General features: G+C 73.3%; 49 protein-coding genes and 2 riboswitches (2 of these 51 cut by a window edge). Of the genes, 22 read left to right on the top strand and 27 right to left on the bottom strand.

What is annotated here, in order from left to right; translation table 11 throughout:
* Nucleotides 1–1,792, top strand: the 3' portion of a protein-coding gene (locus ACIA5F_RS16725) for a chitinase C-terminal domain-containing protein (RefSeq protein WP_399353494.1). Its footprint begins 521 nt before the window's first position; the window shows 1,792 of its 2,313 coding nt (coding positions 522–2,313); its start codon lies off the left edge, out of view; its stop codon occupies nt 1,790–1,792.
* A gap of 197 nt (nt 1,793–1,989) precedes the next feature.
* Here the strand turns inward: ACIA5F_RS16725 and ACIA5F_RS16730 are convergent, their stop codons facing one another.
* Nucleotides 1,990–3,150 (bottom strand): ROK family protein, encoded by a 1,161-nt coding sequence (locus ACIA5F_RS16730; protein WP_399353496.1) that lies wholly within the window; start codon nt 3,148–3,150, stop codon nt 1,990–1,992.
* 55 nt (nt 3,151–3,205) lie between these two features.
* Here ACIA5F_RS16730 and ACIA5F_RS16735 point away from each other — a divergent pair, with 55 nt between their 5' ends.
* From ACIA5F_RS16735 to ACIA5F_RS16745, 3 genes are all read left to right on the top strand, one after another.
* A complete protein-coding gene (locus ACIA5F_RS16735; RefSeq protein WP_399353498.1) occupies nt 3,206–4,420 on the top strand; it encodes an MFS transporter in 1,215 nt (404 codons plus the stop codon).
* A gap of 60 nt (nt 4,421–4,480) precedes the next feature.
* A complete protein-coding gene (locus ACIA5F_RS16740; protein ID WP_399353500.1) occupies nt 4,481–5,875 on the top strand; it encodes a uracil-xanthine permease family protein in 1,395 nt (464 codons plus the stop codon).
* A gap of 75 nt (nt 5,876–5,950) precedes the next feature.
* On the top strand, nt 5,951–6,610 hold the full coding sequence (locus ACIA5F_RS16745) for a DUF5995 family protein (protein ID WP_399353502.1): 660 nt from the start codon (nt 5,951–5,953) through the stop codon (nt 6,608–6,610).
* Between the two features lie 156 nt (nt 6,611–6,766).
* On the opposite strand, the gene ACIA5F_RS16750 is transcribed toward ACIA5F_RS16745, so the two are convergent.
* The 3 genes from ACIA5F_RS16750 to ACIA5F_RS16760 all read right to left on the bottom strand — a co-directional run bounded on the left by ACIA5F_RS16750 (nt 6,767) and on the right by ACIA5F_RS16760 (nt 10,278).
* On the bottom strand, nt 6,767–8,479 hold the full coding sequence (locus tag ACIA5F_RS16750; protein WP_399353504.1) for a flavin monoamine oxidase family protein: 1,713 nt from the start codon (nt 8,477–8,479) through the stop codon (nt 6,767–6,769).
* A 64-nt stretch (nt 8,480–8,543) separates the two neighbouring features.
* Nucleotides 8,544–9,344: a carbon-nitrogen hydrolase family protein gene (locus tag ACIA5F_RS16755; protein WP_399353710.1), complete on the bottom strand. Its 801-nt coding sequence runs from the start codon at nt 9,342–9,344 to the stop codon at nt 8,544–8,546.
* Between the two features lie 256 nt (nt 9,345–9,600).
* Complete coding sequence (locus tag ACIA5F_RS16760) at nt 9,601–10,278, bottom strand: glutathione S-transferase C-terminal domain-containing protein (protein ID WP_399353506.1); 678 nt, start codon at nt 10,276–10,278, stop codon at nt 9,601–9,603.
* Between the two features lie 397 nt (nt 10,279–10,675).
* Here ACIA5F_RS16760 and ACIA5F_RS16765 point away from each other — a divergent pair, with 397 nt between their 5' ends.
* From ACIA5F_RS16765 to ACIA5F_RS16775, 3 genes are all read left to right on the top strand, one after another.
* A complete protein-coding gene (locus ACIA5F_RS16765; RefSeq protein WP_399353508.1) occupies nt 10,676–11,422 on the top strand; it encodes a GNAT family N-acetyltransferase in 747 nt (248 codons plus the stop codon).
* A gap of 110 nt (nt 11,423–11,532) precedes the next feature.
* The gene (locus ACIA5F_RS16770; protein ID WP_399353509.1) at nt 11,533–11,751 is read left to right on the top strand and encodes a hypothetical protein; all 219 of its coding nucleotides are present in this window, start codon (nt 11,533–11,535) and stop codon (nt 11,749–11,751) included.
* A gap of 101 nt (nt 11,752–11,852) precedes the next feature.
* Nucleotides 11,853–12,998, top strand: a complete 1,146-nt coding sequence (locus ACIA5F_RS16775; protein ID WP_399353511.1) for an LLM class flavin-dependent oxidoreductase — start codon at nt 11,853–11,855, stop codon at nt 12,996–12,998.
* Nucleotides 12,999–13,013: 15 nt separating this feature from the next.
* Here ACIA5F_RS16775 and ACIA5F_RS16780 read toward each other — a convergent pair whose 3' ends face one another.
* Nucleotides 13,014–13,469 (bottom strand): Lrp/AsnC family transcriptional regulator, encoded by a 456-nt coding sequence (locus ACIA5F_RS16780; RefSeq protein WP_069919364.1) that lies wholly within the window; start codon nt 13,467–13,469, stop codon nt 13,014–13,016.
* A 10-nt stretch (nt 13,470–13,479) separates the two neighbouring features.
* Entirely contained in the window at nt 13,480–13,686 is a 207-nt protein-coding gene (locus ACIA5F_RS16785) for an amino acid permease C-terminal domain-containing protein (protein ID WP_399353513.1), read from the bottom strand.
* Between the two features lie 250 nt (nt 13,687–13,936).
* Here ACIA5F_RS16785 and ACIA5F_RS16790 point away from each other — a divergent pair, with 250 nt between their 5' ends.
* From ACIA5F_RS16790 to ACIA5F_RS16805, 4 genes are all read left to right on the top strand, one after another.
* On the top strand, nt 13,937–14,797 hold the full coding sequence (locus ACIA5F_RS16790; RefSeq protein WP_399353515.1) for a LytR/AlgR family response regulator transcription factor: 861 nt from the start codon (nt 13,937–13,939) through the stop codon (nt 14,795–14,797).
* Between the two features lie 211 nt (nt 14,798–15,008).
* On the top strand, nt 15,009–15,284 hold the full coding sequence (locus ACIA5F_RS16795; RefSeq protein ID WP_399353517.1) for a hypothetical protein: 276 nt from the start codon (nt 15,009–15,011) through the stop codon (nt 15,282–15,284).
* Nucleotides 15,285–15,424: 140 nt separating this feature from the next.
* Nucleotides 15,425–17,155, top strand: a complete 1,731-nt coding sequence (locus ACIA5F_RS16800) for a cation acetate symporter (RefSeq protein ID WP_399353518.1) — start codon at nt 15,425–15,427, stop codon at nt 17,153–17,155.
* Nucleotides 17,152–18,387, top strand: coding sequence for a histidine kinase (locus ACIA5F_RS16805; protein WP_399353520.1), 1,236 nt, complete (start codon nt 17,152–17,154; stop codon nt 18,385–18,387). Before ACIA5F_RS16800 ends, ACIA5F_RS16805 begins: the two co-directional genes overlap by 4 nt.
* 252 nt (nt 18,388–18,639) lie before the next feature.
* Here ACIA5F_RS16805 and ACIA5F_RS16810 read toward each other — a convergent pair whose 3' ends face one another.
* The 11 genes from ACIA5F_RS16810 to ACIA5F_RS16860 form a co-directional block, all read right to left on the bottom strand.
* Nucleotides 18,640–19,803: a cysteine desulfurase family protein gene (locus ACIA5F_RS16810; protein WP_399353522.1), complete on the bottom strand. Its 1,164-nt coding sequence runs from the start codon at nt 19,801–19,803 to the stop codon at nt 18,640–18,642.
* A 324-nt stretch (nt 19,804–20,127) separates the two neighbouring features.
* Nucleotides 20,128–20,988: a thioesterase family protein gene (locus tag ACIA5F_RS16815; protein ID WP_399353524.1), complete on the bottom strand. Its 861-nt coding sequence runs from the start codon at nt 20,986–20,988 to the stop codon at nt 20,128–20,130.
* Between the two features lie 66 nt (nt 20,989–21,054).
* Entirely contained in the window at nt 21,055–21,711 is a 657-nt protein-coding gene (locus ACIA5F_RS16820) for a trimeric intracellular cation channel family protein (RefSeq protein ID WP_399353526.1), read from the bottom strand.
* Between the two features lie 972 nt (nt 21,712–22,683).
* Nucleotides 22,684–23,787 carry an ABC transporter ATP-binding protein gene (locus ACIA5F_RS16825; RefSeq protein ID WP_399353528.1) on the bottom strand — a complete coding sequence of 368 codons (1,104 nt, stop codon included), beginning with the start codon at nt 23,785–23,787 and terminating at the stop codon, nt 22,684–22,686.
* Nucleotides 23,784–24,944, bottom strand: coding sequence for an ABC transporter ATP-binding protein (locus tag ACIA5F_RS16830; RefSeq protein WP_399353530.1), 1,161 nt, complete (start codon nt 24,942–24,944; stop codon nt 23,784–23,786). The genes ACIA5F_RS16825 and ACIA5F_RS16830 overlap by 4 nt, the downstream gene beginning before the upstream one ends.
* Nucleotides 24,941–25,939, bottom strand: a complete 999-nt coding sequence (locus tag ACIA5F_RS16835; protein ID WP_399353532.1) for an ABC transporter permease — start codon at nt 25,937–25,939, stop codon at nt 24,941–24,943. Before ACIA5F_RS16835 ends, ACIA5F_RS16830 begins: the two co-directional genes overlap by 4 nt.
* A 146-nt stretch (nt 25,940–26,085) precedes the next feature.
* A complete protein-coding gene (locus tag ACIA5F_RS16840) occupies nt 26,086–27,864 on the bottom strand; it encodes an ABC transporter substrate-binding protein (protein WP_399353534.1) in 1,779 nt (592 codons plus the stop codon).
* A gap of 111 nt (nt 27,865–27,975) precedes the next feature.
* Nucleotides 27,976–28,971, bottom strand: a complete 996-nt coding sequence (locus ACIA5F_RS16845; RefSeq protein WP_399353536.1) for an ABC transporter permease — start codon at nt 28,969–28,971, stop codon at nt 27,976–27,978.
* A 448-nt stretch (nt 28,972–29,419) separates the two neighbouring features.
* Nucleotides 29,420–30,160: an enhanced serine sensitivity protein SseB C-terminal domain-containing protein gene (locus tag ACIA5F_RS16850; RefSeq protein WP_399353538.1), complete on the bottom strand. Its 741-nt coding sequence runs from the start codon at nt 30,158–30,160 to the stop codon at nt 29,420–29,422.
* A gap of 178 nt (nt 30,161–30,338) precedes the next feature.
* The gene (locus ACIA5F_RS16855) at nt 30,339–31,073 is read right to left on the bottom strand and encodes an enhanced serine sensitivity protein SseB (protein WP_399353540.1); all 735 of its coding nucleotides are present in this window, start codon (nt 31,071–31,073) and stop codon (nt 30,339–30,341) included.
* A 44-nt stretch (nt 31,074–31,117) separates the two neighbouring features.
* A complete protein-coding gene (locus tag ACIA5F_RS16860; RefSeq protein WP_399353712.1) occupies nt 31,118–31,792 on the bottom strand; it encodes an AAA family ATPase in 675 nt (224 codons plus the stop codon).
* A gap of 184 nt (nt 31,793–31,976) precedes the next feature.
* Nucleotides 31,977–32,080, top strand: a riboswitch (glycine riboswitch).
* 197 nt (nt 32,081–32,277) lie between these two features.
* Between ACIA5F_RS16860 and gcvT the strand changes: the two genes are divergently transcribed.
* From gcvT to ACIA5F_RS16905, 9 genes are all read left to right on the top strand, one after another.
* Nucleotides 32,278–33,393 (top strand): glycine cleavage system aminomethyltransferase GcvT, encoded by a 1,116-nt coding sequence (gene gcvT / locus ACIA5F_RS16865; protein ID WP_399353542.1) that lies wholly within the window; start codon nt 32,278–32,280, stop codon nt 33,391–33,393.
* A 157-nt stretch (nt 33,394–33,550) separates the two neighbouring features.
* Nucleotides 33,551–33,934 carry a glycine cleavage system protein GcvH gene (gene gcvH, locus ACIA5F_RS16870; protein WP_399353544.1) on the top strand — a complete coding sequence of 128 codons (384 nt, stop codon included), beginning with the start codon at nt 33,551–33,553 and terminating at the stop codon, nt 33,932–33,934.
* A 17-nt stretch (nt 33,935–33,951) separates the two neighbouring features.
* Complete coding sequence (gene glyA / locus ACIA5F_RS16875) at nt 33,952–35,208, top strand: serine hydroxymethyltransferase (RefSeq protein ID WP_399353546.1); 1,257 nt, start codon at nt 33,952–33,954, stop codon at nt 35,206–35,208.
* 539 nt (nt 35,209–35,747) lie between these two features.
* Nucleotides 35,748–37,130, top strand: coding sequence for an L-serine ammonia-lyase (locus ACIA5F_RS16880; protein ID WP_399353548.1), 1,383 nt, complete (start codon nt 35,748–35,750; stop codon nt 37,128–37,130).
* A gap of 221 nt (nt 37,131–37,351) precedes the next feature.
* Nucleotides 37,352–37,547: riboswitch (cobalamin riboswitch) on the top strand.
* Nucleotides 37,548–37,576: 29 nt separating this feature from the next.
* Nucleotides 37,577–38,284 (top strand): energy-coupling factor ABC transporter permease, encoded by a 708-nt coding sequence (locus tag ACIA5F_RS16885; RefSeq protein WP_399353714.1) that lies wholly within the window; start codon nt 37,577–37,579, stop codon nt 38,282–38,284.
* 74 nt (nt 38,285–38,358) lie between these two features.
* Nucleotides 38,359–38,805: an energy-coupling factor ABC transporter substrate-binding protein gene (locus ACIA5F_RS16890; RefSeq protein WP_399353550.1), complete on the top strand. Its 447-nt coding sequence runs from the start codon at nt 38,359–38,361 to the stop codon at nt 38,803–38,805.
* Between the two features lie 3 nt (nt 38,806–38,808).
* Nucleotides 38,809–39,558: a cobalt ECF transporter T component CbiQ gene (gene cbiQ / locus ACIA5F_RS16895; protein ID WP_399353552.1), complete on the top strand. Its 750-nt coding sequence runs from the start codon at nt 38,809–38,811 to the stop codon at nt 39,556–39,558.
* Nucleotides 39,555–40,394, top strand: a complete 840-nt coding sequence (locus ACIA5F_RS16900) for an ATP-binding cassette domain-containing protein (RefSeq protein ID WP_399353554.1) — start codon at nt 39,555–39,557, stop codon at nt 40,392–40,394. Before cbiQ ends, ACIA5F_RS16900 begins: the two co-directional genes overlap by 4 nt.
* A 78-nt stretch (nt 40,395–40,472) precedes the next feature.
* Nucleotides 40,473–41,057 carry a PadR family transcriptional regulator gene (locus ACIA5F_RS16905; RefSeq protein WP_399353556.1) on the top strand — a complete coding sequence of 195 codons (585 nt, stop codon included), beginning with the start codon at nt 40,473–40,475 and terminating at the stop codon, nt 41,055–41,057.
* 82 nt (nt 41,058–41,139) lie between these two features.
* Here ACIA5F_RS16905 and ACIA5F_RS16910 read toward each other — a convergent pair whose 3' ends face one another.
* From ACIA5F_RS16910 to ACIA5F_RS16950, 9 genes are all read right to left on the bottom strand, one after another.
* Nucleotides 41,140–41,352, bottom strand: a complete 213-nt coding sequence (locus ACIA5F_RS16910) for an EF-hand domain-containing protein (protein ID WP_399353558.1) — start codon at nt 41,350–41,352, stop codon at nt 41,140–41,142.
* Nucleotides 41,353–41,547: 195 nt separating this feature from the next.
* Nucleotides 41,548–42,726, bottom strand: a complete 1,179-nt coding sequence (locus ACIA5F_RS16915; protein ID WP_399353560.1) for a YncE family protein — start codon at nt 42,724–42,726, stop codon at nt 41,548–41,550.
* A complete protein-coding gene (locus ACIA5F_RS16920; RefSeq protein WP_399353562.1) occupies nt 42,723–43,511 on the bottom strand; it encodes a polysaccharide deacetylase family protein in 789 nt (262 codons plus the stop codon). Before ACIA5F_RS16920 ends, ACIA5F_RS16915 begins: the two co-directional genes overlap by 4 nt.
* 422 nt (nt 43,512–43,933) lie before the next feature.
* Nucleotides 43,934–44,437, bottom strand: coding sequence for an ATP-binding protein (locus tag ACIA5F_RS16925; RefSeq protein WP_399353564.1), 504 nt, complete (start codon nt 44,435–44,437; stop codon nt 43,934–43,936).
* Nucleotides 44,438–44,727: 290 nt separating this feature from the next.
* Entirely contained in the window at nt 44,728–45,495 is a 768-nt protein-coding gene (locus ACIA5F_RS16930) for an enoyl-CoA hydratase/isomerase family protein (protein WP_399353566.1), read from the bottom strand.
* A 94-nt stretch (nt 45,496–45,589) separates the two neighbouring features.
* Entirely contained in the window at nt 45,590–46,825 is a 1,236-nt protein-coding gene (locus ACIA5F_RS16935) for an Ig-like domain-containing protein (RefSeq protein WP_399353568.1), read from the bottom strand.
* A 120-nt stretch (nt 46,826–46,945) separates the two neighbouring features.
* Nucleotides 46,946–47,644, bottom strand: coding sequence for a L,D-transpeptidase family protein (locus ACIA5F_RS16940; RefSeq protein ID WP_399353570.1), 699 nt, complete (start codon nt 47,642–47,644; stop codon nt 46,946–46,948).
* A gap of 254 nt (nt 47,645–47,898) precedes the next feature.
* Entirely contained in the window at nt 47,899–51,057 is a 3,159-nt protein-coding gene (locus ACIA5F_RS16945; RefSeq protein WP_399353572.1) for a SpaA isopeptide-forming pilin-related protein, read from the bottom strand.
* A 216-nt stretch (nt 51,058–51,273) separates the two neighbouring features.
* Nucleotides 51,274–52,494 (bottom strand): Ig-like domain-containing protein, encoded by a 1,221-nt coding sequence (locus ACIA5F_RS16950; protein WP_399353716.1) that lies wholly within the window; start codon nt 52,492–52,494, stop codon nt 51,274–51,276.
* 166 nt (nt 52,495–52,660) lie between these two features.
* On the opposite strand from ACIA5F_RS16950, the gene glgX reads away from it, so the two are divergent.
* Complete coding sequence (gene glgX, locus ACIA5F_RS16955; RefSeq protein WP_399353574.1) at nt 52,661–55,057, top strand: glycogen debranching protein GlgX; 2,397 nt, start codon at nt 52,661–52,663, stop codon at nt 55,055–55,057.
* A 65-nt stretch (nt 55,058–55,122) separates the two neighbouring features.
* Here glgX and ACIA5F_RS16960 read toward each other — a convergent pair whose 3' ends face one another.
* Nucleotides 55,123–55,755 (bottom strand): MarR family winged helix-turn-helix transcriptional regulator, encoded by a 633-nt coding sequence (locus tag ACIA5F_RS16960; RefSeq protein WP_399353576.1) that lies wholly within the window; start codon nt 55,753–55,755, stop codon nt 55,123–55,125.
* A gap of 194 nt (nt 55,756–55,949) precedes the next feature.
* On the opposite strand from ACIA5F_RS16960, the gene ACIA5F_RS16965 reads away from it, so the two are divergent.
* On the top strand, nt 55,950–56,952 hold the 5' portion of the coding sequence (locus ACIA5F_RS16965) for an MFS transporter (RefSeq protein WP_399353578.1). The gene runs 197 nt beyond the window's last position; the window shows 1,003 of its 1,200 coding nt (coding positions 1–1,003); its start codon is at nt 55,950–55,952; its stop codon lies off the right edge, out of view.

Below are 56,952 nucleotides of genomic sequence, written 5' to 3' on the forward strand. Positions count from 1 at the left end.
CGAGACGGGCGGCTACTTCGGCCCCGACGGCAACCGGGTCGCCTCCGGCGGCTTCTACTCGATGGCCACCAACGCCGACGGCTCGGTCAACCAGGCCGGCATCGACACCTTCGCGGACTCCTCGGTCGCGTTCATCCGCGCGTACGGGTTCAACGGCGTCGACATCGACTACGAGTACCCGACCACCATGAAGGACGCGGGCAACCCGCTCGACTGGCAGCTGGCCAACGCCCGCCGCGGCGGGCTGGTCAAGGGCTACGCGGCCCTGATGAAGACGCTGCGCGAGAAGCTCGACCGGGCGGGCGCCGCCGACGGCAAGCACTACCTGCTCTCCGTCGCCGCCCCCTCCTCCGGCTACCTGCTGCGCGGCATGGAGACCTTCCAGGTGCAGCAGTACCTGGACTACGTCAACATCATGTCCTACGACCTGCACGGCGCCTGGAACGAGCACGTCGGCCCGAACGCCTCGCTGTTCGACGACGGCAAGGACTCCGAGCTGGCCTCCGCCAACGTGTACGGCAGCGCCCAGTACGGCAACATCGGCTACCTCAACACCGACTGGTCGTACCACTACTTCCGCGGCTCCATGCCGGCGGGCCGCATCAACATCGGCCTGCCGTACTACTCCCGCGGCCACAAGAACGTGCAGGGCGGCACCGACGGCCTGTGGGGCAAGGCCACCGCGGCCACCTGCCCGGCCGGCTCGGGCCTGACCAAGTGCGGTGACGGCGCCGTCGGCATCGACAACCTGTGGCACGACAAGGACGCCAACGGCGTCGAGTCCCCGGCGGGCTCGAACCCGATGTGGCACGCGAAGAACCTGGAGAAGGGTGTCGTCGGCGACTACGTCACCCAGTACGGCTTCCCCGCGAACACCAAGCTGACCGGCACCTACGTCCGCAAGTACGACTCCACCCTGGTGGCGCCGTGGCTGTGGAACGCGCAGAAGAAGGTCTTCCTGTCCACCGAGGACGAGCAGTCGGTGAAGGCCAAGGCCGACTACGTGGTGAACAAGGGCATCGGCGGCACGATGGTCTGGGAGCTGGCGGGCGACTACGCGTACAACGCGGCCAAGGGCCAGTACGAGATGGGCGACACGCTCACCACGCTGATGTACGACACGTTCAAGGCGGCGAGCCCGTACGGCGCGAAGAAGTCCAACGCGGCGCTGCCGGCCCAGGCCGTGGACATCAGGACGGAGTTCACCGACTTCAAGCTCGGCGACTCCAACTACCCGCTCACCCCCAAGCTCAAGATCACCAACAATACGAAGAGCACGCTGCCCGGCGGCACCGAGTTCCAGTTCGACTACGCCACCTCGGCCCCGAACAACGCCTCGGACCAGTCCGGCTTCGGCACCAAGGTGATCAGCAGCGGCCACACCGGCAGCAACATCGGCGGTCTGAAGGGCGACTTCCAGCGGGTCTCCCTGAAGCTCCCGGCCTGGCAGACGCTGGCCCCGGGCGCCACGGTCGACCTGTCGTTCAACTACTACCTGCCGGTGTCCACGCCCTCCAACTGGACGGTGACCATCTCCGGCACCACGTACTCCCTGGCCGGGGACCTGGCCCGCGGTACGACGGTGGTGGAGCCGAGCGGGCCGGGCACCTCGCCCAGCCCGAACCCGGGCGGACCCTGCGCCAACCCGGCGTACGTCGCGGGCTCGGTGTACAACACCGGCGTGGTCGTCTCCCACAAGGGCCGCAACTGGAAGGCCCAGTGGTGGAACCAGAACCAGGAGCCCGGAACCACGGGTGAGTGGGGCGCCTGGAAGGACCAGGGCGCCTGCTGACGCCCTGAGCGAATGAACGGATGAACGGATGAACGACACGAGGACCCGGTGGCCCGGCGGCCACCGGGCCCTCGTGCGTCCGGGGCCGGGGCCGGAACCGCGGGCCGGGCGGGACCCCAGGCCGGGCGGGACCCCAGGCCGGGCGCGGTGCGCGGGCCGGGCGGGCGCGGTGCGCGGGCCGGGCGCGGCCGGGGTGTTCAGCCTCCGAACAGGGCCGCCTGGGCCGATTCCCGGGCCGCCAGCCGGGCGCCCGTGAGGACCGCCGGGTCGCCGAGGGTGGTGGCGCGGACCCCGGTGGCGACCGGGGTCAGCGTGGCCAGCCGGCGGGCGACCCGGGCCGCCAGGGCGGGGCCGCCCGCCAGGCCCAGCTCGCCCCCCAGGACCACGCACCCCGGGTCCAGCACCGACGCGACCGCCGCCGCGCCCAGCGCCAGCCGCTCGGCCAGGGCGTCGAGGAACGGCTCCCCCGCCGCCCCGGCCAGCGCCTCCTCCAGCGGGCCCTGGAACCCGTGCTCCGCCGCCAGCGCCGCCACCGCTCCCCGGGCGGCCAGGGAGTGGAAGCCTCCCCCGCAGTCGGTGGCGGAGGGCAGACCCCCGGTGCCCGGTACCGGGAGGAAGCCGATCTCGCCCGCGCCGCCCGAGGCGCCCCGGCGCAGCCGGCCGTCCAGGACCACGGCCGCGCCCACCCCCGCGCCGAGCCAGAGCAGGACGAAGGAGTCCAGGTCCCGGGCGACCCCGAGGCGCTGCTCGGCGAGGGCGGCCAGGTTGGTCTCGTTCTCGACCACCACGACGGCGGTCAGGCTGCGCCGCAGGGCCGCGACCAGGTCCCGGTGCCAGGCGGGCAGGCCGATGGTGTCCCGCAGCTCCCCGCCGGCCGGGGCGACCAGGCCGGGGGCGCCGACGACGACCGTGTGCAGCGCGGCGGCGCCCGCCTCGCGGGCGGCGCGCAGCAGGGCCGCCACCGCGTCCTCGGGGGCGCCGGCGGGCAGGGCGGTCTCGGCCACGGTGCGGCCGAGCAGGTCGGTGACCACGGCGGTGACGCTGTCCGTCCGTACGTCCAGGGCGGCCAGGTGGGCGCGGCGGGCGACGATCCCGTACAGCCGGGCGTTGGGGCCGCGCCGCTGTTCGCCCGATTCACCGACGACCTCGATCAGTCCGGCCTCGGTGAGCCGCTCGACGAGGTCGGCGACGGACGGCCGGGAGAGGCCGGTCAGGGCCTTGAGCTGGGTGGCCGTCAGTGGCCCCGCCTCCTGGAGGAGGTTCAGGGCGAGGCGGTCGTTGATGGCCCGTGCCGTGCTCGGTGAGGCGGGCGAGGGGGCGGCGGGGGCCAGGGCCTTGGCAGGAGTCACGGTTCCCATCCTAAGGAGCCCACGACTCTAACTATCAGGCAGGGTCCCTGATAGTTTATCGGCCATGACCGGGGACACCTCTTTCAGTCCGGCACGGCTGCGCCGTGCCCGTTTCGCGATCGCCGCCGTCTTCTGCGCCCACGGCGCCGTGACCGGCTCCTTCGCCACCCGCATCCCATGGATTCAGGACCACGCCCAGCTCGGCGCGGGCACCCTGGGTCTCGCCCTCGCCTTCCCCGCCCTGGGCGCGGCGGTCACGATGCCGCTGGCCGGGCGGATCAACCACCGCTTCGGCACCCGTACCGCGCTGCGGGCCCTGCTGGCGCTGTGGACCCTCTCCCTCACCCTGCCGAGCCTCGCCCCGAACCTGCCCACCCTCTGCCTGGCCCTCTTCGTCTACGGGGCCACCGCCGGCATGTCGGACGTGGCGATGAACGCGCTGGGCGTGGAGACCGAGAACCGGCTCGGCCGCTCGGTCATGTCCTCGCTGCACGGCATGTGGAGCGTGGGCGCGCTGCTCGGCTCGGCCGCCGGGACGGTCGCCGCGCACGCCGGGGCCGATGCCCGCCTGCACCACCTGATCGCCGCGCTCGCCCTGACCGCGGCCGGGCTCGTCGCCGTACGGGGCGTCCTGGACCTGCGGACCGACCAGGAGGCCGAGGCTCCCGCGCACTTCGCGCTGCCGCCGCGGTCCGCGCTGCTCATCGGCGCCGTGGGGTTCTGCGCGGTCTTCGCGGAGGGGGCCAGCCTGGACTGGTCGGCGGTCTACCTGCGGGACGTCCTGCACACCGACGCGGGCCTGGCGGCCGGATCGACGACCGCCTTCGCCCTCACCATGGCCCTGGCCCGGCTGGCCGGGGACCGGGTGGTGGACCGTTTCGGCCCGGTGCGCTCGGTCCGGGCGGGCGGCGCGCTGGCCACCGCGGGCGGGCTGCTCGTGGTCACGGTCCGGGAGCCGGCCGCGGCCCTGGCCGGTTTCGGGCTGATCGGGCTGGGCGTCGCGGTGGTGGTCCCGCTGGCCTTCGCCGCGGCGGCGCGCAGCGGTCCGGCCCCGGCACAGGCCATCGCCGGTGTGGCGACCATCACCTACACGTCCGGCCTGATCGCCCCGTCGGCGATCGGCGCGGTGGCCGACGCGACCTCGCTCGTGGTCTCCTTCGCCCTGGTCACCCTGCTCGCGTTCGGCCTGATCCTGGGCGCCACCGTCCTGCGGCAGCGGGCGGCGGCCGGGGAGTCCACGGAGGCCAACCAGGACGAACCTGCCCCTATCCGGCCGTAATATATCGTCGGCCGCTCTGCGGTCCGGGTATCTGATCAGCCGGAGAAAACGGAGTGGAACATGGGCCTCGGCGTGCGCTGGACCTTGCACGGAGACGGGCGGACCCCCGCCCCCGGGGCGGTGGTCCGGCCGGACGAGCGGTTGACGTGGCCGCGGACCGCCGGGCTGGGTGCCCAGCACGTGGTGGCGATGTTCGGTGCCAGCTTCGTCGCACCGGTCCTGATGGGCCTGGACCCGAACCTGGCCATCATGATGTCCGGCGTCGCGACCATCATCTTCCTCCTCGCGACGCGCGGCCGGGTCCCTTCGTACCTGGGCTGTTCGCTCTCCTTCGTCGGCGTGGCGGCGGCGATCCGGGCCTCGGGCGGTGACAGCGCCGTCGTCACGGGCGCCGTCTTCGTCGTCGGCGCGGCGCTCTTCCTCGCCGGGCTCGCCGTGCAGCGCTTCGGCGCGCGGATCATCCACGCGGCGATGCCTCCCGTGGTGACGGGCGCGGTCGTCATGCTGATCGGCTTCAACCTCGCGCCCGTGACGGCTTCCACCTACTGGCCGCAGGACCAGTGGACGGCGCTGCTGGTGATGCTCTTCACCGGTCTCGCCGTGGTCTGCCTGCGCGGGTTCTGGTCCCGGATCGCGATCTTCCTGGGGCTGCTCTTCGGGTACGGCATCTCCTGGTTCTTCGACCTGGTCCTCGGCAAGATCCACTCCCCGATGGGCGGGGCCGAGGCCGTGGACCACTGGCGTCTGGACCTCTCCGGGGTGGCCAAGGCCGACTGGATCGGTCTGCCCACCTTCCACGCCCCGGCCTTCGAGTGGTCGGCCGTCCTGATCGCGCTGCCGGTCGTGATCGCGCTGATCGCCGAGAACGCCGGGCACATCAAGGCCGTCGGCGAGATGACCGGGGACCGGCTGGACGACAAGCTCGGCACCGCCATCGCCGCCGACGGCGCCGCGTCCATGCTCTCCACCGCGGTCGGCGGCCCGCCGAACACCACGTACTCCGAGAACATCGGCGTCATGGCGGCCACCCGGGTCTACTCCACGGCGGCGTACTGGGCCGCGGCCGGTTTCGCCCTGCTCTTCGGTCTCTGCCCGAAGTTCGGCGCGGTCGTCGCCGCCATCCCGGGCGGGGTGCTCGGCGGGATCACCGTCATCCTGTACGGCATGATCGGCCTGCTCGGCGCCCAGATCTGGATCAACGGCCGGGTGGACCTGCGCAATCCGCTGAACCTGGTCCCGGCCGCGGCGGGCATCATCATCGGCGTCGGCGGGGTGAAGCTGAACATCACCGACAGCTTCGAGCTGGGCGGCATCGCGCTCGGCACGATCGTCGTCCTCACCGGCTACCACGCGCTGCGGTACTTCGCCCCCGCGCACATGAAGGAGCAGGAACCCCTGCTCGACTCGGGCACCTCCGACTACGACGAGCCCGAGGGCGGCGACACGCCGCGTTGACGGGCGGTTCGCCCGAACCGGCGAAGCGCGGGGACACCTGCCCCGCGCGGGCCGGGCTGCTGCGAACCTGCGGTCATGGAAGCGGTGCTGGCGCGGATGCGCGCCCTGGACGAGCGGCTCCCCGAGCGGGACGGCGTCGCCGTCTTCAACCGGGTGTACCTGACGGTGACGCAGACCCTGCACCGCCGGATCGAGCACGGCGGGTTCCCGGCGCCCCGGACCGCCGAGACGCTGAGCGTGGGGTTCGCGCGGCGCTACCTGGCGGCGGTGGAGACGGCGGCGGCCGACGGGCACCGGGCCGTGCCGGCCTGCTGGCGGCCCCTGTTCCAGTACCGCCGCCATCCGGGGGTCCGCCCGCTCCAGTACGCGCTGGCCGGGATCAACGCGCACATCGGCCACGACCTGGCGCTGGCGGTGGTCTCGGCCTGTCACGACCTGGGGTGCGAGCCCGCCGCCCTCGAAGCCGACTTCGACCGGGTCGGCGACACCCTGGTCGCCCTGGAGGAGCACATCCGCGAGGAGCTGATGCCGGGCCCCGACCTGCTGGAGGTCGCCGATCCGCTGACCCACCTGGTCGGCGCGTGGAGCCTGGAACGGGCCCGCGCGGGCGCCTGGGCGGCGGCCCGGCTGCTGTGGGCGCTGCGCGGCTCTCCCGGGCTGGCCGAGGAGTTCACCGAGTCCCTCGACGCGGGCGTCGGCCTGGTCGGCCGCTGCCTGCTGACCCCGACGTCCTGACCCGGCACCGGGCACCCGGCCGACCCGGTACGGGAACGGGCCGCCGCCCCCACACGCCTCCCGCCCCGCCTTCGGGCGAGTGAGCCGAAGGGGCGCGCCCGGGCGGGGGTCCCCCCGGACTCCGAGCGCCCCGGAGGCGAACCGAGCCCCAAAAAATCAATCTTCAGGCAGTTCCACCGGGGCGATGTCCTCGTACGCGTCCCCCGGGCCCGGGTTGGCGGCGTCGGTGGAGCCGCCGAGGTGGTGCATGACGCCCCAGACCGCGTTCAGGGCGGTCTGGACGGCGCCTTCCGCCCAGCCCGCCGTCCAGGAGATGTCGTCGCCCGCGAGGAAGATGCCGCGCTTGTCCGCGGGGAGGCGGTCCTGCATGAAGTGGGTGAACAGGCGCCGCTGGTAGCGGTAGTGGCCCGGGAGGTTGGCCTTGAACGCGCCCATGAAGTAGGGCTCGTTCTCCCAGGAGACGGTCACCGGGTTGCCGATGATGTGGCGGCGGACGTCGACCTTCGGGTAGATCTCGCCGAGGGACTTCAGCATGACCTCCATCCGCTCGTTCGCGGAGAGCGGCAGCCACTTCAGGCTGTCGTCGCACCAGGTGTACGAGAGGCAGATGACGGCCGGCCGGTCCGGGCCGTTGTCCAGTAGGTAGGTGCCGCGGGTCATGCGGTCCGTCAGCGTCATCGACATGACGTCGCGGCCGGTCGGGTTCCCCGCGTCGTCGACGGCCTTGTCCAGCCAGAACGGCCGGTCGACGGGGACGAACAGCTTCGAACTCTCCATGTAGTGGGTGCGCTCGATCGCCGTCCAGTGGTCGATCGGGAAGAGCGAGTCGTCACAGTCGATCTTGGAGAGGAGCATCCAGGACTGCGCGGTGAAGACCGCCGCGCGGTAGGTACGGATGTCGCCGGAGGCGTCGGTGACGGTGATCCGGTTGCCCGCCGTGCGGTTCAGCCGGGTCACCGCCGGGCGCGGCGCGCCCTGGTGCAGGGAGGAGAGCGAGGTGCCCTGGGCCCAGTGGAGGATCTTGCCGGGCTCGCGGTCCCACAGCCGCAGCGGGAGCTGCTGCGAGCCGCCGACGATGCCCCGGTGGTGGTCGTCGGCCTCGGTGTAGACGACGCGCAGGATCTCCAGGATGGAGTTGGGGAAGTCGGTGTCCCAGCCGCCGGTACCGAAGCCGACCTGGCCGAAGATCTCGCGCTTGCGGAAGGACCGGAACGCCTCGGACTCGCAGAGGAAGCCGTAGAAGGTCTGGTCGTCGAGCTTCTCGACGAGCCGGGCCCAGATCTCGCGGATGCGCGGGACGTCCCGCTCGCGCATCGCGGTGTTCATGTCGGAGAAGTCGGCGCCCTCGTCCAGGCAGGCGTTCCACGCGGCGGCGACGTCGCGGTAGACCTGCGGGAGGTCGGCGATGGTCTCGGCGTAGTGGGACTCGCCCTTGAGGTCCACGACCGTCGAGGGCGTGGCCTCGGAGAGCGGGTTGGGGAAGGGCTCGGTGACCAGGCCCACCAGGTCGATGTAGTGCTGGAGGGCCGTGGAGGACGGCGGGAAGCGCATGGCGCCCATCTCCGCGGTCAGCCCTTCGGTCCCGGCGCCCTCGAAGCCCACGGTCCGCAGCCGGCCGCCGATCTGGTCGGCCTCGTACACGACGGGCCTCAGGCCCATCTTCATCAGCTCGTACGCGGCGATGATCCCGGAGAGTCCGCCGCCGATGACGGCGACCTCGGTGCCGTGTTCCGTCGCCGGGACCTGGCCCAGACCCGCCGGGTGGGCGAGGAAGTCGTCGTAGGCGTACGGGAAGTCCGGGCCGAACATGGTGATCGGCGGCTGGCCGTCGCTGTGCGGGACGGCGGTGGTGGGCACCGTGGACGTCATGGGGGTACGTCTCCTTGCGGGCAGGGCGGAGCGGAGCAGGGGGGCGGGGCGGGGAAGGGAAGGGTCAGACCAGGGAGGCGTAGAGCCCGGGGCGGCGGTCGCGCAGGTAGGGGTTGGCCTCGCGCGAGGCGCGCAGCAGTTCGGGGTCGGCCTCGCCGAGGACCAGTTCCTCACCGCGTCCGGCCCGGGTGCGGGTGATCCCGTCGGGGCCCGCCAGGCAGCTCAGTCCGACGAACTCGAACGCGCCTTCCGGCCCGGTGCGGTTGACGTACGCGATGTACATCTGGTTCTCGAAGGCCCGTACGGGGACGAGCTGTTCGGCGACGAACTGGAACGGGTGCATCTGCGCGGTCGGCACCAGGAGGAGGTCGGTGCCGGCGAGCGCGTGCGCCCGGACGTTCTCGGGGAACTCCACGTCGTAGCAGATCATGATGCCGACGCGGAGGCCGCCGAGTTCCGCCTGGACGACGGGGAGGTCGCCGGGGGTGAAGGCGTCCTGTTCGAAGCAGCCGAAGAGGTGGGTCTTGCGGTAGTTCGCGAGCGTCCGGCCCTCGGGGCCGATGAGCTGTGCCGCGTTGAAGACGGCGTCGCCCGCGCGCTCGGGGTAGCCGTACAGGACGGCGATGCCGTGGCGGCGGGCGATCTCGCCGATGGCGCGGGCGGACATGCCGTCGGCCGGTTCGGCGAGGCGGGCGACGTCCTGGACCTCCAGCGCGTAGCCGGTCAGGAACATCTCCGAGGTCACGAGGAGACCGGCCCCGTCCCGCGCGGCGCGCGCCGCGGCCTCTTCGAGCGCCTTGAGGTTCTCGGCGGTGTCGCCGAGCCGTCCGGAACTCTGGAGGAGGGCGGTGCGCAGCGGGGGCATGGGCATACCTCTGTGGCAGGAGGGGTGGGGGTCCTCCGACGGTACGTGCACGCGTTCGACCGCGACAAGCCGTGACCGTTGCGCCGCGCGCATCGATTCGTTGCGCATTTGACGGCCTGCCCGGTGATTCGTTGCACGGACCCCGGCGGCGCCCCGGAACCACCTCCGGCGGGCGCCCTGCGGACCCCTCCCCGCTCCTCCCACTCCTTGTCCTTCTCCTTCTCCTTCTTCTCCCTGGTCGGTCCCTCTCCTCCCGCTACCGCTTCCAGCCCGCGCACAGCGCGGGGTCCCGCTCCGCGGCCCGGAAGGCCGGGTGCCCGCACAGCCCGCGTACGTACGCCCTGACCCGCGGCCCCTGGGGGAGCCGGGCGGCGGCGCCGGTCAGCGCCACCCACAGGTCCGCGTCGGCGGTGGTCAGCCGGTCGCCCAGGGCGTACGGGTGCGTGGTGAGGCGGCGCTCCAGCTCGTCCAGCGCGGCCTGTCGCCCGGCCGGCTCCGCGGCCCCGTCGGCCAGGAGGCGGACGGCCTCGGTGTGGGCCCCGGGCGCGGGCGGGCGCAGCTCGGGCCGTCCGGCGAGGCGGACGGCGAGGTCGTCGAGGATGTCGGGGGTGTGGTTGCTGACGACCCGGCCGCTCCAGGTGTCGCACAGGGCGGGCACGGTCAGGCGGCCGTCGTAGTGGTGCCCGGTGGCCTCGTAGGCCCGGCGCAGGGCGGCGGCCCCGGCCCGGCCGGACGCGGCGTCCGCGCCGAGCACGGTGGTGGTGACGGAGTCCTCCAGCCCCAGCAGGGCCAGGGCGATGGTCACCCGTAGCGAGCGGGGACATCCGGCGGACAGGTAGAGGTGGTAGCGGTGCGGTACCGGGGAGAATCCGGTGCCGATCCGGCCGCGCGGGGCGGGGGCCGGGCCGGTGCGGGGCAGGGCGATGGCGGGCATGACGCTCCAGGGGCGGGGGGCGAGCAGCGGGCGCGGGCGGGGTCCCGGTGGCCCGGCGCGGCGCCGGATCACAGCGGCGGGGCGGGGAGGCGTACCGGGAGGGGGCGGAGATCAGCCGCGCGGGCCGGAGGCGCTGCACACCCGCAGGAGGTCGATGTGCAGGCGTCGGGTCAGCCACCAGCGGCGGAGGAGCCGTGCCCCCGCACCCGCTGTCCAGGCCCTGCCCACGGCCTCGCCCTCGTCCCGTCCTCGGCGGCCCGCCTCGCGGTGGTTACCCTGTCCGCGGCGGGCACGGTCAGCCGTGACCGTTACCCCGCAGTCTCGTGGCGCCGCCCGGGACCGTCAAGACGGCGGTCGCGGCCGGATGCGCCGCGCCGAGGGAAGGAGCCCCGCCCCCATGTCCCCCGATATCCGTACCGGTCCCGGTACCGGTCCCCGTACCGGCGCCCGCTCCGTCGGCGAGAGCCTGGACAACCCGGTCTGGGCGGCGCTGACCGGCCCGCACCGCGGCTTCGCCGAGACCGGACCGGCGGGCCTCGCCGCCCGCTACCAGGGGGGCACGACCCCCTTCGCCGCGCTCCGCGACCCCGGCGATCCGCTGGCCTGGGCGGATCTGGCCGCGCTGGCCGGTCCCGGGGAGGTGGTCTGGGTGACCGGGCTGCCGGTCCCGCCCGAGGGGTGGCGGACCGAGGTGTCGATACCGGGCGTGCAGCTCGACGGCCGGGCCGTACGGGCCGAGGCCGCGCCCGGGGCGGTCCGGCTGGGGCCCGCCGACGTGCCCCAGATGCTGGAGCTGGTCGACCTGGCCAAGCCGGGCCCCTTCATGGACCGGACCGTCGAGCTGGGCACCTACCTCGGGATACGGCACGAGGGCCGGCTGGTCGCGATGGCCGGTGAACGGATGCGGCCGACGGGCTGGGCGGAGATCAGCGCGGTGTGCACGCACCCGGACCACCGGGGCAGGGGACTGGCCGGGCAGCTGATCCGCGCGGTCGCCGCCGAGTCCCGCGCGCGGGGTGACCACCCGTTCCTGCACGCGGCGGCGGAGAACACCGGCGCCGTCCGGCTGTACGAGGCGATGGGGTTCACCCTGCGGCGCCGTCCGTTCTTCCTGGGGCTTCGCACTCCCGACAAGAAGGCGTAACACCCGGACAAGAAACCTTCAAGAAGCCTTCAAGAAGGCTTAACACCAGGGCCGTTGTCCGCCCCCGGAGCCTCACGTACCGTCCTGGTCAGGCAGGACGCGGCAGCCCGGTGCGCGGACCGTACGACGGGCTGTACGAGGGGCTGTACGACGGACCGCGCGCGGCCGGGGCCGTGCGGGGAGGGGCGGAGGTGGCGATGAGCGTGCCGTCGCGGGAACGCCGCGTCCGCGGGCCCGTCCCGGTCCTCGCCCCGGGCCCGGCGGTCCGGCTGTACTCCCGGGTCCCCATCGACCTCCAGCGGGTCCGCGCCGCGCCCTGTCGTCCCTGACCCGCGCCCCCGGCTCCGTACCGCCCCACCCGTGACCGTCCCGGCCCGCCGCTCCCCCGCCGACGACGGCCGCGGCCCCTGACAGCAAGGAGCACCTGGCCATGCCCGGCATCCCGCTCGGAGTCCTGGACCTCATACCGGTCCCGTCCGGCTCGACCGCCTCCGACGCCCTGCGCAACACCGTCGACCTCGCCCGGCAGACCGAGCGGTTCGGCTACACCCGGTACTGGTTCGCCGAGCACCACCTGAACCCGGGGGTCGCCGGGAGCTCGCCCGCCGTCGTGCTGGCGCTGACGGCCTCCGCGACCTCCACGATCCGGATCGGCTCCGGCGCCGTCCAGCTCGGGCACCGCACCGCGCTCTCCACCGTCGAGGAGTTCGGCCTGATCGACGCGTTGCACCCCGGCCGGCTGGACCTGGGGCTGGGCCGGTCGGCGGGCCGCCCGCAGACTCCCTCCGGCGGGCCCGTGGCACCCGTCACCCCGGTGGTGGACGGGCGGACCCCGAACGGGCTGCGGATTCCGCCGAAGTTCTCGTTCGCGCACCTGGTGGACCATCCGCGCGTCGCGCTCCAGCAGCGGCTGCTGAACCTGCCGGGGGCCCGCCCGCAGGACTACGCCGAGCAGGTGGCGGACGTCCTGGCCCTGCTGCGCGGGGAGTACCGCTCGGCGGAGGGGGTCCCGGCGCACGCCGTTCCCGGCGAGGGGGCCGACGTACAGGTGTGGGTCCTGGGCAGCAGCGGCGGCCAGAGCGCGGAGACGGCCGGGCGGGGCGGGCTGCGGTTCGCGGCGAACTACCACGTCAGCCCGGGGAGCGTGCTGGAGGCGGCCGAGGGGTACCGGGCGGCGTTCAAGCCCTCCGCCGGACTGGACCGGCCGTACCTGACGGTGTCGGCCGACGTCGTCGTGGCCGAGGACGACGCGAGCGCCCGTGAGCTGGCCGCCGGGTACGCGCCCTGGGTGCACAGCATCCGCACGGCCGAGGGCGCGATCCCCTTCCCGACCCCGGCGGGGGCGCGGGCGCTGACCGGCTCCTGGACCGCCGCGGACCACGCCCTGGTCGCGGACCGGGTGGAGACGCAGTTCGTGGGGTCACCGACGACCGTCGCCGACCACCTGGAGCGGCTCCAGGCGGCCACGGGGGCGGACGAGCTGCTGATCACGACGATCACGCACGCGCACGCCGACCGGGTCCGCTCCTACCGGCTGCTGGCCCGCGAGTGGGCCCGCCGCCAGGGCGCCGCGTAGGCCCGGCCGTACGGGTTACGCCGGGGCGCCCGAGGTGAAGCGGCGCAGCAGGGGCGAGAGGACCAGCACCGACTTGGTGCGCTCCACGAACCGTTCGCCCGCGATGCGCTCCAGGACGCGTTCGAAGTGGCGCATGTCGGAGGCGAAGATCTGGACGAGGGCGTCCGCGTCACCGGTGACGGTCGACGCGGACACCACCTCGGGGTACCGCTCCAGCCCGCGCCGGATGTCGTCCGGCGAGGTGTTGTGGCGGCAGTAGATCTCGATGAAGCCCTCGGTCTCCCAGCCCATGGCGGCGGGGTCGACGCGGACGGTGAAGCCGGTGATGGCGCCTTCGGCCCGCAGCCGGTCCACGCGCCGCTTGACGGCGGGGGCGGAGAGCCCGACCTCGGAGCCGATGTCCGCGTAGGAGCGGCGGGCGTCCTCGGCGAGGGCGTGCACGATGCGTTCGTCGAGATCGTTCAGTCGCACTGCGGGTGGATCACTTCTCTGCGGTGGCCGGTCGGGAGCGGCGGATGCCGTACAGGAAGTAGACCACGAGGCCCGCGGCCGTCCAGCCACCGAAGACCACCCACGTGGCGGCCGGGAGGCCGGACATCATGGAGGCGCAGGCCGCGAAACCGAGCAGCGGGGTGATCGGGAAGAGCCTGACCGTGTTGATCCGGGCGCTCTCCTCGGCCCCGCGCATCAAGCCGCCCGCGGAGCCGCCCGCGGAGCCGCTTCCCGCAGGCCGTTCCGGCCCGGGGAATCCGGGTGTGCCTAGTGCTGTGACCGGAAAGGTTTGCCGGTAGGCCCGCGGCGTCCGGTGCGGTGGATCGCAAGGCGGAGGGCCACGGCTTGTACTGGACGTACTTGCGTGGTCCGACAACGCGGCGAGGCGCCGTGCCGGGCGTCGAGGGCCGGTGAACCTTTCCGGTCACAGCACTAGACTCGGCCGCATGCTGCGCGTACTCGCCGTCGACGACGAGGAACCGCTCCTGGAGGAGCTGCTCTTCCTGCTCCGCTCCGATCCCCGGGTGCGCAGCGCCGAGGGTGCCTCGGACGCCACCGGGGCGCTGCGCCGGATCACCCGGGCGCTGGAGGCCGGGCCGGACGGCGCCGAGGGCATCGACGTGGTCTTCCTCGACATCCACATGGCCGGGCTGACCGGACTGGACATCGCCCGGCTGCTGACCGGCTTCGCCCGGCCGCCGCTGATCGTCTTCGTCACCGCCCACGAGGGCTTCGCCGTCCAGGCGTTCGACCTCAAGGCCGTGGACTACGTCCTCAAGCCCGTGCGTCCGGAGCGGCTGGCCGAGGCCGTCCGGCGGGCCCGCGCCCAGCTCGGCCGGGACGGGGAACCACCGGCCGTCGGCGGGGTCCCCCCGGCCGCACACGCCCCGAACCCGAACCCGTATCCCTACCCGCCCCTGGCCGGGCCCGCGTCCGCCCGGCCGGGGCCCGGGGCGGGCGGCGCCGACCGCGCGCCGGAGCAGATCGCCGTCGAGCTGGGCGGGGTCACCCGGTTCGTGGCGATCGCCGACATCACCTACGTCGAGGCCCAGGGCGACTACGCCCGGCTGCACACCACCGAGGGCAGCCACCTCGTGCGCATCCCGCTCTCCACCCTGGAGGAGCGCTGGGCGGCGCGCGGGTTCGTCCGCATCCACCGCCGCCACCTGGTGGCACTGGGCCGGATCGACGAACTGCGGCTGGACGCGGGCACCACCACGGTCCGGGTCGGCGCCGCCGAGCTCCAGGTGAGCCGCAGGCACGCGCGGGAGCTGCGCGACCTCCTGGTGCGCAGGGCGGCCGGCTGAACCCCGGACGGCCGGACGGCACCCCCGGCCCTGCACCCCGGGCATACGCATCGTCCCGCGTGCGACCGTCGGGCGTGCGGGAGAGCCGTTCGTCGCGCCGGGAGGGGCGTACGGCGATCCGCCGCTGCCGTCCGGCCGCACCGGTCCCGTACCCGGCCGCCCCGCCCACCGCCCCCGCGTACCGTGGATCTTCCGTCGCGGGAGGAGCGAGATGTCCGAGATCCAGGCGCTCCTCGACGCGCTGACCGGGCTGCCGCGCACCCGGCCGGCCGGACCCGCCGAGGCCGAGGCCCTGCTGGCCCGGCTGCGCAGCGCCGCCGCCCGCTGGGCCGAGGTGCTGTACGAGGCCGGCGAGGGCGCCCGCGCGCAGTTGCCGCCCCGCGCGGAGGCGGCGCTGACGCTGGCGTTCCGGCGCGCGGAGGAGTCGTACGTGGAGCTGGAGATCGCCCTGCGCGACTGCGCGGAGGGCGACCGCCCGGCCCGCTGAGACCGGCGCGCCCGTACCGGGGGCGGGGCCGGGAGGCCGGACCGCGGGGGCCCGGGGCATCGTGCCGGATCATGCCTGTCGCCCGGTCCGGGGCCGTGCGTAGACTCCGGCTCACCCTCCCCAGCCGAAGGAACCGACCGGTGAACCAGACGTACGCGCTGACCGCGGTCGCCGTCGTCGTGCTGGTCACGGTGCTGGTGGGGGCGCTGGGCCTGCGCTTGTCCCGGACCACCTCCGACTTCTACGTCGCCTCGCGCACGGTGGGACCCCGCCTGAACGCGGCGGCCATCAGCGGCGAGTACCTCTCCGCCGCCTCCTTCCTCGGGGTGGCGGGGCTGGTGCTGCTCCAGGGGCCCGAGATGCTCTGGTACCCGGTGGGCTACACCGCCGGATACCTGGTGCTGCTGGTGCTGGTGGCGGCCCCGCTGCGGCGCTCGGGCGCCTACACGCTGCCGGACTTCGCCGAAGCCCGGCTCCGGTCGCGGGCGGTGCGCCGGATCACGGTGCTCTTCGTGGTCGGGGTCGGCTGGCTGTACCTGCTGCCCCAGCTCCAGGGCGCCGGGCTGACCCTGGAGATCGTGACCGGGGCCCCGCACTGGGTGGGCGGGGTGGTCGTCGCCTTCGTGGTGAGCGCGGCCGTGGCGGCCGGCGGGATGCGCAGCATCACCTTCGTCCAGGCGTTCCAGTACTGGATCAAGCTCACCGCGCTGCTGGTGCCCGCCCTCTTCCTGGCCGCCGCCTGGATGGGGGACGGCGCGCCGCGCGCCACCTTCGACGCCCCGGCCGTCTTCCGTGAGCACACCTCCGTCACCCTCGCCGAGGACGTCCGGCTGACCCTGGACGCACCGCTCGCGCTGACCGTGACCGGGCAGGTGGACGGGCGGACGTACACGGCCGCCCCGCTGACCCTCGCCGCCGGGCAGCACTCCGTACGGGCCCGCGCACGGCTGGAGTTCGCCCCGCACACCCCCGTCCCGCGGACCGGGGCGGAGGCGGGCATCGGGGTGTCGCGCTGGTCCGAGCCGCTCTCCGGGGACCGCCGGGAGCACCAGCTGTACGCGACGTACGGGCTGATCCTGGCCACCTTCCTCGGCACCATGGGCCTGCCGCACGTCGCGGTGCGGTTCTACACCAGCCCCGACGGCCCGGCCGCGCGGCGCACCATCCTGGTCGTGCTCGCGCTGGTCGGCGTCTTCTACCTGCTGCCGCCCCTGTACGGGGCGCTGGGCCGGATCTACGCCCCCGAACTCGCCCTGACCGGTACCGCGGACGCCGCCGTGCTGGTGCTGCCGGACCGGATGCTGGGCGGGGTCCTGGGCGAGCTGCTGGGCGCGCTGCTGGCCGGCGGGGCCTTCGCGGCGTTCCTGTCGACGGCCTCGGGGCTGACGATGGCGGTGGCCGGGGTGCTGCACCAGGACGTGCTGCCCGCGCGCGGGATGCGCAGCTTCCGGGTCGCGGTGGTGGTGGCGGTCCTGGTGCCGCTGGCCGGGAGCGTGGCCGCCCGTGACGTGCCGGTGGCGGACGCGGTGGGCCTGGCCTTCGCCGTGTCGGCCTCGTCGTTCTGCCCGCTGCTGGTCCTGGGCATCTGGTGGCGGGGGCTGACGCCACCGGGCGCGGTGGCCGGGCTGGTCGCCGGTGGCGGGGCGGCCCTGAGCGCCGTCCTGACGACCCGGGCGGGGCTGGCCCCGGCGGGCTGGGCGCACACGCTGCTGGCCTGGCCGGCCGTCTGGTCGGTGCCGCTGGGCTTCCTGACGATGGTGCTGGTGTCGCTGGCCACCCGGGCCCGGATACCGGGCGGGACGGCGGCCGTCCTGGCCCGGCTGCACCTGCCGGAGACCGTGGCCGTGGGCCGGGCCGAAGGGGTGCGGTGAGCACCCCGCTGCTGGCGGCGCTGGCCGTGGCGGGCGCGTTCCTGCTGCTGGGCGCGGGCTGGACGGCGGGCCGGCTCCACGCCCGCCGGGGCGGCCCGGGGACCGGCGTGGACCTGGGGACCCCGGTGGAGCGGGCCACCTTCCACACCCTGCACACGGCTTCGCTGGCGGCTCCCCCGCTGCGCGCCGGGCTCACCGAGGACGCGGCCCGCAAGGCGGCCAAGCGGCTGCGGTCGCTGCTGGGCACGGAGGCACTGTGCCTGACGGACCGGGAGTCGGTGCTGGCCTGGGACGGTCCGGGCGCCGACCACCACGAGCGGCGGGCGATGGCGCGGGTGGCGGTGATGCTGGAATCGGGCCGGAGCCAGAGCCTGCGGACCGAGTGCCAGCGGCCGGACTGTCCGCTGAAGTGGGCGGTGGTGGCGCCGCTCACGGGTGAGGACGGGATGCTGGGGGCGCTGGTGGCCTACGGGTCGCGGGAGTCGGCGGTGCTGGTGCGGGCGGCGACGGAGGTCGCCCGGTGGGTCTCCGTCCAGCTGGAGCTGTCGGAGCTGGACCGGTCGCGGACCCGGCTGATGGAGGCGGAGATCAAGGCGCTGCGGGCGCAGATCTCCCCGCACTTCATCTTCAACTCGCTCGCCGCGATCGCCTCGTTCGTGCGGACCGATCCCGAGCGGGCCCGGGAACTGCTCCTGGAGTTCGCGGACTTCACCCGGTACTCCTTCCGCCGGCACGGCGAGTTCACCACCCTCGCCGACGAGCTGCGCTCCATCGAGCAGTACCTGGCGCTGGCCGGGGCCCGGTTCGGGGACCGGCTGAAGGTGACCCTGAGGGTGGCGCCCGAGGTGCTGCCGCTGGCGCTGCCGTTCCTGTGTCTGCAACCGCTCGTGGAGAACGCCGTCAAGCACGGGCTGGAGGACTCCACCGAGGAGTGCCGGATCACCATCGCCGCCCGGGACGCGGGCTCCGAGGCGGTGATCACGATCGAGGACAACGGCGTCGGGATGGACCCGGCCCTGCTGCGCCGCATCCTGGCCGGGGAGCGCGTCGGCTCCTCCTCGGGCATCGGGCTGCCCAATGTCGACGAGCGCATCCGGCAGGTGTACGGGGACGCGTACGGGCCGGTGATCGAGACGGGCGTGGGCGCGGGCATGAAGGTCACCGTGCGGATACCCAAGTACCGGGCCGGTGTGCACAGCCCCGGCCCGGGGGACCGCCGCCCCCGGCCCTGACCGCCCACGGCGGCCGGCGGCCGGCGGCGGGGCCACGGGAGGACCACGAGGAGCCGCGGCTGCGGCTGCTGCGGGTCCTGGAACCCACTGGTGCCGCGTCGGGCGACGTTCGCCCGTCGAGGAACGGCGCCCGGTGCGTGGTCCCGGCATGTCGGCCGGAAGTCCTCGTACGGGACGTACCTGGGCTTTCGGCCGGTACGGCGGGAGTGCGTGCCGGGCGTCGCGACGGGGCGAACGTTGCCCGACGCGGCACTAGCTGAGGCCGGCCGTGCGGGCGCGTTCCACCGCCGGGCCGATGGCCGCGGCCACGGCGGCGACGTCGTCCTTGGTGGAGGTGTGGCCGAGGGAGAACCGCAGGGTGCCGCGGGCGAGCTGCGGGTCGGTGCCGGTGGCCAGCAGGACGTGGCTCGGCTGGGCCACGCCCGCGGTGCAGGCGGAACCGGTGGAGCACTCGATGCCCTGGGCGTCGAGCAGGAGGAGCAGGGAGTCGCCCTCGCAGCCGGGGAAGCTGAAGTGGGCGTTGGCGGGGAGCCGGTCCTCGGGGTCCCCGCCGAGGACGGCGTCGGGCACGGCGGCGAGGACGGCGGCGACGAGGTCGTCCCGGAGGGCGCCGATCTCGGCGGCGAACCGCTCACGCCGCTCGGCGGCGAGGACGGCGGCCACCGCGAAGGCGGCGACGGCCGGGACGTCGAGGGTGCCGGAGCGGACGTGCCGCTCCTGGCCGCCGCCGTGCAGGACGGGTACGGGGTTCTGGTCGCGGCCCAGGAGCAGGGCGCCGATGCCGTAGGGGCCGCCGACCTTGTGGCCGCTGACGGCCATGGCGGCGAGTCCGCTGTCGCCGAAACCGACGTCGAGCTGGCCGACCGCCTGGACGGCGTCGGAGTGGAACGGGATGCCGTGCTCGCGGGCGGTCGCGGCCAGTTCACGGACCGGCATGACGGTGCCGATCTCGTTGTTGGCCCACATGACGGTGGCCAGGGCCACGTCGCCGGGGTCGCGCTCGACGGCCTCCCGGAACTCTTCCGGGCTCACCCGCCCGTAGCGGTCCACGGGCAGGTACTCGACCCGCGCGCCCTCGTGCTCGGCGAGCCAGTGGACGGCGTCGAGGACGGCGTGGTGTTCCACGGGGCTGGCCAGGATCCGGGTCCGGGCGGGATCGGCGTCGCGGCGGGCCCAGTAGAGGCCCTTGACGGCGAGGTTGTCGGCCTCGGTGCCACCCGCGGTGAAGACCACCTCGCTCGGGCGGGCGCCGAGTGCCGCGGCGAGAGCCTCGCGGGCCTCCTCGACCGTACGGCGGGCCCGGCGGCCGGCGGCGTGCAGGGAGGACGCGTTACCCGTGGCGGCGAACTGCGCGGTCATCGCCGCGGCGGCCTCCGGGAGCATCGGAGTGGTGGCGGCGTGGTCGAGGTAGGCCATGATCCCCCGATTCTACGAGCCCCCGGGCGGGCCGGACCCCCCGCGGTGCCCCGGGGCCCGGCCGGAGCACCGGAACCGGCCGGACCGCTGTGGCCCCCGCGGTCCCGTCGGCCCCACGGGGCCGGGTACGGGAACGGGCCGGGACCGGGTCGCGGCGCAGGCCGGGGGTCCGGCGGCCCGCGCCGGGCGGGGGTCCCGGGACCCGGTCCGGGATCACGGTCCCGGACCGGAACCAGGCCGGATCGCGGCGCGCACCGGGAGCGCCGCGGCCCCGGCCGGGCGGGGTGCGGCGGGTGTCAGGCGGCGGGTGTCAGGAGCTGGGCGTCAGGCGGTGGGGCGGGGGGCGCGGGCGAGCTGCCGGGACTGGGCCACGAGGTGGTCCGCCGTGTCCCAGACCTCGGCGTCCTCCTCCAGGAAGCCGCCGGCCAGGTTGCGGGTGGTGACGGCGACCCGCAGCGGGCCCGGGGCCGGGCGGCGGCGGACGTGGGTGGTCAGCTCCACCGTCGGGGTCCAGCCCATCAGGCCGAGGTCGAAGGAGGTCGGGGGCAGCGCGTCCACGACCAGGAGCAGGGAGAGGGGGTCGGCGTCCCGCCCGTCGGCCAGCTCGAACCAGGCCCGCATCTCGCCCTTCCCGGACGGGGCGCCGACGGCCCACCCGGCCGTGGCCGGGTCCAGCCGAAGCCTCAGGCGGTCCACGATCGCGGAGCTGCCGGGGATCGGGGCGGGGCCGGACTCGGGGCCGAGGCAGTCCTCGTGGGCGGGCATGCGGGGCGGCCGGGCGGTGGTGCGGACCTCGTCCGGGAGCGCGCCGAGGTCGCCGTAGGAGGCGAGGACGCGGATGCGCTCGATCTCGGCGCCGTCCTCGTCGTACTGGAAGAGCGACGCCTGGCCGGTGGAGAGGGTACGGCCGGCGCGGACGACCTGCGTACGGATCACGGCGGGGCCGGGCACGGAGGAGGTGAGGTAGTGCGCGGAGACGGTGAAGGGGTCCGGGTGCGGCAGCGCCGCCGACAGGGCCCGGCCGATCAGGGCCAGCAGGTATCCGCCGTTGACGGCGGTGATGATCGTCCAGCCGGCGGAGAGCTCCGCGTCGTACACCCCGGGCTCGCCCGCGCGCGGGGAGACGGTGGTGTCGCGGTCGAACTCGCTGTCGCCGATGGATGCCTGGGCCGCTGTGTGTGACATGGGACGACGCTACACCGGCACTTTACTGAGCGGTAGCTTTTGTTTCCCGGTCACGGCCCTACCGCCCTACGGCTCTTCGGCCACCGCGGAGCGGCGGTTCCAGGCCAGGGGTGCGCGCAGGTGGTAGCGCATGGCGAGGAGCCGCAGGACGAAGGTGGTGACGATGGCGAGGCCGGTGGTGAGGGCGTTGAGGACGTCGAAGCCGATGAAGACGGCGACCATCGAGGCGCCGACCATGGCGGGCACGGCGTACATCTCGCGGTCGCGCAGCAGCGAGGGCACCTCGTTGACGAGGACGTCGCGCAGGACGCCGCCGCCGACGGCCGTGGCCAGGCCCAGCGCGGCGGAGGCGGTGAGGCCGAGGCCGTACTCGTACGCCTTCGTCGTGCCCGTCACGCTGAACAGCGCGAGACCGGCCGCGTCGAAGACGTTGATGGCGCGGTTGATCCGCTGCACCTCGGGGTGGAGGAAGAAGACGATCGCGGCGGCGATCAGCGGGGTGACGAAGAAGCTGAGCTCGCCGAAGGCGGCCGGCGGGACGGCTCCGATGACCAGGTCGCGGAAGAGGCCGCCGCCGAGGGCGGTGACCAGGGCGAGGACGGCGATGCCGAAGACGTCGAAGTTCTTGCGTACGGCGAGCAGGGCGCCCGCGGTGGCGAAGACGAAGATGCCCGCGAGGTCCAGGGCGTGCTGGACTCCGGGCGGGAAGAGATCGTGGAGCACCGCCCCATTGTGCCGGTCGCCCGGCGGCGGGCCCCACCCACCGGGCCGCCCCCTGCCCCCGGACCCCGGCGACGGCCGAACCCCGCCGGGGCGCGCCGGGCCGGACCACCGGCCCGGCACGGCACGGGGCAAGGCCGGGCCGCGCGACCAGCCCACCCCACCCCCGGCTGCGCCGGGACCCGCACCTGGGCGGGTGGGTTCGACCGGCCTGGGCCGGGGCGGGAAGCCCGGCGGGCCGGAAGACCCAACGGGCCCGGCCCGGCGGCCAGGGCCGGACCCACCACCCGGCACGCCCCGGCCGGGCACGGCTCCGCCCCGGACAGCCGGGCCGTCCGGGGCGGATGGATCTGGGGCGGGCGGCCCCGGCACAGACGTGCGGGAAACCCGGCGCCCCAGGGCCGGTCGGACCGGAGCCGGTCCGGAAGACAGCGGCGACAGCCGGGCCCGGCCCAGCCTGGACCGCCCGGCCCGGCAGCCCGGCGAGCCCGGGGCCCGGCCCACGCAGGACAGGGGCTCCGACGACGACCGGGCCGAGCCTGAGCAGGGCGGGGAGGGGAGGGGAGGGGAGGGGAGGGGAGGGGAGGGGAGGGGAGGGGCAGACCGGCGAGGCACCGGCCGAGGCCGGGCCGAACGGCCCAGGCCAGGCAGCCCCGGCCCTGCGGGCCCGGGGTACTACGGCCGGGACACCGGCCCACGCGGGGCCGGGGCGGGAAGCCCAGCGGGCCCGGCCCCGCGGGCCGGAAAGCCCCGGCGACCCGGGGCCCGCACCTGGGCGGTGGGCCCGGCCCCGCGGGCCGGAAGGCGGCGGCGGTAGCGGCGGCGGTAGCGGTAGCGGTAGCAGCCGAGAACCGGCCCCGGCCCCACCCCACCGGCCCCGGCCGCCCCACCGGGGGCCCCGCCTCTCCCGGCAGGCCGCCCCGCCGGAGCCACGGCCGGTGGGCCGGGCCCCCTCCCGGCGGGCCGCTCCGGCTGCTACTCCGGGAGAGCGGTCACCGCGTTCGCCGCGCCGGGGAGGGGCGGGTCGTTCGGGGACTGGTCGGGGGCGTTCTCCGGGTGGTGGCAGGCGACCTGGTGGCCCGGTTTCAGGGACAGGAGCGGCGGCTCCTGGACCGTGCAGACCTGCGTCGCCTTCCAGCACCGCGTGTGGAAGCGGCACCCGCTCGGCGGGGAGATCGGCGAGGGCACGTCGCCCTTGAGCAGGATGCGCCCGCTCTTCGCACCGCGCCGGCGCGGGTCCGGCACGGGCACGGCCGACATCAGCGCGGTGGTGTACGGGTGCATCGGCGCCCCGTACAGCGACTTCCGGTCGGCCAGCTCGACGATCTTGCCGAGGTACATCACCGCGATGCGGTCCGACACGTGCCGGATGACCGACAGGTCGTGCGCGATGATCACGTACGTGAGGCCGAGCTCCTGCTGGAGGTCGTCCAGCAGGTTGACCACCTGGGCCTGGATGGAGACGTCCAGCGCCGACACCGGCTCGTCCGCGATCACCAGCTTCGGCTTGAGCGCCAGCGCCCGCGCGATGCCGATGCGCTGGCGCTGGCCGCCCGAGAACTCGTGCGGGTAGCGGTTGTAGTGCTCGGGGTTGAGGCCGACCAGCGACAGCAGCCGCTGGACCTCCGCCTTGAGCCCGCCCTCCGGGGTGACCTTCTGGAGCTTGAACGGGGCGCTCACGATGGTGCCCACCGTGTGCCTGGGGTTCAGCGAGCCGTACGGGTCCTGGAAGATCATCTGCACGTCGCGGCGGAGCGGGCGCATGCCCGCCACACCCAGGTGCGTGATGTCCTTGCCCTCGAACTCGATCGTCCCACTGCTCGGTTCGAGCAGCCGGGTGATCAGCCGGCCCATGGTGGACTTGCCGCAGCCGGACTCGCCGACGATGCCGAGGGTCTCACCGCGCCGGACGTCGAAGTCGATGCCGTCGACGGCCTTGACCGCGCCGGCCCGGCGCCGCAGCAGCCCCTTGTGGATCGGGAAGTGCTTGGTCAGGCCGGTGACCTTGAGCAGCGGCTCCGGCGAGGAGGTGGCCTGGCCGGGCAGGGCGGCCGTATCCGTCTTGTGCGTGTCGCTCACAGCTTCGGCGCAATCTCTTCGGTCCAGATCCGGGTCCGCTCCTCCTGCGACATGTGGCAGGCGGACCAGTGGCGGCTGCCGCCGGTCCCCGTGCCGTGCGCCTCCGCGCCGTGTGCCTCCGCGCCGTCCGCCTCCGTGAGTTCGGGCCGCACCGTGCGGGTCACGTTGTCCTTGGGCACGTCGGCGTACGGGCAGCGCGGGTGGAAGGCGCAGCCGCTGGGGATGTTGATGAGGCTGGGCGGGGAGCCCTTGACCGGGATGAGGCGCTCGGTCTGGTCGCGGTCGATGCGGGGCATCGAGCCCAGCAGGCCCCAGGTGTAGGGGTGGCGGGGCTCGTAGAAGACCTTCTCGGCGGTGCCCCGCTCCACGCACCGGCCGCCGTACATCACGAGGAGTTCGTCGGCCATCTCGGCGACCACGCCGAGGTCGTGCGTGATCATGATGACGGCGGAGCCGAACTCCTTCTGCAGGTCCCGGATCAGGTCGAGGATCTGGGCCTGGACGGTGACGTCCAGCGCGGTCGTCGGCTCGTCCGCGATGAGCAGTTCGGGGTTGTTGACCAGCGCCATCGCGATCATCGCGCGCTGGCGCATGCCGCCGGAGAACTCGTGCGGGTAGCTGTCGAAGCGCTTGTGCGGCTCGGGGATGCCGACCCGGTCGAGGAGTTCGACGGCCCGCTTGCGGGCGGCCTTCTTGTCGGCCTTGTTGTGGACCCGGTACGCCTCGGAGATCTGCTTGCCGACGGTGAAGTAGGGGTGCATCGCGGAGAGCGGGTCCTGGAAGATCATCGCGATCTCCCGGCCGCGCAGCTTGCGCACCTCGTCCTCGTCCGCGGTGAGCAGTTCCCTTCCGGCCAGCCAGATCTCGCCGGAGATCCGGGCCTTGCGGCGGCCGTACTGGCCGACCCGGTGCAGGCCCATGATGCCGAGCGAGGTGACCGACTTTCCGGAGCCGGACTCGCCCACGATGCCGAGGGTCTTGCCCTTCTCCAGGGTGAAGCTGAGCCCGTCGACCGACTTGACCAGGCCGTCCTCGGTCGGGAAGTGCACCTTGAGGTCACGGACCTCCAGGAAGGCGGTGGCGGGGACCTTCCCGCCGGCGGGCTGGTTCAGGGCGCCCGCCGGGCCGGCTCCGCCGGACTTGGTCAGGTCGGTCATGACAGCCTCACTCGGGGGTCGATCACCGCGTACAGGAGGTCCACGACGAGGTTCGCCGCGACGACGAAGAAGGCGGCGATCAAGGTGATGCCCAGGATGACCGGCAGGTCGTGGTCACTGATCGCGCGCACCGCGTTGTAGCCGAGGCCGTGCAGCGAGAAGGTGTACTCGGTGAGCACCGCGCCGCCCATCAGGGCGCCGAGGTCCAGACCGAGGACGGTCAGGATCGGCGTCATGGTCGAGCGCATGGCGTGCTTGCCGATGACGACGGGTTCCGTCAGCCCCTTGGCGCGCGCGGTGCGGATGTAGTCCTCGCTGAGGACTTCGAGCATCGTCGCGCGGGTGAGGCGGGCGTACATCGCCGCGTAGAGGAAGGCGAGCGAGACCCACGGCAGGATCATGCCGTTGAACCACTTGCCCGGATCGTCGGCGAAGGAGGCCTCGGGGCGCCCGAACCAGCCGAGCTGGTCCGAGAAGAGGGCGATGAAGAGCATGCCCGTGAAGTAGATCGGCAGGGAGACGCCGGCGAGGGCGATGCCCATCGCCGAACGGTCCAGGGCCGTACCGCGCTTGAGTGCGGAGATGACGCCGGTGGCGACACCGCCGATCACCCAGAGCACGACGGCGCCCGCCGCGAGCGAGAGGGTGACCGGGAGCCAGTCCAGCAGCAGCGGCCACACCTCCTGCTCGGTCTTGAAGGAGTAGCCGAAGCAGGGCGCGGCGCATTGCGTGACGTCGGAGCCGTTGGCGTACGTACGACCCGCCACCAGCCCGACGACGAACTTGCCGAACTGGACGAGGACCGGGTCGTCGAGACCCATCTTCTGCCGGATGCCCTCGATGGCGGCGGGGTCGGACTGCTTCCCGACGAAGTAGAGCGCCGGGTCCGCCCCGATCATCTTGGGGAAGAGGAAGAAGATTCCGAAGGTCACCAGCGAGATGACCAACAGCATGACGATGACGGCGAAGACCCGTCGGATGAGATATGCAAGCACTGCGCTCGGCCTGGCCGCGGCCCGGGGGCGCCCCCTTCTGGAGCGCGCCCCCGGACCGAAACCGCGGCCATCACCTGCCCTTCGTGCCTAGCGGGTGTGGCACTGGAACACTGGAACGGAGAAAGAGGACCGGGTGGGACGGGTGGCTACTTGACGACGCCGAGCGAGGCGTAGTCGTACCGGCCGTTGTAGGCGTCGGAGGTGTAGGCGTTCGTCAGCCGGTCGCTGCGCCAGGTGATCGTCTTGTCGAAGACGAAGGGCAGGTAGACCGCGGACTCGGAGACCTTCTGGTTCATCTGCTTGTAGATGTCGCCGGCCTTGGCCGGGTCGGTCTCCGCGATGGCGTCGTCGAAGAGCTTGTTGATCGCCGGGTCGTTCAGCTCGGAGAAGTTGTTGTTACCGCTCTGGAGGATGAAGCGGCCGTCGACCAGCGGCTGGGAGAAGCCCTGTCCGGTCGGGAAGTCGGCGCCCCAGCCCATGATGATGATGCCGTAGCCCTTCTCCTTGACGACCTTCGGCGACCCTATGATGCCGGAGGTCTGGGCTCCGTCGAACTGGTCGACCTGGGCCTCGATGCCGACCTGCTGCAGGGCGTTCTGCAGGGAGACCGCCGTGGCGACCTCGACGGGCTTGTTGTTGCGGACCGCGATGGTGGTCTTGAAGCCGCCGGGCTTGCCACAGGCCGCCAGGTGCTCCTTGGCCTTCGCGATGTTCGCCTTGCCGTCGTCCTTCAGCGCGCCGTACGGGTCGTAGGCGCCGTCGGCGCCCTTGATGCCCAGCGGGAGCATGTTGGGGGCGATGTCGCCACCGGCCTGCGGGCCGCCGCGGGCGGTCTGGAGGGACTTCTTGTCGGCCGCGTAGATGACGGCCTTGCGGCAGTCGACGTTGTCGAACGGGGCGACCGTCTGCGGGAAGACCGCGTACCGGATGAAGCCGGTCTGGCCGTTGTCCAGGTTGCCCTTGTGGTCGCGCAGCGCGGTGGCGCGGGCCGCCTGGCCGATGCCGGTCGCGTTGATGTCGAGGTCGAACTCGCCGTTCATCAGGCGCTTGTCCATGTCGTCCGCGTTCGCCATGAACGTGACCGAGATGGAGTCCGGGAGCGCCTTGCGGATGGTGTCCGACTCGGGCTTGTACTTCTCGTTGCGCGAGAGCTTCATGCCCTTGTTGGGCTCGTACGAGTCGATCTTGTACGGGCCGTTGGAGAAGGGCTTGAGGCCGTACTTGGCCGCGGTGTCCTTGTCCTGCTTGACCGGGCTCGCGGCCGGCATGGCCAGCATCTGCTCGAAGTCGCCGTTGGGCTTGGGCAGCTTGAAGACGATGGTCTTCGCGTCCGGGGTCTCGATCGCCTTGAGGCCGAGCTTGTCCGGGGCGGTGTCCTTGTAGGGGCCGGGGTACTCGCTCTTCGGGTCGAGGACCTGCATCAGGTAGACCGGCCCGCCGGAGATGACGTCCTGGGCCCAGGTGCGCTCGATGCCGTACTTGACCTCCTGGGCGGTGACGGGGGTGCCGTCCTCCCAGGTCACGTTGTCCTTCAGGGTGTACTTGTACGTGGTGCCGCCGTCGCTGATCTCGGCCTTGGCGGTGGCCAGGTCGGGGACCAGCTCGGTGCTCTGCTCACCGGGGGCCGCCTTGAAGCTGACCAGCTGGCGCGCGTAGTAGCGGGAGAAGTCCCACATGAAGCCGTAGTAACCGCGCTGCGGGTCCCACGAGTCGGCGTCCTGGGTACCGACGAACTTGAGCTCGCCGCCCTTCTTGTCCGACGCGTTGGCGATCTTGCCGATGCCGGCGTTGAAGCCCGCCGCGGCGCCGGCCTTGTCGACCGGCTTCTCGGCGCCGCCGCCACAGGCGGTCGCCGTCAGCATGGCCGCGAGCACGACGGCGGTGCCGGCGGCGAGCCTGCGCTTCGACATGCGATGGGTAGTCACGATGCTCGCAACCCTCCGTTGTAGGTCCGTTGTAGGTCCGATGTGGTCCGGCTCCCGGAGCCGGGCGACCGGGGCGCCCGGCGGGTGGCCGGAACCCCTGCGGCCGGCCGGCTAGCGGGAGCCCTTCGGGTCGAGGGCGTCCCGGACGCCGTCGCCGAAGAGGTTGAAGGCCAGCACGGTGATGAAGATCGCCACGCCGGGGAAGATCATGAAGAGCGGGTCGTCCTGGTAGGTCCGCACGGCCGTGGAGAGGGTCTCTCCCCAGGAGGGCGTGGGCGGCTTGACGCCGACGCCGAGGAAGCTCAGGGCGGCCTCGGTCAGCACGTTGGTGGGGATCATCAGCGTGGAGTAGACGGTGATGGGCGCCACCAGGTTCGGGAGCAGCTCGCGGAAGAGGATGTAGGTCCGGCCCGCGCCCAGGCTGCGCGCCGCCTCGACGTACTCGCGCTCGCGCAGGGACAGGGTCTGTCCGCGGACGATCCGGCCGATGTACGGCCAGCCGAAGAAGCCGATGACCAGCACCAGCACGGCGATCCGCAGGCCCGATCCCTCGAAGCCCCAGAGTTTGCCGGGGACGACGGAGATCAGCGCGATGATGAAGAGCAGCTGCGGGAAGGCGAGGAGCAGGTCCATGACGCGGCTGATGGCCGCGTCGACCCAGCCGCCGAAGTAGCCCGCGACGATGCCGAGGGCGGTGCCGAGGGCGACCGCCACGAAGGCGGAGAGGAAGGCCACGAGCAGCGAGATGCGCGCACCGTAGACGATCCGGCTGAAGACGTCGCGGCCGTTGACCGGCTCGACGCCCAGCAGGAACTCCCCGCTCATCCCGCCCCACTTGCCGGCCGGCAGCCCGAGCAGCGGGTCCAGCATCTCCTCGTGCAGCTCCTCCGGCGGGTGGCCGAACGCCTTGACGATCAGCGGCGCGAAGATCGCGACGAGGATCAGCAGGAGCACGACGACACCACCGGCCAGCGCGACCTTGTCGCGCTTGAGCCGGGACCAGGCGATCTTCCAGGGTGAGCGCCCCTCGATCGCCTTCTGCGGGGGTGCGGGGGCGGCCACGGCCTCGGGCTCGGCCGCGCCGGTGTCGTGCAGTGGTGCCGTCATCGTGGTGGGGACCCCTCTCGGCCGACGGTGGCCGGCCCGTGCCCGCCGCTTCGGCGGCTTGGTTCTGTCGGCGTCGCTGTTGGTGCGGTGGGGGCGAACACGCCTGAAGTGCAGGTGAAGAGCTGGCGTTCGCGGGATGGACCGGTCTTCGGTGGGGGGAGTCTTCAACGGCCTCCCGAGCACCCGCCAGACCTGCCGGTGATGTGATGCGCAACCGTGATCTGCGCCGACGCCTTCCGTTATCCGAACCGGGTGATCTGGTGAGCGGTGAAACAGTGCTCGTTCCACGCGGAACGGACATCCGGCCCAACTGCCTTTTCCCGCACCCTATTTGGACGGACTCCCCCCGCGCATGCGGAACAGGCCGCGCCGGATGTCCGGTGCGGCCTGCGGGACGGTCTGCGGGGGAGCTGCGGCGGGTGGGGCCGCCGGGGCGGCGCGGGGCCGTTCAGTACGACGGGGCCTGGCCCTCGCGGTCGTAGAAGGGGCGGGTCTGGGTGCGCAGCCACATGGCCACCGGGTCGTGCTCGTCGGCCAGCGCGACCGTGCAGACCGGGACGCCCTCGGGGACGGCGCCGACCGACTGCCGCATCATCTCCCGTACGGACTCCAGCGCGGGCGCGGAGGCGTCGTACAGGTCGAGTCCCACCGCGAGGTACGGGGAGCCCAGCGAGGGCTGGACCCAGGCGCGGCGCAGCGAGCGGACGGCCGGGGTGCGGTGCGCGTACTGGGTCAGCAGTCCGTAGAACTGCGGGAGTTCGACGGCGGGTTCGCAGAGCCGCAGCGGGCCGGCCGGCATCCGGTCCAGGCCCGTGGCGATCCGGCGCAGGTCGGCCCAGGGCACGCCGAGGCCGCCGCCCCGCGCGTGCGGGTTGAGCCACAGGCCCCAGCGGTCCGGGTAGAGGGCGCGGGCGACGTCCCGGCCGGTGACCACCTCGTAGCCCCGGTTCCAGCCGCTGGCGTCCAGTTCCCGGGGCGAGGTGACGCAGGGCGCGTAGCCGAGGTTCTCGACCTCCATGCCGGCGTACTGGGCGTCCGGGGAGCCCTGCCGGCCCTGCCAGAGCAGCATCCACAGCCGGCCACCGGCCAGCGCGTGCAGGAGCGCCTCGTAGCTCTCGTAGCGCCCGGGAGCCACCTGGCGCAGCATGTGCTCGACCTGCCCGGCCTCGGCCGTGCCTGACGCACTCACCCGGTACTCCTCCTCGTCCGCCCGTCGTCCACCCGCACCTGGGCGCGGGAGCCCTACCAGCTTAAGCGGCGCCGGTGCCGTGACCGGAAAGGTTTGCCGGTGGGCCCGCGGCGTCCGGTGCGGCGCCCCGCCGGGTTGCCGGGCGGCGCGGGCCGGTGAACCTTTCCGGTCACGGCGCTTACGACAGGTAGAAGGGGGGTACGCGCTCGCGCATCCAGTCGGTGACCGGGTCCTGGACGGCGTCCAGGAGGATCAGCTGGACCGGCCAGGGCGGTGTCACGCGGGCCAGCGCGCGGCCGAGGGCGTCCATCGGGCCGGTGGTGCCCACGGGCACCCACGCCGCGAGCCGGACGCCGACGTACAGCTCGGGTTCCCCGCCCTCGACGCCGGCCAGGCAGCGGTGGGCCGAGGCGACCTCGCCGAGGCCGCGGAACTCCTCGGTGGCGGCGGCCAGGAACTCCACCGGGTCGTCCTGCCAGTCGGGCTCGTAGAGGCGGACCCGGCCGCCGGTGGCCGGCCCGTCGAGCGGGGTGGACCCGGCGCGGCACAGTGCGGCGACGGCGGGCGGGGGGAGCGGGACGCCGACGGCGCCGCCGGGGTTCAGCGCGATGCCGAGCTGTGGGGGCAGCCCGCGGGCGAACTCGTCCGAGGGGGCCACCGCGAAGTCCGTGCCGGGTCCCACGCAGGCGAGGAACTGGGCCTCGGAGGTGTAGACCGGGACGTAGACGGCCCCGCCGATCTCCATCGTGGGCAGGGTCAGGGAGGTCCGGTCGGGCCCGCCGCCCTCGGGCAGGGGCACCCACACCCGGCTGCGCCCGAGCACCTCCAGGATCCGCCCCCCGGCATCCGGCCGCCCGACCACCGCCCCGAGTACCTGTTCCAGCTCATTGCCCGGCCAGCCGCCGCCCTGCATCCCTGCCGCCTTCCCCGTATCCCGCGCCACGTGTCGCCCCGAGGTTAGTGGAAGACGATCCGGGCGACCCGCGAGGCCGAGGCGCGGTCGAGCAGGACCGCCGAGGCGCAGCCCGCCGGCGGCCGGCCCGCCTCCGCCTCGCGCAGCAGCCGTCCCACCGCCCCCTGGTGCCGGGCGAAGGCGTACGCCGACACGCGGCGGCCCCGGGCGGCCTGCCCGGCCAGCGCCTCCTCGGCGCCGCTGTCCAGGAGGAGCAGGTGCAGCGCCCGGCCCCGGCGCCGCGCGGCCCCGGCGAGCAGGCCCCGTACCCAGCTCTGGGTCCCGCAGTCGTGGACGACCGCCGAGGCGCCGGAGCGCAGCGTCCGCCACAGCCCCCAGTAGTGCGCGGCGCGGACCAGCGGGCGGTACACGGCGTAGGGCAGGGCGGCCGGCATCCGGCGCTCCCAGCGTTCGCGGGCGTCCTGGGAGTCGATGCCGCCGCCCGGGGCGGCGCGTTTGATCAGGGTGCTCTTGCCGCCGCCGGGCAGGCCGGAGACCACGACGATGTCCCCCGCCGCGAAGCCGAGCCACCGCGGGCCGTGCGCTCCGGGGCCGCGCAGGTCGCGGACGCGGGCGCCGCGCTCGGCGGTCTCCCGTTCCCGGGCGGGCAGGCCCCGCTGGGCCGGAACCCCGTCCACCGTCCCCGTCGTCGCCAGCACTCGGAATCTCCGCACAGTGATCGTCTCCCCCCGGTACCGGGCCGCAAGGACCCCCTGCCCACTGAGTGTAAAGAGACGGTAATCCGGCGGGGCCGGTTCCGGCCGGACGCGCGCGGGGCTCGTGCGATCTTCCGGCCCGCACGCCCGCCCGCCACCGGGGCGTGCAATGATGTGCGCCATCTGGACCAACTGCATACCGGCCGCTTGAATCCGCGCGGGAGAGTCCCGGCACGCCGCAAGGCCGTGCACGGGCGCCGAAGGAGCAAGTACCTCCCTTGAATCTCTCAGGCCCCGTACCGCGTGGATGAGGCAGATCTGAAAAGCGAGCCGCGTCCTTCGTCCGTGAGGCGCGCTCCACCCAAGGTGCAAGTCGGGAATTCCGGGCGGGATCGAAAGATCGCGAGTCCCGGAGGAACTCCCGGCGAACCTCTCAGGTTCCGATGACAGATGGGGAGGAACGTCCTCGTCATGTCATGTCGATGCCCTGGGACCCGGGAGCCACACCCATGAGCACTGCCCCCCGTCTGACCGCCCTCGATGCGCTGCACCGTTCCCTCGGTGCGACCATGACCGATTTCGCGGGCTGGGACATGCCCCTGCGGTACGGCAGCGAGCGCGACGAGCACAACGCCGTCCGTACCCGGGCCGGTCTCTTCGACCTGTCCCACATGGGCGAGATCACCCTGACCGGCCCGGAGGCCGTCAAGGCCCTGGACCACGCGCTGGTCGGCAACATCTCGACCGTCGGCGTCGGCCGGGCCCGCTACACGCACATCTGCCAGGAGGACGGCGGGATCGTCGACGACCTGATCGTCTACCGCCTGGCCGAGACCGAGTTCATGGTGGTCGCCAACGCCTCCAACGCCCAGGTGGTCCTGGACGCCCTGACCGTGCGCGCCGCCGGCTTCGACGCCGTGGTCCGTGACGACCGCGACGCGTACGCGCTCCTCGCGGTGCAGGGCCCCGAGTCCCCCGGCATCCTCGCCTCGCTGACCGACGCCGACCTGGACGGGCTCAAGTACTACGCGGGCCTGCCGGGCACGGTGGCCGGGGTGCCGGCGCTGATCGCGCGTACGGGGTACACGGGCGAGGACGGCTTCGAGCTGTTCGTGGCGCCCGAGCACGCCGTGGAGCTGTGGCAGGCGCTGATGAAGGCGGGCGAGGGCGTGGGCCTGGTCCCGGCCGGGCTCTCCTGCCGCGACACCCTGCGCCTGGAGGCGGGCATGCCGCTGTACGGGCACGAGCTGACCACCTCGCTGACCCCGTTCGACGCGGGTCTGGGCCGGGTCGTGAAGTTCGAGAAGGAGGGCGACTTCGTGGGCCGCGCCGCCCTGGAGGCCGCCGCCGAGCGCGCCGCCGCCGCGCCGCCGCGCAAGCTGGTCGGCCTGATCGCCGAGGGCCGCCGCGTCCCGCGCGCCGGGTTCCCGGTCGTCGCGGACGGCGTGGTCGTCGGCGAGGTCACCTCCGGCGCCCCGTCCCCGACGCTCGGCAGGCCGATCGCGATGGCGTACGTGGACGCGGCGCACGCCGCGCCCGGCACCTCCGGCGTCGGTGTCGACATCCGCGGTACGCATGAGCCGTACGAGGTCGTGGCCCTGCCGTTCTACAAGCGGCAGAAGTAGTACCCCGCGCCCGGCCCCGCCGTCAGGGCGGCCGGACCGGCGTCCCCGCGGCGCCGTCCCGGCCGTCCGCGCGGCGGCGCCCGGGTGTGTCGCGCCACCGTCTCAGCACCCGAGACCACATTCGTATCCACTCCCCCGCATCCAGGAGAATCAGGTCATGAGCAACCCCCAGCAGCTGCGTTACAGCAAGGAGCACGAGTGGCTGTCGGTCGCCGAGGACGGCGTCTCGACGGTCGGCATCACGGAGTTCGCGGCCAACGCGCTCGGTGACGTCGTCTACGCCCAGCTCCCCGAGGTGGGCGACACCGTGACCGCGGGCGAGACCTGCGGCGAGCTGGAGTCGACCAAGTCGGTCAGCGACCTGTACTCCCCCGTCACCGGTGAGGTCGTCGAGGCCAACCAGGACGTCGTGGACGACCCCGCTCTCGTGAACACCGCGCCGTTCGCGGGTGGCTGGCTGTTCAAGGTGCGCGTCTCGGAGGAGCCGGCCGACCTGCTCTCCGCCGAGGAGTACGCCGCGCTGACCCACTCCGACAACTGACACCCCAGGGGATCTTGATGTCCGTGCTGAACACCCCGCTCCACGAGCTCGACCCCGACGTCGCCGCCGCCGTCGACGCCGAGCTCGTACGCCAGCAGTCGACCCTGGAAATGATCGCGTCGGAGAACTTCGCTCCGGTCGCCGTCATGGAGGCCCAGGGCTCGGTCCTGACCAACAAGTACGCCGAGGGCTACCCGGGCCGCCGCTACTACGGTGGCTGCGAGCACGTGGACGTGGTCGAGCAGATCGCGATCGACCGCGTCAAGGCGCTGTTCGGCGCCGAGGCCGCGAACGTCCAGCCGCACTCGGGCGCGCAGGCCAACGCCGCCGCGATGTTCGCGCTGCTGAAGCCGGGCGACACGATCATGGGCCTGAACCTGGCCCACGGCGGTCACCTGACCCACGGCATGAAGATCAACTTCTCCGGCAAGCTCTACAACGTGGTCCCGTACCACGTGGACGGGACCGGCCAGGTCGACATGGCCGAGGTCGAGCGCCTGGCCAAGGAGTCCAAGCCGCAGCTGATCGTCGCCGGCTGGTCCGCCTACCCGCGCCAGCTCGACTTCGCCGCCTTCCGCCGGATCGCGGACGAGGTCGGCGCGTACCTGATGGTCGACATGGCGCACTTCGCCGGTCTGGTCGCGGCCGGGCTGCACCCGAACCCGGTGCCGCACGCCCACGTCGTCACCACCACCACGCACAAGACCCTCGGCGGTCCGCGCGGTGGCGTGATCCTGTCGACGCAGGAGCTGGCCAAGAAGATCAACTCGGCGGTCTTCCCGGGCCAGCAGGGCGGCCCGCTGGAGCACGTGATCGCGGCCAAGGCCGTCTCCTTCAAGATCGCGGCATCGGAGGACTTCAAGGAGCGCCAGGTGCGCACCCTGGAGGGCGCGAAGATCATCGCCGAGCGCCTGATCCAGCCGGACGTCACCGAGGTGGGCGTCTCCGTCCTCTCCGGCGGCACGGACGTGCACCTGGTCCTGGTCGACCTGCGCGACTCCGAGCTGGACGGCCAGCAGGCCGAGGACCGCCTCCACGGGATCGGCATCACGGTCAACCGGAACGCGATCCCGAACGACCCGCGCCCCCCGATGGTCACCTCGGGCCTGCGGATCGGCACGCCGGCGCTGGCCACCCGCGGCTTCGGCGCCGAGGACTTCACCGAGGTCGCGGAGATCATCGCGTCCGCGCTGAAGCCCGCCTTCGACGCCGCCGACCTGACGGCGCGCGTCTCGGCCCTCGCCGCGAAGTTCCCGCTGTACCCGACGCTCTGACCGTAGCGCCGCTCCCGGGCCGGGCCGTTCCCGGTCCGGCCCGGGAGCGGCGGCCGGAGGGCCCGGTCCTGTCCGCGAGGAGGGACCGGGCCCTTCGCGTGACCGGGGCTTCCCGCGGCCGGGGCCGCAGGGTGCCCCGGGGCCCGTCGGCGGACGACCGCCGTCCGACGTCCGACGTCCGATGTCCGCCGTCCTCCCGGCCGGAACGGGTCCGGCCAGGCCAGGGTCCGGCTGCCGTACGGCAGCCCGTACGGCAGCCCGTACGGCAGCCGTCAGGACCCGGCCGGACCTGGCCGGACCTGGCCGAGCCGGTCCGGTCGCCGGTACCGGGCGGCCCCGCGCCGCCATAGAAGCCCCAGGAACCCCAGGGGCCTCGTCCGCCCGCCCCTCCTCCGGGGCCACAGCCCCGCTCCGGCGCCGTCCCGTACGGGCTCGCGCCCGGCTCCTTCCTCACGGGTTAGTCTCGCCTGTCGGACAAAAACCGAACAATCGACCTATCCTGCCCCGTCCACCCCACGAGCAGACAAGGGAGTCCGCCAGTGGCCATCTCCGTCTTCGACCTCTTCTCCATCGGCATCGGCCCGTCCTCCTCCCACACGGTCGGTCCGATGCGCGCGGCACGGATGTTCGTGACCCGGCTGAAGAAGGACGGCGTCCTCGCACAGACCGCGTCCGTACGGGCCGAACTCTTCGGCTCGCTCGGCGCGACCGGCCACGGCCACGGCACCCCCAAGGCGGTGCTGCTGGGCCTGGAGGGCCACTCCCCGCGCACGGTCGACGTGGAGACCGCCGACGCCGAGGTCGAGCGCATCCGCCGGACGGGCCGGCTGCGGCTGCTGGGCACCGAGATAGGCGAGGGCCACGAGATCGCCTTCGACGAGCCGAACCAGCTGATCCTGCACCGCCGCCGCTCCCTGCCGTACCACGCCAACGGCATGACCCTCTTCGCCTACGACACGGCGGGCACCCCGCTGCTGGAGAAGACGTACTACTCGGTCGGCGGCGGCTTCGTCGTGGACGAGGACGCGGTCGGCGAGGACCGGATCAAGCTCGACGACACCGTGCTGAAGTACCCCTTCCGCTCCGGTGACGAGATGCTCCGCCTGGCGAACGAGACCGGCCTGTCGATCTCCTCCCTGATGCTGGAGAACGAGAAGACCTGGCGCACCGAGGACGAGATCCGCGAGGGCCTGCTGGAGATCTGGCGCGTCATGCAGTCCTGCGTCGCGCGCGGCATGTCCCGCGAGGGCATCCTCCCGGGCGGTCTGCGGGTCAAGCGCCGGGCCGCCTCCACGGCGCGCCAGCTGCGCGCCGAGGGCGACCCGCTGCTGCACCGCAGCGAGTGGGCGACGATCTACGCGATGGCGGTCAACGAGGAGAACGCGGCGGGCGGCCGGGTCGTGACCGCCCCCACCAACGGCGCGGCGGGCGTCCTGCCGGCCGTCCTGCACTACTACATGAACTTCGTGCCGGGCGCCGACGAGGACGGCGTGGTCCGCTTCCTCCTGGCGGCGGGCGCGATCGGCATGCTCTTCAAGGAGAACGCCTCGATCTCGGGCGCCGAGGTCGGCTGCCAGGGCGAGGTGGGCTCCGCCTGCTCCATGGCGGCGGGCGCCCTCGCCGAGGTCATGGGCGGCACCCCGGAGCAGGTCGAGAACGCGGCCGAGATCGGCATGGAGCACAACCTGGGCCTGACCTGCGACCCGGTCGGCGGCCTGGTCCAGATCCCGTGCATCGAGCGCAACGGCATGGCGGCGGTCAAGGCCGTCACGGCGGCCAGGATGGCGCTGCGCGGCGACGGCAGCCACAAGGTCTCCCTCGACAAGGTCATCAAGACCATGAAGGAGACGGGCGCGGACATGAAGGTCAAGTACAAGGAGACGGCCCGCGGCGGCCTCGCGGTCAACGTCATCGAGTGCTGACGTAGACACGGCCCCGCCCGCGTCGGCGGAGGCGGGGACGGACACGAGGCCCGGCGGGCCGCTTCGCGGGAAGCGGTCCGGCGGGCCTCGTACTGTCCGCCCCGGCGGCGCTCCGGGTCCGAAGGGGCGCTCCGGGTCCGAGGGGGGGGCTCCCGTGGCCGTCGGCGGGAACGGACCGCAGGTGGGCTGCCCGGACGGGTTGTGGGGCGTCGGCGGCGGGACTAAGGTCAGCGGGCCTTGGTGTTCGGGAAACCGGTGGGAAACCGGTGCGGCCCTCGCCACTGTGATCGGGAAGTCCGGCTCCACTCCTGCGGGAAGCCACTGGGACCACGCGGGGAACCGCACGGGCCCGGGAAGGCGGAGCCAGGGCATCAGTACCCGTGAGCCAGGAGACCGGCCAGGGCGCGTCGTCCATCCACGAGGTGCTGGAGAGGTCTCCCCCACTCATGCATATAGCCGAGGGGTTCCTACCCCCTTTGCACGCGGTCGCCTGGGGCGCCGCGTCCGCTCCCTTCGTCGTCCACGGGGTCCGCGCCCTCACCCGCGAGGTGAAGGAGCATCCCGAGAGCACGCTGCTGCTCGGGGCGTCCGGAGCGTTCACTTTCGTCCTGTCCGCCCTGAAGATCCCTTCGGTGACGGGCAGTTGCTCGCACCCCACCGGCACCGGGCTCGGCGCCATCCTCTTCCGTCCGCCGATCATGGCGGTGCTCGGCACGATCACCCTGCTCTTCCAGGCGCTGCTGCTGGCCCACGGCGGGCTGACCACGCTGGGCGCCAACGTCTTCTCGATGGCGATCGCCGGGCCCTGGGCGGGGTACGGGGTCTACCGGCTGCTGCGCAGGGCCGGGGCGCCGCTGATGGTGACCGTCTTCTTCGGCGCCTTCTTCGCCGACCTGGTCACCTACTGCGTCACCAGCGTCCAGCTCGCGGCGGCCTTCCCGGACCCGGGTACCGGCTTCGCGGGCGCGCTCGCGAAGTTCGGCGGGATCTTCGCCGTCACCCAGATCCCGCTCGCGGTCAGCGAGGGGCTGCTGACGGTCCTCGTGATGCGGCTGCTGATGCGGTCGAGCCGCTCGGACCTGGTCCGGCTGGGCGTCGCCCGGCTCACCCGGGGCAAGGCCGCGCCCGGAAACCGGCCGGAGGCGGCGCTGTGACGAGCCGGAGGACGAAGGCAGGGACAGGGCCAGGGACAGGGGCGGGGACGAGGACGAGGACGAGGACGATGGCGATGAGCCGGCACGCGAAGATCAACACTCTGCTGCTGCTCCTGGTGGCGGCGCTGGCCGTGCTCCCCCTCGCGCTGGGGATGGGCGAGGGCAAGGAGGAGCCGTTCGCGGGCGCCGACGCCCAGGCCGAGGCGGCCATCACCGAACTGGACCCGGACTACGAGCCGTGGTTCACCCCGCTGTACGAACCTCCGTCCGGGGAGGTCGAGTCCGCGCTCTTCGCCCTCCAGGCGGCGCTCGGCGCGGGCCTGCTCGCGTACTACTTCGGGGTCCGTACGGGCCGCCGCCAGGGCGCCGCCGCCGCGACGGCCGCCGCCCGGGGGGACCGGCCGGACGGGCCGGAGGCCGCGGACCGGGGCCCCGCACCGGGCCCCGGCCCCGCCCCCGCGCCGTCCCCCGGCCCGGACCCCGGCCCGCCGCCGGGGCCCGTCACCCGGGTGGAGCCGTAGCCGGTGCTGCCCATCGACGTGGCGGCGCACAGCAGCCGCTGGCGCCACCGCCACCCGCTGGAGAAGGCGCTGCTGGGGCTCGGGCTGACGGTCACGGCCGTCTGCCTGCCGCCCTGGCCCGGCGGGCCGCTGGTCGCCGTCGCCACGCTCGCCCTGCTCCTCGGCCCGGCCGAGGTGGCCGGGCGGCAGCTGTGGCGGGCCTTCCGTATCCCGCTCGGCTTCTGTGTCACGGGGGCGGTGCCGCTGCTGTTCGCGGTGGGCGGCCCGTCGGGGCCGGTCTCACCGGCCCCGGACGGTCCGCTCCGCGCGGCGGAGCTGCTGCTGCGCACCTCGTCGGCCTCGCTCGGCCTGCTGCTGTTCGCCTTCACCACCCCCGTCTCGGACGTGCTGCCCCGGCTGGTGCGGGCCGGGGTCCCGGCCCCGGTGGTGGACGTGGCCCTGGTCATGTACCGGATCGGGTTCCTGCTGCTCGACTCCCTCGCCCAGGTCCACCGCGCCCAGGCGGCCCGGCTGGGCCAGAGGGGCCGGGCGGCGGTGTGGCGTTCGCTGGCCGGGCTCGCCGCGACCGCCTTCGTCCGGGCCTTCGACCGCGCGGCGCGGCTCCAGGAGGGCCTGGCCGGGCGCGGCTACGACGGCACGCTGCGGGTGCTCGTCCCCCAGGCGGCGCTGTCCTGGCGGTTCCTGGCCGGGACCGCCGCCCTGCTGATCTCCCTGGTCACCGTGACCCTCGTCCTGAAGGAGCTGTACCTGTGAGGCCGTCGGTGGAGCTGGTGGGGGCGGGGTACGCGTACGAGGACGGGCCCGAGGTCCTCTCCGGCGTGGATTTCGGGATCGCGCCGCAGCGGGCGCTGGTCCTGCTGGGCCGCAACGGCAGTGGCAAGACCACGCTGATGCGGCTGCTGAGCGGGGGGCTGCGGCCGGGCTCCGGGGCGCTGCTGCTCGACGGCGTGCGGGTGACGTACGACCGGGCCGGTCTGACCCGGCTGCGGACGGCGGTGCAGCTCGTCGTGCAGGACCCGGACGACCAGCTCTTCGCGGCCTCGGTGGAGCAGGACGTCTCCTTCGGGCCGATGAACCTGGGGCTGGCGCCCGGGGAGGTCCGGGCCCGGGTCGGTGACGCGCTGGCCGCGCTGGACATCACGGCGCTGCGGGACCGCCCGACCCACCTCCTCTCGTACGGCCAGCGCAAGCGCGCGGCGATCGCGGGCGCGGTGGCGATGGCTCCGCGCGTGCTGATCCTGGACGAGCCGACGGCCGGGCTGGACCCGGACGGGCAGGAGCGGCTGCTGGACGTCCTGGCGGGTCTGCGTGCGCGGGGGACGACGGTGGTGATGGCCACGCACGACGTGGACCTGGCGGTCCGGTGGGCGGACGACGCGGCGGTCCTCACCCCGGCGGGCATCCGGCTGGGCCCGGCCCCGGCCCTGCTGTCGGACCCGGAGCTGCTGGCCTCGGCGGGGCTGCGCCAGGCGTGGTCCCCGGCGGTGACGGCGTTCCTGCGCGCCCGGGGCCTGCTCGCCGCCGACGCCCCGGGCCCGCGCGTGCCCGAGGCGCTGGCCGCCTGGGAGCCGGGGCCGGTCCGGGGCTGACCGGGGCGCGGGGCCGGTCCGGGCGCGGGGCCAGGTCCGGTCCGGCGCTCCGGGCGGTCGCAAACCTAGGATGGCGCCATGTCGCTCCCGCACGCCATCCTCACCGCCCTCCTCGAAAAGCCCTCGTCCGGGCTGGAGCTGACCCGGCGGTTCGACAAGTCGATCGGGTACTTCTGGTCCGCGACGCACCAGCAGATCTACCGCGAGCTGGGCCGGCTGGAGGAGGCCGGGCTGATCCGGGCGCTGCCCGGCCAGGTCCCGGTCCGGGGGCGGCGCAAGGAGTACGAGGTGCTCCCGGAGGGCAGTGCGGAGCTGGCGCGGTGGGTCGCCGGGAGCCAGGACCCGAAGCCGATCCGGGACCCCCTGCTGCTGCGGGTCCGGGCGGCCGGGGTGGTGGGGGCGCAGGGCCTGGCCGGGGAGTTGCGGCGCCATCTGGAGCTGCACCGCGGGCAGTTGGCGATGTACGAGGCGATCGAGGCGAAGGACTTCCCGCCGGGCCGGGACTCCGAGGAGGACCGGCTGCGCCGGCTCGTCCTGCACGGGGGGATCGGTCTGGAGACGTTCTGGCTGCGCTGGCTGGAGGAGGCGCTCGACGAGGTCCCGGAAGTGCTGGAAGTCCCGGCGGCTCCGGAGCGAGGTCCCGCAGCCGGGGTCCCGGAGTGAGGTCCCGGAGCCGGGGTTCCCGGACGTGACAGCGCCCTCCGGCCCGGCAGGGGGCGGAGGGCGTGCGCGGGGCGTGGGCGGGCTACTTGTTGACGGAGGACCAGAACTCGTCGAAGCTCAGCAGGCCGTCGCCGTTGGCGTCCTTGGAGGCGATCACGGCGTCCGCGACCGGGCCGGTGACGAACCCGTCGCCCATGGCGGCCATGGCCGCCCGGAACTCGTCGGCCGTGACGAAGCCGTCGCCGTTCTTGTCGAAGTTGCCGAACGTCGTCCGTGCGTTATCGATGTCCGCCACTGGGTCCACCCCTTCTTGGTGCTTGCTGACCGGCTCAGGGTAACGGCCGGTCCCTCCCGCCCCTCCTGCGGGTCCCTACGCGATCCTTACGGCCGGGCGGTGTCCCGGGAGTTCTCCATGATCCCGGGACACCGCGCGGCCCCGGGACACCGCGCGGCCCGGGACACCGCGCGGCCGTGGTTCAGCGGCCGGGGTTCAGCGGAAGATGCCGGTGTGGCCGAGCGAGTAGCGGCCGGGCTGCGGGTAGACGGCGAGTCCGTGCGGGCCGTCGCCCACCGGGATGCGGGCCAGTTCCTCGCCCGACCTGGTGTCGATCGCGTAGACCTCGGAGTTGTAGCGGCCCGACAGCCACAGCACCTTGCCGTCGGCGGAGACCCCGCCCATGTCGGGGCTGCCGCCTTCCGGCAGCTCCCACTTCTTGGTGAGGCGGTTCGCCTTGAAGTCGAAGACGGAGACGCTGCCCTCGCCCCGGTTGGAGACGTACATCTCCTTGGAGTCGCGGCTGACGTAGAGGCCGTGGCAGCCCTTGCCGGTGAGCAGCAGGGTGGGGGTGTCGAACCGGTCGCCGTTGAGCACCCACATGCCGTGGGCCATCATGTCCGCGACGTAGAAGGTCTTCCCGTCCGGGGAGACCTTGACGTCCTGCGGCATCGCGCCCTCGAACGGCAGTTCCTGCTGGCCGACGACCTCCATCTTCTCGGTGTCGACCTTGAGCAGCTCGCCGGAGAACTCGCAGCTCACGATGAAGTACCGGCCGTCGGCGGAGAAGTCCGCGTGGTTGACGCCGAAGCAGCTGACGGGGACGGTCTTGACCCGGTTCATGGTGTGCGGGTCGCGGAAGACCAGTTCCTTGTCCATCGAGGCCATGACGATCGCGTACTTGCCGTTGGGCGTGAAGTACAGGTTGTACGGGTCGTGCACCTCGACGGGTTCCCCGGCCTTGCCGGTGGCCGGGTCGATGGGGGTGAGCGTGTGGCCCCGGTTGTTGTTGACCCAGAGGGTCTTCATGTCCCAGGAGGGGACGACGTGCTGGGGCTGGTTGCCGACCGGGATGGTCTCGATGACCTTGTAGGTGGCCGGGTCGATGACGGACACCGTGTTGGAGCTGGTGTTCGGCACGTAGACGCGGGACGGGAAGTTCTTGACCACCGGGGAGAGCTGGTTCGGCCGGTCGGCCGCGTACACGTCGTGGGGGTCGAGGAGCGGGGGCATTCCGGGCAGGCCCGGCGGGGCCGCCGGGACGGCCTTGGCGGGGGCCTTGGAGCCGAGGGCCTCGGCGGGCCCCTTGTCGGCCGATCCGCAGCCGGCCAGGGCGGCGAGGACCAGACCGGCCAGCAGCACGCTGGCCTTCCGGGGAAGGCGGGTGGTCGTCATGGGGTCAGCAGCTCCGTGGTGGTCACCGCGCGCAGCTTGCGGCGCGTGAGTTCTTCGAGGAGGGGCGGCATCGCGGCGACCGTGTCCGCGTAGCCGAAGTGCAGGCTCACCACCGATCCGTCGCGGATCGTCCCGGTGACGTTGCGGAGGACGGCCGCGGCGCCGGGCGAGGTGAAGTCGAGGGAGTCCACGTCGTACGAGAGGACGTGCGGGTAGCCCGCCCGCCCGGCCAGTTCCTGGACGAGCGGGGTGGCGTACTGCGTCTGGGAGGGCCGGAACCAGGTGCCGATGGAGCCGGTGAGCCGCTTGAGCCGCTGGGCGCAGCCGGTGATCTCGGCGTACGCCTGCGCCTCGGGCAGGTCGTTGAGCGCCAGGTGGTGCTGGGTGTGGTTGCCGAGCTCGTGGCCGCCGTCGAGGACCCGGCGGGCCAGCTCCGGGTGGGTGTCGAGCCAGGTCCCGATGGCCAGTACGGTGACCCGCGCGCCCGCCTTCTCGGCCTCGGCCAGCACCGACCGGGCGGTGGCGGGGTCCCCGTTGCCGTGGAAGGTGAGGGCGACCCGGGGGCGGTCGCGCGGGCCGTGGCCGATCTCGACGGGCTGCCCGGCGAAGCGGCGCGGTGCGGGCGCGGCGGGCGGTGCGGCGGGCCGGCCCGGGGTGGAGCGGGCGGCGGAGGGCGGCGGCGCGCCGGGGCCGCCTCCGCCCGTGCCGCAGGCGGCGGTGAGGGCACCGGCGGCGACCGCCGCCCCGGCGCGCAGGGCCGTACGACGGTCTGGGTTGCAGATCACCTGTCCATTTAAGGGGTGGATGACCCGAGAGGTAATGATTGACCCAATTCAGGACCTCAGTCGGACCAGTCCGTCAGACGATCCGTCCAGCATGTGGTCAACGATTTACGCGCGGCGGCTGATACTTATTCATTGATTACGAGGTGAGTGACCCATCAAACCTAGGATTTAGGTATAAACTCTTAGGGTATACACACTTATGTCCCAGTTTGAACTTTTGGTGTTTGGGTTCTCTTCTGCCATAGTCGGAACCACGACTTCCCCTTGACCCGAGCGAAGTCTCCACGCCGAGGACCACACCCCATCCGGTCCTCGGCGCACCCATGAAACCCCCGCAGCGCCTCACCTCGGCGACAGGGGGTTTCTGGCGTTTCCGGGCCCAAGAACGCCGCCCGCATCGACCCGCGCCGCCCCGCTCCGGGCTAGCGGTCGGCGACCCGCATCTCGAACCAGGTGCGCTTGCCGCGCGGCAGCAGATCGGCGCCCCAGCGGTCGGAGAGCTTGTCCACGAGGAAGAGGCCCCGGCCCGTGGTGTCCATGTCGTGGACCGGCATCAGGCAGGGCAGTCCGCGCGAGGGGTCGCGCACCTCCACCCTGATCCAGCCGCGCCGCCGCACCATCCGCAGGCCGAAGGAGCGGGCACCGGTGTGCCGGACCGCGTTGCCGACCAGCTCGGAGACGAGCAGGACCGCGTACTCGGAGGTCTGCGGCGTCAGGCCCCAGAGGCGGATCACCACGCACTGGGTGAGCCGGCGCGCGATGCCCGCCGACTCGGGCATCGAGGGGAGGGTCACTTCCGCCTCGGCCGGGTTCCCGTACGTCTCCAGCGCCTTGAGGCCCTGTTCGTCCTCGGCCGCCGCCGTGAGCCGCACCGCCGACACACCGCCGCGCTGCCACGGCTGTTCCACACCCTCCAGGCCCGCCATGGCCCCATCATGGACGGCCCGGTGGCCCGTTCGGGCCGTTCCCCCGGAACCCGCCCCCCGGAACCAGGAGTTCCAGGGGGCTCGCGTACCGGACGAAAGACCGACGCGGGCGCACGGCACCCGCTCTGAGCTGCGGCGACGTGAAGGAGAGCGGCGAGGACGGCCAGTGGATCACCTGTTCGCCTTAAGGCTGTCTTAAGTCCTGGCTCATCCACCCACAGGGAGGACCGCGCCGCCCCGTCCGCCGCGCACGCCCGGGCCCGCGCCCGGGCCGCATCAGGGGCCCGGGCTCAGACGAAGCGGGCCTTGCCCGGGCCCTCCTCGACGAAGCTGCGCATGCCGCGCTCGCGGTCCTCGGTGGCGAACAGGGCCGCGAACCAGGTGCGTTCGACGGTCAGCCCGGTGTCGATGCCGGTCTCCAGGCCCCCGTCCACGCACTCCTTGGCGGCGCGCAGCGCGATCGCCGGGCCCTGCGCGAGCTTCGCGGCCCACGCGTACGCCTGCGGGTACACCTCGGCGGCGGGCACGACCCGGTCGACCAGGCCCAGGGTGAGCGCCTCCTCGGCCCTGACCATGCGCCCGGTGAAGATCAGGTCCTTGGCGCGGGAGGGGCCGACCAGCCGGGAGAGCCGCTGGGTGCCGCCCGCGCCCGGGATCAGGCCGAGCAGGATCTCGGGCTGGCCGAGCTTCGCGTTGTCGGCGGCGATCCGGTAGTCGGCGCAGAGCGCGAGCTCGCAGCCGCCGCCCAGCGCGTAGCCGGTGACGGCGGCGACGACGGGCTTGGGAATCCGGGCCACCGCGGTGAAGGCCTCCTGGAGCGCGCGGGACCGCACGACCATCGCCGCGTGGTCCATCGTCTGCATCTCCTTGATGTCCGCGCCGGCCGCGAAGACCTTCTCGCCGCCGTAGAGGACGACGGCCCGGACGTCGGCGCGGTCGGTGACCTCCGCCGCGAGCTCGCGCAGCCGGTCCTGGGCGGCGATGTCCAGCGCGTTCATGGGCGGCCGGTCCAGCAGGATCGTGCCGACACCTTCGGAGACTTCGAGAGAGAGGGTCATACGGGGAAGGCTAGGCCCTGCGGATGTGAAGCGGCCCGGTGCCGTGGATCACAGCACCGGGCCGCCCGGAGTTCCCGCGCCCCTGCGCGAGGGGCTACTTGACCCACTCCGCCCAGTCCATGTTCCAGCCGTTGAGGCCGTTGTCCGGGGCGATCTGCCCGTCCTGGGAGTTCTTCACGACGACCACGTCGCCGATCAGCGACTCGTTGTAGAACCAGGCCGCCGGGGTCTCGTCGTCGCCCGCGCCCCGTACGTCGCGCAGCCCCACGCAGCCGTGGCTGACGTTCTGCGCGCCGAAGGTGGACGGGGCGGCCCAGTAGTTGCCGTGGATGAAGGTGCCGGAGGTGGACAGTCGCATCGCGTGCGGGACGTCCTTGATGTCGTACTCGCCGCCGAAGCCGACGGTCGCGCCGTTCATCCGCGTCACCTTGTACTTCTCGCTGATGACCATCTGCCCGTTGTACGTGGTCGTCGCCGGGGCGCCCGCCGTGACCGGGAGGTCCTTCAGCTGCTGCCCGTCGCGGACGACCGTCATCCGGCGGGTGTCCGCGTCGACCGTGGAGACCTGGGAGCGGCCGATGGTGAAGGTGACCGTACGGGTCTGCTTGCCGTGGACGCCCGGGCGGCCCTCCACCCCGTCGAGGGCGAGTTTCAGGGTGACCCGGGTGCCCGGGGCCCAGTACGTCTGGGGGCGGAAGTCGAGCCGGTCGTTGCCGAACCAGTGGCCCTCGACGGGCACCGGCGGCTCGGCGGTGACCGTGACGGCCTTCTCGACGGCGGCGGTGTCGGTGATGCCGCGGCTGAAGTGGACCGAGACGGGCATGCCCACGCCGACGGTCGAACCGTCCTCGGGCGTGTAGTGGCCGACGAAGGTGCTGTGGGGGGTCAGGGTGGTGAAGGTGGTGTCCTTGACCGACTCCCGGCCGGCCGTGTCCTTGGCGACCGCGTGCACCTTGTACTCGGTGGCGGCGGCCAGGTGGCGGTCCGGTTCCCAGCTCGCCCCGTCGGTGGCGAGCCGCCCCGCCACCGCGTTGCCCTTGGTGTCGGCGACGCTCACCTGGGTGAGCCGGCCGCCGGTGCTGGATATCCGCAGGACCCCGCTGGTGGCGGTCTCCTTGGCCCCGTCGTCCGGCTTGACGCTGACGACGGCCCGGGAGGCCACCGCGTCGATCGTGCCGACCACGGTGTCACCGGCCTTGTCCCCGCCGCCACCGGTGGGGGCGGGGCCGCCGCCGCACGCGCCGGTGAAGAACAGGGCCGCCCCCAGCAACACCGCGGACAGACCGCTGCGGCCACGTATCGGCTGCAGGTTCACTCGTCTTCTCCCCATGTCCCCCGCGCACGGAAAATCGCGCGTCTGGCCACAGGAAATCACATGGTCGGACTGCGGGAAGCCACGGTCCTGTCACCGTTTTGTCCCAAGCGTCCGGAAGCCGTGTCCCTGGGTTCCTCAGCCGTCGGTGCCCGGTTTGGTACCCCAGACGTAGACGGCGTCGCCCTCGGCGAGCAGGTCCCACAGCCGCGCGGCGTCCGGGACGGAGAGGTTGACGCAGCCGGCCGAGCCACCGTGGGCGTAGAGGTCGCCGGGGCGTCCGTGCAGGGCCTGTCCCCCGTCGAAGAACTGGGCGTACGGCATGGGGGCGTCGTCGTAGAGCGTGGACCTGTGGTCCTTGTTGCGCCAGTAGATCTCGTGCCAGCCGGTGCGGGTCTCCTCGTCGTCGCGGCCGGTGCGGACGGGCACGGGCGCGAAGAGGACGCGGCGGTCGCGCTGCACCCAGAGCAGTTGGCGCCTCAGGTCCACGCAGGTCACCCGGTGCGGGCGGACGGGGCAGCCGCCGTCGGCGTTGGGGTTGGCGCGGGCGGCGACGGCGACCATGGTGCGGTAGGTGACCAGGCCCGCGTAGCCGTCGGCGGGCTTGATCCGGTGGGTCCGCTGGAAGGCGCGGACCGCCGCGCAGTCGGCCGGGCTCTGCACTCCGTCGACCGGGCGTTTGAGGTGGGCCTCCAGCTCCCGCTGGTAGGGGCCGGTGTCCGCGGTGCAGTCGGGTTCCGGCGCGGCCCCCGCCGGCGGGGCCGGAACCACGAGGACCGCCAGGGCCGTCAGGGCGGGCAGCGCGGACCTGACTGCGGCCCGGACTGCCGTCCGCACTCCGGGCCGGACTGCGGACCGGACTGCGGACCGGACTGCGGACCGGACTGCGGACCGGACTGCGGGCCGGGCGACGCCTCCACGGCTCACGCCGGTGGCTCCTGCCGCGTCGCCTGTCGCCATACGGGCCTCCTCGCGCCCGCCGGCCGGGCCCCTGGGGCCCAGCTAACCCGGCCGGGACGGGAGCCGCGCGCACGGGTGCGCCGGTGGGGTGAGGAGGTCACCCCACCGGCGCACCCGGTGGTCACTGCGGATCAGGGACGGTGGCCGTGGCCCTCCTTGCCCTTGCCCTTGCCGTGGTCGTCACGCTTGTTCTCCAGCGTGACCGAGATCTGCTGGTCCGGCGTCTGCTCGTTCAGCAGGAGCGGACCCGTCACCCGGTTCGGGGGCAGGACGTACCCCTCGGGAACCGCGGTCTCCAGCAGGTAGTACGAGCCCTCGGAGAGCCCGCCGAAGGCGCAGATTCCGGCTCCGTCGGTGGCGCAGCCGGGCCTGGCCTTGTGGTCGGGGTTGATGCCGCGGGTCTGGAGGCCGGGGATGCCGTTGGTCTCCTCCCAGACCTCGAAGACCGCTCCGCGCAGCGGGCGCTTGGTCTTGGCGTCCTTCTTCTCGACGCGGATCTTGCCGTCGAACTCGGCGGGGGTCTTCGTGTTCGGGACGTTCAGGACGATGCCGGTCGCGACGTCACCCTGGTCGAGCAGGAACGGGGTCACCGGGTTGGCCGACGGCTCGTAGCCCGCCGGAACACCCGTCTCCAGCCAGTAGTAGGAGGACCCGATCGGCAGCGTCACGGTGCAGGTACCGACCGCGTCGGTGACACAGGTGTTGGGGAGCAGGGTGTCCGGGTTCGGTCCGGTGGTCTGGAGGCCCGCGACACCGTTGGACTCGCGCCACAGCTGGAACGTGGCACCGGGCAGCGGGACGTTGCTGTCCTTGTCCGTCTTCGTCAGCACCACCTTGGCGTCGGTCGGCGGTACCGGGATCTTCGTGTTCGGGATGTCCAGGACGATGCCGGTCGCCACATCACCCTGGTCGAGCGTGAACGGGGTGACCGGGTTGGCCGACGGCTCGTAACCGGCCGGGACACCGGTCTCCAGCCAGTAGTACGAGGACCCGATCGGCAGCGTCGCCGTGCAGGTACCCGCCGCGTTGGTGACACAGGTGTTGGGAAGGAGGGTGTCCGGGTTCGCGCCCGTCGTCTGAAGACCCGCCACGCCGTTCGACTCGCGCCACAGCTGGAAGGTCGCACCGGCCAGCGGGACGTTGCTGTCCTTGTCCGTCTTGATCAGCACCACCTTGGCGTTGACCGGCGGCACCGGAGTCTTGGTGTTCGGGATGTCCAGGACGATGCCGGTCGCCACATCACCCTCGTCCAGTACGAACGGCGTGACCGGGTTGGCCGACGGCTCGTAGCCCACCGGAACACCCGTCTCCAGCCAGTAGTAGGACGAACCGATCGGCAGCGTCACGGTGCAGGTGCCCGCCACGTTGGTCACGCAGGTGTCGGGAAGCAGCGTGTCCGGGTTCGCACCGGTCGTCTGAAGACCGGCGACACCGTTGGACTCGCGCCACAACTGGAACGTGGCACCCGGCAGCGGGACGTTGCTGTCCTTGTCCGTCTTGATCAGCACCACCCTCGCATTCGAAGGCGGCACCGGAGTCTTCGTGTTCGGGATGTCCAGGACGATCCCGGCCGCCACGTCACCCTCGTCCAGCGCGAACGGGGTCACCGGGTTGGCCGACGGGTCGTAACCGGCCGGGACACCGGTCTCCAGCCAGTAGTACGAGGACCCGATCGGCAGCGTCGCCGTGCACGTACCCGCCGCGTCCGTCACGCAGGTGTCGGGGAGGAGGGTGTCCGGGTTCGCACCGGTCGTCTGAAGACCGGCGACACCATTGGACTCGCGCCACAACTGGAAGGTCGCACCCGGCAGCGGGACGTTGCTGTCCTTGTCCGTCTTCGTCAGCACCACCTTGGCCTCGGCGGGCGGCGGGACCTTCGCGTTCGGGACCTGGACCTGGACGCCCACCGAGGCGTTGGCGTTCGTCAGGACCAGGGTGCTGACCGGGTTGGAGGGCAGGACGTATCCGGGGGGAGCCGCCGTCTCGCGCCAGTAGTACGTGCCGGGCACGGTGTTCTGCGTGCAGCGGCCGTCGGCACCGGTGGTGCACTCCGCGACCACCGTGTCGGGGTTCGCGCCCGTGGTCTGGAGGCCGGTCACGCCGTTGGTCTCGTGCCACAGGTCGAAGGCGGCACCGGCCAGCGGGTTGCCGGACTCGTCCTGCTTGACGACGGTGACGTTGCCCGTCACCGGGGGCGTGGCGCAGTCGGGCAGGTCGCCGTTGAAGGGGTAGGCGTGGAACTCCTGGCCACCGCCTCCGCCCGGGATGCCGGTGTGGGTGAGCGTGCCGGTGGTGAAGAAGCGGCCGTTCATGCCCGGCAGGGTGACGGTGGTCTGCGAGGCCTCCTCGCCGACGAGGACGCTGCCCTGGAACTGTCCGCTGCCGTTCAGGTTCACGGTCGTGGCGTCCGGGAAGTTCCACAGCAGCTGGCTGCGGTACTTGTTGAAGAACGGGTCCTGCGAGTCGACGATGGTGCCGCTGAAGGTGTTGATGGTCCGCGTCGTGCCGAGGACGTTGACCAGGACGGTCGCGTTCGCCGGGATCTGCTCGAAGCGGATGCCGATCATCCCGCCCGTGTTGCCGACCAGGTTGAAGTCGACGTTGAAGACCTGGAGCGCGGAGGTGTTGTCGCCGGTGAAGGTGGTGGTGCCGAAGCTGTTGACCGCCGTGCCCGTCGCCGGACGGGGCTGCCCGTCGACCCGGGCGTAGCACTTGCTGGCGGCGCTGAGCTGGTCGCGCAGCCCCTCGAAGGGGACGGCCGCGGCGGGGTCGTGGGTCAGGGTGCCGGTGACCTGGCCGGCGCCGGGGGCGGTGCCCGCGTACCGGACCACACCGCCCTCCGCGAGGAGCCGCTCGTCGGCGGCGATGTTGACGTTGCCGCCCGTGGTGAGGAAGTCCGAGCCGACCGGCGGCTGGACCAGGGAACCGGCGCCGACGATGCCGATGTTGTAGGCGCTGCTGCCGCCCACGGACTTGTCCTGGTCGAAGTTGCCGAGGACGACGACCTTGCCCTCGGCCTCGGCAGCGCGCTCACGGACCAGGAAGTTGCCGCCGACGAAGACGTTGACGGCCTGGTCGATGCCCTTGGGGGTGTTGCCGACCGAGATCTCGGGAAACGGATCGGGGCACGTGCCCGGGATGCACGGACCGAGCCCTCCGGGCAGCGGGGCCCGCACCCTCACGGTCTCCGCCGGACGGTCACCGCCTGGACCGGCCGCGGTGGCCATAGGGGCTCCGGCGGCCAGTACGGCCCCGATCGTGAGCCCGAGGGTCCATTTCCTTGCTGACATGACGCTCCGTCCGTCTCCTGCACTGCTGGCCCCGTCAGGCTGGGGGGCAGGGTGCGGTAGAGCGCCCCGGAACACTCGCCGACTACGGCATTTCGATCACATATGTCACTCTCCCGTGGCCGGACGGGGTGTCGCGAGCCGGATCGCGAGCCTCGTCACCGGCCGGACCGCGGGCCGGGGCCGCCGGGCCGGGGCCGCGTGCGTCCGGCGGCCGGGTCACACGACGGCGGAGCCCGCGACCCAGTGCGCCCAGGACAGGTTCCAGCCGCCCAGCCCGTTGTCGGCGGCCACCGTCCGGTCCTGCGAGTTGACGACCTCGACCACGTCCCCGACCAGGGTCCGGTCGAAGAACCAGCCCGCCGGGGTGTCCGAGCCGCCGCCCTTGTCGTCGCGCAGGCCCACGCAGCCGTGGCTGATGTTGCTGGCGCCGAAGGTGTCGGGGCTGACCCAGTAGTTGCCGTGCAGGAAGGTCCCGGAGGAGGTGAGCCGCATCGCGTGCGGGACGTCGGGGATGTCGTACTCGCCGCCGAAGCCGACGGTCTGGCCGTTCATGCGGGTGACGTCGAAGAGCTCCATCACCACCATCTTGCCGTTGTAGGTGGTGGTCGTCGGCGATCCGGCGGTGATCGGGAGGGTGGAGAGGAGGGCTCCGTCCCGGCGGACCTCCATGGTGTGCGCGACCGCGTCCACGGTGGAGATCTGGGAGCGGCCGACCGTGAAGGTGATCGTCTTGTCCTGGATGCCGTACGAGCCGGGCGCGCCCTCGACGTCGCGCAGGTCGACCTTGACGGTGACCTCGGTGCCGGGTTTCCAGTACTCCTTGGGCCGGAAGTCGATCCGGTCCTTGCCGAACCAGTGGCCGACGACCTTCACGGGCGGGCTGGAGGTGACGGTGATGGCCCGTTCGACGGCCGCGCGGTGGGTGATGGAGCGGCTGAACCGGAAGGAGACGATCATGCCGGTGCCGACGGTGGAGCGGTGCTCGGGCTTGAAGTAGCCGATGAACCGTTCCTCGGGGACGTAGGTGGTGAAGCTGGTGTGCCGGGCCTGGCGGCGGTCGTGCCCGTCGACGGCGACCGCGTCCACGGTGTACTTGGCGGCGAGCGCGAGCCGCCCGGCCTCCGGGGCGGGGTTCCAGCTGAGCCCGTCGGCGGCGATGGTGCCGGGCACCTCCTCCTCCTGGGCGTCCTCCACCTTGGTGACCACGACCCGTTCCAGCCGGCCCTCGGGCACGTTGACCGACAGCGACGCCTGTGCCGGGACGTCCTTGGCGTTGTCGCCGGGGCTGACCCGGATGGCCTCGTCCGGCGACCGGGGTTTGCCGGGCAACTGGATCTCGACCGGTGACCGGCCGTCCTTCACACATCCGGCCAGGCCGCCCAGGAGGACCGCCCAGGCCGCCACCGCGGCCAGCCCCGCCGCCGCCCGCCTCGTCAGAAGAGTCACGCCCCTCCAACGACCGGGCCCCTCCGGGGGAAACGTGAGTGCGGGCCGGGTTCCGGGCAGAACAGGGGGAAGGACCAGACGGGGGCGAGCCCCGGCAGGGACGCCGGGGCCGTGTCTTCCCTGCCCCCGTCGGTCCCGGGAGCCGTGGAGGCGGGCAGTGTCGAGCGCAGCCGAGCAAGAGGCGGTGGAAGCCGTCGTGGAGAGCGTGGACGCCAGCGGCGCGGTGCGGGGCGGCCCGGCCGGGCCCGTGCCGCAGACCGGCGGCGGGCCGGCCGGGCAGCCGAACGGCAGGCCGGGCGGTCCGACCAACGGCCAGGTCGGAGGGGGTTTCAGAGGAGAGTCCCACCGGGTCCCGGCCCGCCCGGGGCCGGTGGTGTGGCCCGGGTCCTCGCACCCGCTGGGGGCCCGTTTCCACATCACCCCGGACGGGACGGCGGGCACCAACTTCGCGCTGTGGGCGCCGGGCGCGGAGGCGGTGGAGCTGTGCCTGTTCGACGGTCCGGGCGCCGGGAGCACGGAGACCCGGTGCGCCCTGACGGAGCTGACGCACGAGATCTGGCACGGCTTCGTCCCCGGGGTGCGCCCCGGGCAGCGGTACGGGTTCCGGGTGCACGGCCGCTGGGACCCGTGGACGGGGGCCCGCTTCAACCCGGCGAAGCTGCTGCTGGACCCGTACGCGCGGGCGGTGGACGGCTCCGAGGGAAATGATTACAGCAGGCTGCCGCCGGAGGTGTACGGGCACGTCCGGGACTGGCCCCAGCAGTACATCGCGGACACCGTGCGCGACGACCGGGACTCGGCCCCGCACGTCCCCAAGGGGGTCGTCGTCCACGATGACGACGACTGGGCCGACGACGTCCGGCCCAAGACGCCCTGGGCCGATTCGGTGATCTACGAGCTGCACGTGCGCGGCTTCACGATGCGCCACCCGGGGGTTCCCGCCGAGCTGCGCGGCACGTACGCGGGGCTCGCCCACCCGGCGGCGGTCGGGCACCTGGTCGAGCTGGGGGTGACGGCGGTGGAGCTGCTGCCGGTGCACCAGTTCGCCCACGAGGACCATCTGCTGCGCCGGGGGCTGCGCAACTACTGGGGCTACAACTCGGTCGGGTACTTCGCGCCGCACGCGGGGTACTCGGCCTCGGGCACGGCCGGGCAGCAGGTCGGCGAGTTCAAGCGGATGGTCCGGGCGCTGCACGCGGCCGGGATCGAGGTCATCCTGGACGTGGTCTACAACCACACGGCGGAGGCCGGCGAGCTGGGCCCGACCCTGTCGCTGCGCGGCATCGACAACCGGGGCTACTACCGGCTCCAGTCCGACCAGCGCCGGTACGCCGACTACACGGGCTGCGGGAACACCCTGCACGCCGGGCGCCCGCACGTGCTGCGGCTGATCACGGACTCGCTGCGCTACTGGGTGACGGAGATGGGGGTGGACGGCTTCCGCTTCGACCTGGCGGCGGCGCTGGCCCGCTCGATGCACGACGTGGACATGCTCTCGCCGTTCCTGGCGGTGATCGCCCAGGACCCGGTGCTGCGCCGGGTCAAACTGATCGCCGAGCCCTGGGACGTGGGCTCGGGCGGCTACCAGGTGGGGGCCTTCCCGCCGCTGTGGACGGAGTGGAACGACCGCTACCGGGACTCCGTACGGGACTTCTGGCGGGGGGCGCTGCCCGACGTGCGGGATCTCGGGTACCGGCTGTCGGGGTCGAGCGACCTGTACGCGTGGGGCGGGCGGCGGCCGTACGCCTCGGTGAACTTCGTGACCGCGCACGACGGTTTCACCCTGCGCGACCTGGTGTCGTACGAGCGCAAGCACAACGAGGCCAACGGGGAGGCGGGGCGGGACGGCACCAACGACAACCGGTCGTGGAACTGCGGGGTGGAGGGCGATCCCCCGGAGGGCGCCGACCCCCGGACCGGGGCGCTGCGCCGGCGCCAGTTGCGCAACCTGCTGACCACGCTGCTGCTGTCGACCGGGGTGCCGATGCTGGTGGCGGGCGACGAGTTCGGGCGGACGCAGGGCGGCAACAACAACGCGTACTGCCAGGACAACGAGACGGGCTGGGTGGACTGGTCGCTGCTTCAGGACCCGGCCTGGCGGGAGCTGTTCACCCTGACCCGGCGGCTGATCGCGGTGCGCCAGGCCCATCCGGTGCTGCGCCGCAAGGCGTTCTTCTCCGGGCGGGCGCAGGGCGCGGACGGGTTGCGGGACCTGGCCTGGTTCACCCCGGAGGGGACGGAGATGACGGAGCGGGACTGGTACGCGCCGGCCGCCGCGCTGGGCCTGTACCTGTCGGGGCGGGACATCCCGGGCCGGGACGAGCGGGGGCGGCAGGTGACGGACGACAGTTTCCTGGCGCTGCTGCACTCCGGGGAGCGGCCGGTGGAGTGGCTGCTGCCGGGCGCGCCGTGGGCGGCGGAGTACGAACTGGTGGTGGACACCTCCCGGGAGGACCAGGCCGCCGCCCCGGGCAGCCGCCACCCGGGCGGGCGGCCCCTGACGGTCCCGGCCCGGTCGGTGCTGCTGCTGAAGGTGGTGGGCCGGGAGGGGTGAGCGGGGCCCCGGCGGGCTCCGACCGGGCTCCGACCGGGCTCCGGCGGGGCGGGCCCGGCGCCGGTTCAGCGGGTCTCGACGTGGAGGAGCATCCGCTTGAGGAGGGCGGCGAGGGCGGCGCGTTCGGCGTCGTCGAGCGGCTCGACCATCTCCGTGTCGGCGATGCCGCGCCAGCGCATGGCCTCGCTCCAGCGCCGGTGCCCCTCCTCGGTCAGCTCGACCTCGACCCGGCGGCGGTCCGGGGCGGTGCGCAGCCGCCGGATCAGCCCGGACCGCTCCAGGGTGTCGAGGCGGCCGGTCATCCCGGCCGGGGAGAGCAGCAGTTCGGCGGCGAGCGCGGCGGAGGGGGCCCGCCAGGGTGCGCCCCGGGAGGCGAGCCGGTGCATGGTCTCGAACTCGGACGCCTGGAGTCCGGTCTCGGCCAGCGCGCGGTCCTTGCCGTGGGAGACGTGCTTGGCGAGGAGCTGGATGCGGGTGATGACCTCCTCGACGGTCACGTCGAAGGGGACCTTGCCGCTCCAGCGGGCGATGTGCCGGTCGACGGAATCCTCGGCCGGAGCCGGAGCCGTCCCCGGTGCTCCCGCTCCCGCTCCCGGTCCCGGTCCCGGCGCTCCCGGTATCCGCGCGGCCGGTGCCGGTGCCTTCGCCGGGGGTACGGCCCCGGGGGTGGCCGGGGATGTGTCCGCCTCTGTGCCCATGGCCGCATTATGTCCCGGCCCCGGCGACGGGCCCCGGCCCGCCCCTGAGAACCCGGCCCTGAGAACCCGGCCCTGAGAACCCGGCCCTGAGAACCCGGCCCGCTCCCCCGGGCCCCGGCCCCGCCCCGCCCCGCCCCCGCCTCGCCCATTATTTCGTTGACGAATGATTCGCTGGCGAAATACTGTCGGGTCCCATGACCCCGACGCTCTGGCGGCTCCTCGCCGGCCGTACCTTCGCCGCCTTCGCCACCGCCCTGATCCCCACCACCCTCACCCTCGCACTGCTCCGCACCGGATCGGCGGGCGACCTCGGCCTGGTCCTCGCCGCCGAGATGGTGCCGATGCTGCTCCTGCTGCCCGTCGCCGGGGTGGTCGCCGACCGGTTCCCCGCCCGGCGGGTGGTGCTCGCCGCCGACCTCGTGCGCGCCGCCGCCCAGCTCGGGACCGGGGCCCTCCTGCTCTCCGGGCCCGTACGGATACCCGAGCTGGCCGCACTGTCGGCCCTCACCGGGGCCGGCGTGGCCTTCGGGACCCCCTCCGCCCGCACCCTGGTGGCCGCCGTGGCCACCGGGCCCGGACGGCTGCGCGTCAACTCCCGGCTGATGGTGGCCCAGGGGCTCGCGACCGTCGCCGGGCCCGCCGCCGCCGGGGCGCTGGCCCTGTCCGTCGGCGCGGGCTGGGCCTCCCTGCTGACCGGCGCCCTGTTCGCCGTCTCCGCGCTCACCCTCGGCGGGCTGCGCGTCCCGGCCCCGCGCGCCACCGGCCCCCGGCCCGGCTTCGGCGCCGAGCTGCGCGGCGGCTGGGCGCAGACCCGCCGCCACCCGTGGTTCCTGGCCAATGTCATGGCCCACGGGGTCTGGCACCTGGCGGCCGGGCTGCTGCTGACCCTCGGGCCGGTCATCGCCGTGGAGTCCCTCGGCGGCGAGGGCGCCTGGGTCGTCGTCGCCCAGGCCGGGACGGCCGGTCTGCTCGTCGGGGCCTGGGCCGCGGGCCGGCTCCCGGTGCGCCGGCCGCTGGTCTGGGTCGCGGTGGCCTCGGCCGCCTTCGCCCTGTCCCTGGCCGCGCTGGGGCTGCGGCTGCCCGTCCCGGTGAGCGCGGCGGCCTATTTCCTGGGCATGGGCGGGGTCGGGCTGATGAGCCCGCTGTGGGAGACGGAGATCCAGCGGCGGGTCCCCGCCGGGGCCCTGGGGCGGGTCG

The sequence above is a fragment of the Streptomyces sp. NPDC051567 genome (assembly GCF_044454165.1).
Taxonomy (GTDB): domain Bacteria; phylum Actinomycetota; class Actinomycetes; order Streptomycetales; family Streptomycetaceae; genus Streptomyces.

Bases quoted from the DNA above. Each gene is read 5' to 3' on its own strand.
- ACIA5F_RS16730 (WP_399353496.1), bottom strand. From the start codon at position 3,150: ATGGGAACCGTGACTCCTGCCAAGGCCCTGGCCCCCGCCGCCCCCTCG.
- ACIA5F_RS16775 (WP_399353511.1), top strand. From the start codon at position 11,853: ATGCCCGGCATCCCGCTCGGAGTCCTGGACCTCATACCGGTCCCGTCC.
- ACIA5F_RS16765 (WP_399353508.1), top strand. From the start codon at position 10,676: ATGTCCCCCGATATCCGTACCGGTCCCGGTACCGGTCCCCGTACCGGC.
- ACIA5F_RS16785 (WP_399353513.1), bottom strand. From the start codon at position 13,686: ATGCGCGGGGCCGAGGAGAGCGCCCGGATCAACACGGTCAGGCTCTTC.
- ACIA5F_RS16945 (WP_399353572.1), bottom strand. From the start codon at position 51,057: ATGTCAGCAAGGAAATGGACCCTCGGGCTCACGATCGGGGCCGTACTG.
- ACIA5F_RS16795 (WP_399353517.1), top strand. From the start codon at position 15,009: ATGTCCGAGATCCAGGCGCTCCTCGACGCGCTGACCGGGCTGCCGCGC.
- ACIA5F_RS16745 (WP_399353502.1), top strand. From the start codon at position 5,951: ATGGAAGCGGTGCTGGCGCGGATGCGCGCCCTGGACGAGCGGCTCCCC.
- gcvT (WP_399353542.1), top strand. From the start codon at position 32,278: ATGAGCACTGCCCCCCGTCTGACCGCCCTCGATGCGCTGCACCGTTCC.
- ACIA5F_RS16760 (WP_399353506.1), bottom strand. From the start codon at position 10,278: ATGCCCGCCATCGCCCTGCCCCGCACCGGCCCGGCCCCCGCCCCGCGC.
- ACIA5F_RS16930 (WP_399353566.1), bottom strand. From the start codon at position 45,495: ATGACCCTCTCTCTCGAAGTCTCCGAAGGTGTCGGCACGATCCTGCTG.
- ACIA5F_RS16810 (WP_399353522.1), bottom strand. From the start codon at position 19,803: ATGGCCTACCTCGACCACGCCGCCACCACTCCGATGCTCCCGGAGGCC.
- ACIA5F_RS16755 (WP_399353710.1), bottom strand. From the start codon at position 9,344: ATGCCCCCGCTGCGCACCGCCCTCCTCCAGAGTTCCGGACGGCTCGGC.
- ACIA5F_RS16815 (WP_399353524.1), bottom strand. From the start codon at position 20,988: ATGTCACACACAGCGGCCCAGGCATCCATCGGCGACAGCGAGTTCGAC.
- glyA (WP_399353546.1), top strand. From the start codon at position 33,952: ATGTCCGTGCTGAACACCCCGCTCCACGAGCTCGACCCCGACGTCGCC.
- ACIA5F_RS16750 (WP_399353504.1), bottom strand. From the start codon at position 8,479: ATGACGTCCACGGTGCCCACCACCGCCGTCCCGCACAGCGACGGCCAG.
- ACIA5F_RS16885 (WP_399353714.1), top strand. From the start codon at position 37,577: ATGCATATAGCCGAGGGGTTCCTACCCCCTTTGCACGCGGTCGCCTGG.
- ACIA5F_RS16790 (WP_399353515.1), top strand. From the start codon at position 13,937: ATGCTGCGCGTACTCGCCGTCGACGACGAGGAACCGCTCCTGGAGGAG.
- ACIA5F_RS16735 (WP_399353498.1), top strand. From the start codon at position 3,206: ATGACCGGGGACACCTCTTTCAGTCCGGCACGGCTGCGCCGTGCCCGT.
- ACIA5F_RS16915 (WP_399353560.1), bottom strand. From the start codon at position 42,726: ATGACGACCACCCGCCTTCCCCGGAAGGCCAGCGTGCTGCTGGCCGGT.
- ACIA5F_RS16925 (WP_399353564.1), bottom strand. From the start codon at position 44,437: ATGGCGGGCCTGGAGGGTGTGGAACAGCCGTGGCAGCGCGGCGGTGTG.
- ACIA5F_RS16890 (WP_399353550.1), top strand. From the start codon at position 38,359: ATGAGCCGGCACGCGAAGATCAACACTCTGCTGCTGCTCCTGGTGGCG.
- ACIA5F_RS16830 (WP_399353530.1), bottom strand. From the start codon at position 24,944: ATGACCGACCTGACCAAGTCCGGCGGAGCCGGCCCGGCGGGCGCCCTG.
- ACIA5F_RS16740 (WP_399353500.1), top strand. From the start codon at position 4,481: ATGGGCCTCGGCGTGCGCTGGACCTTGCACGGAGACGGGCGGACCCCC.
- ACIA5F_RS16905 (WP_399353556.1), top strand. From the start codon at position 40,473: ATGTCGCTCCCGCACGCCATCCTCACCGCCCTCCTCGAAAAGCCCTCG.
- ACIA5F_RS16845 (WP_399353536.1), bottom strand. From the start codon at position 28,971: ATGACGGCACCACTGCACGACACCGGCGCGGCCGAGCCCGAGGCCGTG.
- ACIA5F_RS16935 (WP_399353568.1), bottom strand. From the start codon at position 46,825: ATGGGGAGAAGACGAGTGAACCTGCAGCCGATACGTGGCCGCAGCGGT.
- ACIA5F_RS16960 (WP_399353576.1), bottom strand. From the start codon at position 55,755: ATGGGCACAGAGGCGGACACATCCCCGGCCACCCCCGGGGCCGTACCC.
- ACIA5F_RS16855 (WP_399353540.1), bottom strand. From the start codon at position 31,073: ATGCAGGGCGGCGGCTGGCCGGGCAATGAGCTGGAACAGGTACTCGGG.
- gcvH (WP_399353544.1), top strand. From the start codon at position 33,551: ATGAGCAACCCCCAGCAGCTGCGTTACAGCAAGGAGCACGAGTGGCTG.